Source organism: Streptomyces sp. NPDC001927, from assembly GCF_053594455.1.
The window spans coordinates 397,693-443,556 of sequence record NZ_JBSFEN010000008.1; the positions used below are offsets into that span (position 1 = coordinate 397,693).

Here is a 45,864-nt window from a genome sequence, read left to right on the forward strand (position 1 = left end):
ACCAGCCGGACACGTCCGCGGCCGGCTTCTACCAGGACGCCGTCACCAACCACTACTCACGGGAGATCCACGCACGGATGGCGGACGGCAAGGCGTACGGCTTCGCCTTCGACGACGTCGGCGCCCACGAGTCCCTGGTGCACGACGGCAACCCGCAGCAGGCGTACGTCACCCTCGACCCGTTCGACTAGGAGCTGTCGGGGCCGAGCACCGCTGCGGGCGGGGCGTGAAGCACCCTGGGTTCACGCTTCTCCGCCGCGGCTGCTCGGGTGCCACTCGCTGAGGAGGATCGTGGCGTCGTCGCGCAGCTTGTGGTGCTGATGCTCCCGGAGTCCCTGGACCAGGCGCCGGAGGGCTTCGGGAGCGGGATGCCCCGCCGCCGTGGCACGGATGACGGTGTCGACCAGCCGTTCCTCGCCGTAGAGGTCCCCCTTGGGCGAGCGCGCCTCGGTGACGCCGTCGCTGTACAGGAGGATCCGGTCACCGGGCTGGAGCCGCTGGGAATGCTCGGTGGGCGGTGATTCGGCGAGGAACCCCCACCCGAGCGGCAGATCGGGCTCCCGGGCCAGCGCCTGCGGGAGGACTCTCCCGTGGCGGATCAGCAGAGGTGGCGGGTGCCCGCAGTTGATCCAGGTCAGCCGCCCCTCGGAGGTGTCCAGATGGGCGACGACCGCGGTCATGAGCCGGTCGGTGAACCACTGGTCCAGGATCCCGTCGATCGAGGTGACGATGTCGGTCAGCGAACCGCCGGAGCGGCGGGTCGCGCGGCAGGCGGCGAGCCCCGCGGCGCTGGCTCCGCCCGAGGCGAGATCGTGGCCCATGGAGTCGATGACGGCCAGGTGCAGACCGCGCTCGTCCAGGGTGTGGTCGAAGGTGTCGCCTCCGATGTCGTACGCGGGTTCGAGCAGCGCCGAGGACGTCACCTCCGCCGTGCCGATGGTCCGCGGCGGCAGGAAGGCCCACAGCAGTTCGGCCTGCACCGTCATCGCCCGCGAACGCTCCGCCTCGACCAGCAGGTCGCTGTGGGACGACATCGACACCACGAGCAGGGCGGCCACGCCGGCGAGCGTCTCGCTGCGCCTGAGCAGAGCGCCGTCCAGCGTGTGCGCCTGCACCATGAGGACACCGAGGCGCTCGACTCCGTCGATCATCGGCAGCCAGGCGGTGATGCCGTCCCGCGAGCGCTGCACCTGCTGCGTACGGTAGGCCAGGCCCGCAAGGGACGAGTCGACTTCCAGTGTCCGGTGCTGCGGGGCAGTGGGCTGGGGCAGTGCGATCAGCCGGATCTGCTGCAGATCCGCCACGTACATGGCCGTCCCCTGGAGGCCGATGCGCCGGCCCGCGTCGTTCACGAGGGCCGCGAGTTCCCGCCCGGACACGAGGTGGGAGCGGGCCAGCAGATCGGCCAGTACGTCCTCGTACATCGCCACACGACCTCCGCGGCTCGGGGCCGCTCGCGGCCGGGCGGGGAAAGCCGCCCGGCGTCCCTCCCAGATGCCCCTGGAGTGGCTCTCAGGCTACGCAGCCCCTCCCGTGATCGCCTCCTCACGGGCGGGAGCTCCGTCAGTCACCGGTCACGCCCACGGTGTCCTCGCACTCCCAGCGCAGCAGGTCGCCCGGCTGGCATTCGAGCACCTCGCAGAGCGCGGCGAGCGTCGCGAAGCGCACCGCCTTGGCGCGGCCGTTCTTGAGGACCGCCAGGTTGGCGGGCGTGATCCCCACGCGGTCCGCGAGCTCGCCCACGGACATCTTCCGCCTGGCCAGCATCACGTCGATGTCGACGGCGATCGGCATCAGATCACCTCGTCCAACTCGGCCTGCATCTGCGCCGCTTCGACGTCGCGCGCGACGGCCTGGGCGAGCAGCATCCGCAGGAGGAGCACGATGAGCGCGACACCCAGGATGGCCAGGCCGATCCCGGCCATGATGACGGTGACGCCCGGGTCGTCCCGCTGGTCGGGCGCATTGATGGCCGTGACCGTGAACCACAGGAGGGCGGCCGCGACGATCGCGCCGATGATGACGTCCACGTACCGGAAGGCGGCGTGGGAGAACACGGTGCCGCGTCGCACCATCGTCACCAGTCGCCATACGCAGACCAGGGCGACCTGGGCCGTCCCGATGCCCAGGACCGTGATCACGCGCAGCGGGGTGAGCGGGAGCGACCCGTCCTCCGGGTCATTCCCGCTGACCAACACCCACACCATCAACGCCTGTACGAGCACGCTGCCCGTGAGCACCACCACGAGCACGGCGCGCAGCGCGCCCACTGTCAGCTTTCCCATGACCCATCCTTCGATCGAGCTACGATGGGAATCTATCGAATATCGATAGATGAAGCAAGGGAGCGGAACGACGGAGCGGAAGGGGTGGACCGCCGCGCTCCGGGCACACTCGGGGCATGGACGTGTTCACGCTGCCGGGTGTCTACGCCCCCCAGGCCGATACGGAACTTCTGCTGGCGCGACTGGGCCGGGAGGATCTGCTCCCCGACACGCGTCCGCTGGATCTGTGCACCGGTACGGGAATCCTGGCGATCGTCGCCGCCCTCAACGGCGCACGGGCGACCGCTGTCGACATCTCGCGGTCCGCGATCGCTGCCGCTCGCCTCAACGCGCGCCGGTACGGCTGCCGTGTCCGCCTGCTGCGAGGTGACCTGGACACGCCCGTGGCGCGGGAGCGCTTCGACCTCGTGACGGCCAACCCGCCGTACGTACCGAGCGTCCGGCCGGAACAGCCCGCCCGCGGCTCCGAGCGGGCGTGGGACGCCGGGCACGACGGCCGTCTACTCCTCGACCGCATCTGCGCACGGGCCCCGAGGCTGCTGACACCGACCGGCGTGCTCCTGCTCGTGCACTCCTCGCTGTCCGACGTCTCGACGAGCGTGGAGGCGCTGCGACGGGGCGGCCTGCACACGGCCGTCGTCGAGCGCCGTGTCCAGCCCTTCGGCCCGGTGATGTCCGCTCGCGCACGGTGGTTCGAGGCGCGGGGACTGATCCCCACGGGCGCGGACACCGAGGAGCTCGTCGTCATCCGGGCGTCCGCCGGCGCGCATGGGCCGTCGTGACCCGGGTACCCGCCCGCTCGACAGTTGCGGCACACGCCCGGGAACCGGAACCGATCGGCTGGTCCGACATGACCTTTTCCAAGGAACGTACGACAGGGCCCACCGGCACGGTTGCGCGGGTGAGGCTTCTTGCTGAAGGGCCTCTCCTCGTCGAGGGCCCGGTCGAGATCGTCATGCCGGACGGGACGGTCACGCTCTGCGAACGGCCGATGGTCGCACTCTGCATGTGCCGCCGCAGCTCGCGATCACCCTTCTGCGACACCAGCCATCGCACCCACCTCCGGCGAGCCCGACCCGCCTCGGGGGAGGCAGGGTGACCGCGTCGGGGCACGCGATGAGGGGCCTCGCGGCGCAGCCGCGACTGCCGGACTCCCGTGGCCCCCTGTCCCACGCTGTGCGCCGCCAGCTGCTCGACGGCGCGACCCCTCTGCCGGACCAGGCGGCCGTGACGCGATCCGATCCGTACGGAGAGGACGTCCAACTGGCGCTCCATCTCTGCTACGAACTGCACTACCGGGGCTTCACCCACGTCCCCGACGACAGGGAATGGGATGCCGGTCTCCTCGGGTTCCGCTCGCTCCTCGAAGACCATTTCGAAGGCAGGCTGCGCCGCGACTGCCGCCGCTTCCACGACGTGGACGAGGCTTTCGCGGACATCCTCGTGGAGCCGGTCGGGGGAAGCGGCGTCTCCCACCACCTCGTCGAACAGGGGCAGTTGTGGCAGATGCGTGAGTACGCCGCACTGCGGTCGATCTACCAGCTGAGGGAGGCCGATCCGCACCTGTGGGTGGTCCCCCGACTCCAGGGACGCGCCAAGGCGGCGATGGTGGCGGTGGAGTACGACGAGTTCGGGTGCGGCCGCGCGGAGCGCATGCACTCCCAGTTGTGGGCGGACCTGATGAGCGACCTGGGCCTCGATCACGCGTACGGACGGTACTTGGAGTCGGCCGGCTCCGAGACCCTGGCGACCGTGAACCTGATGTCGCTGTTCGGGCTGCACCGCCGTCTGCGCGGGGCACTGGTGGGACACTTCGCGGCCGTCGAGGTGACTTCGTCACCGGGCGCGGCGAGGCTGGCGACCGCACTGCGCCGCCTCGGCGCGGGATCCGCGGCTCAGCGCTTCTACGACGAGCACGTGGAGGCGGACGCCGTCCATGAGCAGCTCGTGCGCCGCGAGGTCGTCGGAGGACTGCTGGACGAGGAGCCGGGTCTCGCCGCGGACGTCACCTTCGGCATCGAGGCCACGGGCTTCCTGGAAGACCGGCTCCACGCGCGCGTGGTGGGTGCCTGGCTCGCCGGCCGATCCGCGCTCCGTACGCCTCTCGGCACTCCGTAGGACGGCGCGGGACGGGCGCCGCCGGCATCAGGCTCAGGCCGGCGGGTCTCAGGCCGGCAGGTCTCAGGCGGGATGACCGGGAGAGAAGCCTGCGGCGTCGCTGAGGCTGAGCAGACCGGACGGGCCGGCTGCCGCATCCTCCCGACCGCTTTCGGCGATCGGGGCGAGCAGGAATCCGACGTGGTCTCCACCGTCCCACCGAGTCTCCACCTGGCCTACGAACCATGCGGAGGCATCGGAGAGTACGGGTACGCCGCCGGGACCGGACGTCCAGTCCACGCGGGCGAACTTGTCGATCTCGTCGCCGGTCTCCTCGCCGAACAGCCGCGCCGTGTCCATCCGGTCCCGGCCCAGGACGTGCACCGCCAGGTGGGAGGAGCGGCAGGCCACACCGAAGGTGTGGTTCCGCCGGGACAGCCACACCGTGAAGCGCGCCGGGCTGATCGAACACTGCGACGCGAACCCCACGAGACACCCCGCCCGCTCGCCGTCCTCGGCCACAGCCGTCACGACGTACATGGGGTGATCGAGCAACTCCGTGAAGGCGTCAAGGCCCGACATGGGCGACTCCCCTAGAAGATGCCGCCGCGTTCCCCTGCCCTGCGCCCACGCTCGTCGGGGGACGCCGCGGCGTCGCCGTACGTGTACGCGGTGCGGACGTGACCGTCGCGGGCGTGGACGACGACCTGCGCGGGTGTGTGTTCCTTGGCCCGGTCGCGTGCCGCGTCGATCGCGTCCTTCTGCGTGCGGTGCGGCTCGTGCAGCATCCGACGGCCTTCCCTGCCCTCGACCTGCCACTTCACGCCCGCGGCCGCCGCCCGCTCTCCGGACGCTGTGACGTGGTAGACGGTCCGCTTCGTTGCCATGATCCTTCTCCTCGCCGTTCGGGCGGACTCGCTGCGCCGCCGAGAACCCACCCTTCCTACCCATAGTGCCGTCGGCCGCCCACCGCGTGTCCGAGCGCTCCGAGGATCCAGAGGACGGCGCCGAGGACCATATGTCGACTACCCGCATCCCGCTGCCGTATGGGTGGCCGAGGGCCTATTGCGCTCGGAGGTGCCTCTCTCGGCAACCGAAAGGGTGCGGCGCGTCACTCGCTGTGTCAGCGTGACGAGGAACGTTCGGGTACGTCCGCGGCGGGAGAGACGTACCCGGTACGTCGAGCTGTACCGCCGACCAAGGAGTGACCATGCCTCGCGGTTCCAGCGCCAAGCGTGAGCGCCAGTACGAACACATCAAGGAGAGTGCCGAGCAGCGCGGCGAAAGCACCAAGCGCGCCAAGGAGATCGCCGCGCGCACCGTCAACAAGGAACGCGCCCGCGCGGGAGAGTCGAAGACCGCGAGCCGCTCGTCCATCCAGGACATGTCGTCCTCCAAGCGCGGCGGTCAGCGCTCGCACAGCGGCTCGCAGGGCCCCACGAAGGAGCAGCTGTACAACGAGGCGAAGCAGCGCAATATCGAAGGTCGTTCGAAGATGGACAAGGCCGAACTCAAGCGCGCCCTCGGCCACTGAAGCCCGCTTCTCCATGATGCGCGCGGCACTCTTCGACGCGAGCGGCGTGGACAGACCAGCGGGGGCGGTTCGGTGACCGGTCGCCCGGGTCCGATACCGCCCCGCACTGAAGTCGCGCTAGTCCTTCATCGTGTCCTTGATCTTCTCCTTGGCCTGACGAGCGTCTCCCTTGGCCTGCTCCATTCGGCCTTTCGCTGTGAGGCTTTCGTTCCCTACGGCCCGGCCGGCCGCTTCCTTGGCCTTGCCCGTGGCCTGCTCCTTCTTGGCACGCATCTTCTGCTCACCCGACACGGCTGGGCTCCTCTCGTGCGTCATCGTTCACTGTGGAGCGGCTAGCCCGTTCCGGTGGCCCGTAAACGTGCCCGGGCGGCAGGCCGGAGATCGCCGGAAATCGAGCTACCGGGCCGGTCACCTCCTGCGTACCGACGCACTCCCCGGTCACACGGCCGTAGTCGCCAACCTGACTCCCGCGACGGCCGGTTCGGGCCGGGGCGTGGACGGGGGCGTCGACCGGGTCGGCGGCGGTGGCGCGTACGTCGACGGGCGGCGGAACATCCGCGTCGCCGGCCTGCCCGCCATGTGAGGGATCATGGACGGAGAAGCGGGAGAAGGGACGGAACGGACGATGCGCAACCGCAGTGTCGCCGACCTGATGACGCCGACCGCGGTGGCCGTGCAGCCGGGGACGCCGTTCAAGGAGATCGCGCGGCTGCTGGACGAGTACGGCATCACCGCCGTACCGGTCGTCGACGAGGCGAACCGGCCGATCGGCGTGGTCTCCGAGGCGGATCTGCTGCGCCGCCACACCGCGAAGGACGGCCCGAGCACGGCCGGAGCGATGATGTCCAGCCCCGTCGTCGTGGCCCGTCCGTCCTGGACGGCGGTGGAGGCCGCGCGGCTGATGGAGCGGCACCGGGTGAAGCGGCTGCCGGTGGTGGACGCGGACGGGCAGCTCATCGGGGTGCTCAGCCGGAGCGATCTGCTGCAGTTGTTCCTGCGCCGGGACCGGGCGATCCAGGAGGAGATCCTGGAGGACGTCGTCATCCGGATCCTCCGCCACTCCCCCGCCGCGCTCCATGTCGACGTGGACGAGGGCCGGGTCACGCTCAGCGGCACGCTGGAGCGCCGGAGCCTCGCACCGGTCTTCGTACGCCTCTGCGAGAGCGTCGACGGCGTCGTGGAGGTCGTGGACCGGCTCTCGTACGAGGACGAGGACGAAGACGAGGACGACAACGGAGGCGGGGACGACAACCGGGGCGGGGACGGCGACCAGAACGGGAATGAGGACGAGAGCGAGCGCGAGGACGACCTCACCCCACGCCCCTGACACACGACCGGGCCCGTCGGCGGGAAGCCGACGGGCCCGGTGCGCGAGGCGGTTCCGTCAGGAAACCGCCTCCGGCCAGCCGTATCCGGGGCCGGTGTGCTGGGGTACGGTCCCCGCGCCCACCGCTTCCATCTCCCGGTTGGCCTCGCGCATCAGCTGACCGGCCAGGTCCTTCATGGCCCGACTCGCGGCGAGCTCGTCACCGATCGCCGGAACATCCACGTCCGACGGGTTGCAGCGTGCGCTGCCGTGGCCGGTGAGGGTCGACGTACCGGTGTTGAGGTGCGCCTCGGCCTTGGTCCTGCCGTCCTCTTCGACCAGTTCCAGGCCGACCGTCCACTCCAGTGTCCGTGTCATGGTCTGCCTCCTCGTGCCGTCGGGACGCGTAGGACCGCCGCGCGCCCCTTCCTACCTACCAGGATCCGCCCACGCGCGCGTGGGCGCGCGCCGACGGCGGTCCCGCGGGGGCCTGCCTGCCCTTGACCCGGACCCGGTTCAGGGGCGCCGGGGCTATCTGCTTGTGCGCCCTCAGGTAGTCCACGAAGCTCTCGTGGTCGGCGCCGTTGCGGACAGGGGCGGTGTAGCCGGCGAACGCGGTGTAGCCGTCGGCTCCGACGACCGTGTACGCCAGTGCCGCCACCCGGTAGGTGCCCGCCGGGTGGATCGGCAGACCGTTGATCCGTACGTCCCCGAACGCGATGCGCTCGCCGACCGGGCGGGCCGGGTCGTAGCTGTACGAGACGTTCTTCGACACCGCGAGCGGGGCGAACTTCACCGTCCCGTCCGCCTGCTTCTGCCACTGCTGTTCGAGGATCGCGTCCAGCTGACGCCCCTTCACGGTCACGGTGAGGACCGGGTTTCCGTAGCCGTAGGCGTTCCAGGACTCGCCGAACAGGATTCGGCCGTCCGCGTCGGCGGGGTGGCTCCCCTTGGCGTACGGGAGGTCGGTGCGCACCGCGTTGCTGCCCTTGGCGGGCTGCGCGGCGATCAGCGCGAGATCGGCCTTCCCCTCGGGGGTGCGGTTGGCGTTCCAGTACTGGACGTCGGCGAACAGGTCGGCCGCGGTGCTCTCGCCGACGGCGTTCGCCGCGCGGGTGAAGGGGCCGGTCTGGGTCGCCAGCGGCTCGGCGAAGCGCTCGGCTCCGCGCGCGGCCCAGTGGTCGACGATCTTCTTGACCTCGGGGTCCGGTGCCACGTCACGGGTGACCGCGTGGTTGACGGAACGGGTACGGTCCCGGAGGACTTCGCCGCTCGCCGGATCGATGGACAGGTTGATCTCGTTGATCAGGGCGCCGTGGTTGCCCGTCTCCACGACCGGGCGGGGAACGCCGGCCGGGTCGGGCACCATGCAGTTGAAGCGCGTGTGCCAGTCCCCGGTGACGACCGCGTCGATCTCGGCGGAGACCTTCTTCGCCAGGTCGATCACCGGCCCGTAGGCGTCGCCGCACTCGTTGTAGCCCAGGTCCGCGCCGTTCCGCGGCGAACCGCCCTCGTGCACGTTGAGGACGATGGCCTCGACACCGCGGCTCTTGAGCTCCTTGACGTACTGCTCGATCGTGCTCACCTGGTCCAGGGCGCGGAGTCCCGGCTGGTAGGACGTCGAGCCGGTGACGGTGGCCTCCGTGGTGGTGGAGAGGAAGCCGACCGGGACCCGCTTGCCGTCGGCGGACGTGAACCACTCGATGCGGTACGGGTCCACGATCGGCTTCCCGGTCCGCGCGTCGACGATGTTGCCGGTCAGGAAGTCGAAGTCCGCGCCGTGGAAGCGCTGTCCGGTGGAGTCCGTGAAGCAGCTCTCCACTCCGACCGTGCCGAAGCACGTGCCCTTGCCCATGTGATCGACGAGGAAACTCGGGGACACGTCCAGCTCGTGGTTGCCCACGGCCGTGAAGTCCAGCCCCAGCTTGTTGAGGACCTCGATCGTCGGCTCGTCCTGGAAGGCGTCCACTTCGAAGGGCCAGCCGGCGAAGCTGTCGCCGGTGGCGAAGAAGCGGGAGTTGGCGTGCCCGGAGCGCAACCGGTCGAGATGGGTGGCGAGATAGGCGGCTCCACCGACGGTCACCTGAGTGCCGCCGCCCGCGGGAATCTGTCCGCCCTGTCCGGGGAGGGGCGGCTGGAGGTAGCCGTGGAAGTCGGTGATGCTGAGGAGTTGGACGTCGAGGGTGTCGTCTGCGGAGGCCGGTGCGACGGACAGTGCGCCGCCGATGAGGGCGGTGCCCGCGGCGATGACGCCGATCCGGCGAAGGACGTTTCTCAAGGCGATGACTCCTTCGGAGTGGAACGAGCACCTCCATCTGAACCGGTGTCGGTGTCATGGCCATGAACTTCGAACAGCGCTCTACGGCATGGGACATGACCGGGCTTCATCGCAGCGGGTCCGAGTCGGTCATGTGCGGAATCGCGCCCCTTCCGCCACAGATCCGTCGATCTGCGGGGCGTGCGTTCGCGGGGGCGGGGCGGGGCGGCGGCGCCGACTCCACGTCATCCAGGGCGCGCCGTGCCGCGCCGAACCGCTCGCGTGCCGCCGCACCCCACCCATACGAACAGATCCGGCATTTCAGGCGCCCCCCGAGTCGTTGCACCATGTGCCGGCGTCCGACGGCGACGACCCCCGCAGCTTCCGGCCCCGTCGACGGCTCTTGACGCGCGCGTCAAGAGCGCGCGAAACATTTTCGCCGGACGGCCCACAGCGCCCGCACTGGTCGAGGATCAGCCCTCAAGGAGTTGATGTTCGGTGACGACACAGACCACGCGGTGGGCCACAGGAAGCGGCGGAGCGATGGAGGGCACCCGCTGGTACACGGCGAACGGCGCCCCGCCGCCCGCGCACATCGTGCCCGCCGAGGAGACCATCAGCGTCGCCGCCGCCCATCAGCTCATGGCCCAGGGCTCCGCCATCCTCTGGCGCGGCGACTACCCGTCGGCGCGCCGGCTCCTCGCCGCGCTCGGCCGCCGGGCCGAGCGCGGGCGCACCGCGCCCGCCCAGTCCCCCGCCGACACCTTCCGGCGCCAGCGCCTCGCCCAGTCCCACCGGGCCGTGCTACTCAGCCGGCTGCTCGTGCCGTACGAGCACGACTGGTGGATCCCGCTGCGCGGCGCGCCCCGCGTGCGCGAGGCCTGCGTCCAGGCGTACGGCCCCAGCTCGGGTCCCGGCGTCGGCTCGCTGCGCGAGCTGCTCGGCGTCATCGGGTCGTACGAATGGCGCCGGAAGGGCGTGGAGATCCCGGCGCTCGGAGGCGAGCGCGTCCACCCGCACTACGGCGTGTTCTCGCCGGTCCGCGGGGAGTACATCGACCTGGTCGCGGACGCCGAACTGCCCGCCGGAGGAACGGCCTTCGACATCGGTACGGGTACGGGCGTGCTCTCCGTCGTGCTCGCCCGGCGCGGGATGCGGCGCGTCGTCGCCACGGACACGGACGCCCGCGCGGTGCAGTGCGCCCGCGACAACGCGGACCGTCTTGGGCTCGGCGCGCGGATCGACGTGCGCCACGCGCACATGTTCCCCGCGGGCCGCGCGCATCTGATCGTCTGCAACCCGCCGTGGCTGCCCGGCGTGCCGCGCACGCCCCTCGACCGGGCGGTGTACGACCCGGAGAGCCGGATGCTGCACAGTTTCCTGACCGGTCTCGCGGACCACCTGGAGCCGGGCGGCGAGAGCTGGCTGATCCTCTCCGACCTGGCCGAACGCCTCGGGCTGCGCGGTCGTACCGAACTCGTCGACGCGATCGCGGCGGCGGGCCTGCGCGTGGTGTCCCGTACGACCACCAAGCCCCGGCACGCCCGGGCGGCCGACCGCTCGGACCCGCTGCACCGGGCCCGCGCCTCCGAGGTCACGTCGCTGTGGCGGCTGGCGGTGGCCTGAGCCTGGGGGCCCGAGCCCGTGGGCCTGAGGCCGTGGCCCGAGCCCGTGGCCTGAGGTCGTTGCCTGAGTGAGAACCGACGACACCGTCTCCCGCGTGTTGGTGGCCAACGGCCTGTTCTGGTCGGGTCACCTGGGAGCGGAGTGCGTGCTGTGACGGAAGTGGAGAAGGACTTGGCGGGCGCCGACGCGGAGGCCGAGGCGTCGCCGAGCCTCTGGCGTCAGCGCGACTTCCTGCTGCTGTGGAGCGGCCAGACGGTCAGCGAGATGGGCTCGGCCGTCACCCACGTCGCTCTGCCGCTGCTCGCGGTCGTCGCGCTCCAGGCAAGCACGTTCGAGGTCGGGCTGCTGACCGCCGCCACCACGCTGGCGTTCGCGCTGATCGCGCTGCCGGCCGGTGCGATGGTGGACGGCGCTCCGAAACGTTCCGTCATGATCGTCTGCAATCTGCTCCGTCTGGTGATCGTCGGATCGGTGCCGGTGGCCGCCGCGTTCGACGTCCTGACGATGGCCCAGCTGTACGTGGTCGCGGTGGCGGCCGGTGTGTGCACGGTCTTCTTCGACATCGCGTACCAGAGTTACGTACCGTCCCTGATCCGCCCCGACCTCCTGATGGACGCGAACGGGAAGCTGGGCACCACCCAGGCGTTCGCGCAGCTCGCGGGGCCAAGTCTGGGCGGGGGTCTGGTCGGTGTGGTCGGCGCAGCGGGCGCGCTGATGGCCGACGCGCTCTCCTACGCGGTCTCGGTCCTGTCGGTCCTCGGGATCAGGAAGCCGGAGGATCCGCCGGCGGCGCGGCAGGCGGACGAGACCCTGCGGCAGCGGATCACCGAGGGGCTGAGGTTCGTCCTCGGGCACGGCATCCTGCGTCGGGTCGTGGCGTGCACGGCCACCGCGAACCTGTTCTCCGGGATGAGCACGGCGCTGACGATGGTCTTCCTCGTCCGGGTGCTGCATGTAAGTCCCGCGCTCACCGGGCTTGTCATGGCGGGCGCGGCCGTCGGCGGGATCGCCGGGGGCGCTTTCGCCGGACGGCTCGCCAAGAGGATCGGCTCGGCCCGGATCATCTGGGTGTCGATACTGGTCTTCAGCGCGCCGCAGGTCGTCGCGGCGGCCGCGTGGCCGGGCTGGGGGGTGCTGCTGTTCCCGCTGGGCTGGGGCGTCGCGTACTTCGCCGGGATGGTCTACAACATCGCTCAGCTCAGCTACCGCCAGTCGGTGACGCCGCCGGAGCTGATGGGCCGGATGAACGCGGCCGTCCGCTGGGTGGTGTGGGGCACGTTGCCGCTCGGCGGCGTCCTCGGCGGGGCGCTCGGCACCCTGATCGGGGTGCGGCCCGCGCTCTGGGTGGCGTTCGTCGGTTCGTGGGCGGCCGGGTGGTTCGTGTTCTTCTCCCCGCTGCGCCGCATGCGCGATGTTCCCCGACCGGAGTCGGCGTCCGCCCCTTCGTGACGGGGTGCGTACCCCCAAAGTCCAAGCCCTCCCACGCGCGCGTCCATGTGCACGGGTCCCCGGGCCGAGGAAGCTGCGGTACGCCCGGTTCCGCGAGGGGCGGCCGCCGCGGCCCGCGCGACGCCCCGGGGAGGAGTGCTCCATGCCCGCTCGAAGATCCCTACTGGTCACCGCGCTCGCCGCCGTGACCCTCACCCTGACCGGCGGTGGAGGCGCCTCGGCGATCCCACCCGTCGAGCCCGCCCCGGCGGCCGCGCCCGCCGCCACCTACACCGTGACGGTCGGCGCCAAGGGTTCCTGGACCCACCCCGACGACACGCCCGCCGCCCCCTACATCGACAAGGACGGCACCTTCTACTTCCAGCAGGCCCACGCGCTCTACGGAGCGACGCAGCCCAGGAAGTGGACCTTCTTCACCGGGTCCGACTTCGACACGGCCACCCGGTCGAGCGCGATCAGCGACGCTGTCGACCCGGCGAACGGCAACGACCGCAACAACGACACGACCTGGCGGTGCAACAACAGCCCGACGGGCCTGGAGTCCACCGTACCGCCGGCCGGCTCGGGCTACTCCCAGAAGAACTTCTGCGACCTGGCGGGGGTGTGGGTCGACCCGGACACCGGCGACTGGTACGGCCTGGTGCACAACGAGTTCACCCCGCAGCCCTTCGGTGACGGCGTCCACTACGACGGGATCGACTACGCGGTCTCCACCGACCGGGGCCGGACGTGGCGCATCAAGTCCCATGTCATCACGTCTCCGTACAGCACGAAGCGGGGTGACACGGCCGCCTTCCCGCAGCAGACGTACCACTACGGCGACGGCGATCCGCGGCTGTTCGTCGACACCGCCTCGGGTTACTTCTACGTCTTCTACGGCTCCCGGATCGTGGAGAAGGGCGGTGGCTGGAAGGCCTTCCACGCGCATGTGGCCCGGGCTCCGATCTCCGGCAAGATGGCGCCCGGTTCCTGGCGGAAGTGGTACGACGGTGCCTGGACCGAGCCGGGTGTGGGCGGCCGGGAGAGCAACATGGTGCCGGTCGGCGCCTCCAGCACCACCGGCTACACCCCGGTCGCCGACGAGTACGACCCGGCCACCGCGGGCACGGTGAGCCAGCAGGTCGCGGCAGGCCTGATGCCGCCGACCTCACCGCTGTTCGTCATGGACATCACGTACAACGCGCATCTGGGGCTCTACGTCGGCCAGCCCCAGGCCGTCGACCAGAGCGGCAACGCTCCCCAGCAGTTCTACGCCACCGACGACCTGTCGAAGCAGCAGTGGCGGCTGATCGGGGACACCGGCAGCCACACCAACGCCTCCTGGTACCGCTGGTTCCTGGACAGCACGAGCCGGACGGGTTCGGCGATCGTGGGCAAGAGCTTCCGCTCGTACTGTTCCTTCGGCTGCTCGGGCGGTTCGTCCAGCGAGTACGTCAACGTCTCCATCGGTACGTCGGCCCCGGCCGCCCCCGTCGACGCGACCCGGACCCACCGGATCTCGTCCGGCGGCGGGCGCGTCCTCGCCCAGGTCTCCGGCGGCTCCGCGACGACCTCGCTGGCGGCTCCCACCGGAGCGGCCCTGGAGTCGTGGACCTTCACGCCACTGGGCGACGGGGCCTACCGGATCGCCAACGGCTCCACCGGCGGGCTCCTGGGCGTCGACTCCTCCGTCACGGGCAGCCGCGCGTGGGGCACCCGGCCGACCGTGACCACCGTCGGAGCGGGCGGTCCGAGCGTCGGGCAGCAGTGGTTCGTGATCCCGGGCACCACCGCCTCCGGGACGCCGACCGGTGCGTACCGGCTGGTGAACCGTTACAGCGGCCTGGTGATCGGCATGTCCGCCGACTCCGCGCGGCCCGCCGAGACCACGCCAGGACGCTCGTGGACCGACACGTCCGGCAGCGGGGTCGGCGGGGCGCGTACGGCGGCGGAGCAGACGCTCACCCTGACCCCCGTGGGCGAGGCGCCCGGATCGCTCGACGGCGTACGGACCCTGGTGACCGGCGGCAAGGCGCTGGACAACCCGGGGCACAGCACCACCCCGGGCACCCAGCTCATCACGTACACGGCCAACGGCGGCGCCAACCAGAGCTGGCGCTTCACCCGGCAGCCGGACGGGTCGTACGAGCTGGTCAATGTCGAGTCGGGGCTCTGCGCGGACGTCGACGGGGGTTCCACCGCGGCCGGCGCGAAGGTGATCCAGTGGACGTGCACGGGCGGCGCCAACCAGCGCTGGACCGCCACGCGCCGCGCGGACGGCACGTACACCGTGGCCTCGCTCAAGAGCGGCCTGCTGCTCACGACCGCATCGACGGCGAACGGCGCCCTGGCGACCCAACAACCCGACACCGCCTCGCCGTTGCAGCGGTGGACGATCACCTGACCTCACGTACACCGCGCACCGAGACCCCGAGTGCCCCCGCCCGATTGCGGGGGCACTCGGGGTAACTGACCAGTAGGCCAAGGCAGTTCCTCGACTCCCTGCAAGATCTCCACTCCCCTCCGGAGACCTCCACGGAACAGACACGTTCGCTCGGGCAACCATGTTGATCATCACGCGGAATCTCATGTTCCGCTCATAGAACGGGCGCGGACCGCGGCTAGCGTCCCCTGTTGATCTTGCTGAGCGGCAGGATCGGAAGGGACGACACACCCGTGTCCAGACACACAGCCGGACATTCCGGCGCGCGGCGGCGAAAGGGGCGCATAGCCCTGGCCTCCGCACTGGTCCTGGCGGCCGAGGCCGCCCTCATATCCGGTCAGACCGCCGCGGCGGCACCGGACGAGCCGACCGCACCGGCCGCCACCACCTCCGCCAACTCCCCCTCCCCGCAGGAGATCTGGGAGTCGGACCTGGCCTGGGCGGCCCAGCACGCGAAGGGCTCCATCGCCTGGGCCCTGGCCGAGGCGAAGAAGACCGGGAAGAAGACCGTCGTCACCGACGAGACGACCCCCACCACCTACACCGTCGCCAATCCGGACGGCACCCTCACCACCGAGCTGACCGCCGGCCCCGAACGGGTCTGGAGGAACGGCACGTGGCAGAAGGCCGACGCCACCCTCACCGAGGCCGCAGACGGCACCGTCACCCCCAAGGCGCACCCCAACGGCCTCCGCCTGGGCGGCAAGAGCGGCGTCCGGCCGAAGTCGCTGCGCGCCGCGCAGGACGACACCGCCCGCGACCTGGTCACCCTGGGCAGCGGCGAGAGCCAGGTGACCCTCCGCTGGAAGGGCGGGCTGCCGAAGCCCGAACTGGACGGCACCCGCGCCCGCTACAGGAACGCCGTGCCCGGCGCCGACGTCGTCGTCGAGGCCACCCGTACCGGCTTCGAGCAGTTCGTCGAGGTGCACGAGCGGCCCACCGGCGCGTACACGTACACCCTCCCCGTCAAGGCCAAGGGCCTGAAGGCGGAGGCGAACAACGACGGCTCGGTCACCTTCACCGACGCCGAGACGGGCGCCGAGCGGGCCACCATGCCCGCCCCCGTCATGTGGGACGCCTCCGTCGACGAGCGCTCCGGCGAGCACACCCGCCGCGCCCGCGTCGACATGAAGGTCGTGGACAAGGGCGACGGCGAGCTCGACCTCGTCGTCACCCCCTCGGCGGCCTTCCTCGCCGACCCGGCCACGCGGTACCCCGTCACCGTCGACCCGTCCACCTCCGCGCTGTCGAACACCTTCGACACGTACGTGCAGCAGGGCGAGACCGTCGACTGGTCCAACGACACCGAACTCGACTTCGGCAACCCCGGCACGAAGAACACCGACGGCACCCCGCGGACCGCGCGCTCGTTCATCAGCTGGAACACCACGCCGATCCAGGACGCGCTGATCGTCGACACCAACCTGGCGCTGTGGAACTTCCACTCCGGCAACACCGACTGCGCCGCGCAGTCCTGGACGGTCTGGGACACCAGCGCGCCGTCCACGTCCTCGCGCTGGACCGCGCAGCCCACCTGGAACCAGCAGTACCACTCGTCGACCGAGACCAAGGGCAGCCCGGACTGCGCCGCCCAACCTGACGGCTGGATCAACGCCGACGTCGACACGCTCGTCCAGTCCTGGGCGTCCGCGAAGGCGACCCGCGGCCACATGGGTCTGCGCGCGGCCACCGACGACATCAGGGCGTGGAAGCGGGTCAACTCCGCCAACAACGCGGCCAACCAGCCCAAGCTGACGGTCACCTACAACTACCGGCCGTCGGACGGCACGAACCGTCAGGCCGGCGCGCCGTTCCGGTCGTACGCGGGCGTGTGGGCGGTCGACTCCACCACCCCCACGCTGCGTGACACCTTCACCGACCCGGACGGCGACCAGGTCAACGGCACCTTCCAGGTCTATGACGCGGCGACCGACACGCCCATCACCACCCCGGCCGGGGAGGGGCTGATCGTCTCCGGCTTCGTGGGCTCGGGCAAGCCGGCCTCCGTGACCGTCCCGGCGGGGCAGCTGCAGAACGGCCGGACGTACAAGTTCCGTACGAACGCCTACGACGGCACCCACTACAACGTGAGCTGGTCCCCCTGGACCCAGTTCGTCGTCGACACCACCGCCCCCGGTGTGCCGCAGAGCGTCTCCTCGGCCACCTACCCGGAGAACTGGGGCGGCGGCGGTGCGGGCGTGACGGGCGACTTCGCCGTCACCACGGGTGCGCCGGACGCCTACGAGGTGCGGTACCGCCTCGACCCGTACTCCGACGACGCGGACGACGCCGGCTGGGCCTCCGTGAACACCACCAGCGGGACGGCGGCTGCGAGGGCCGCAGCGGCTCCGGCCGCTCCCGCCGCTCCGGATGCCTCCTACGCGGTCACCCCGGCGGCGGACGGCAACCACGTGGCGCAGACCCGCACCGTCGACCGCGCGGGGAACGTGGGCCCGATCCGGGACTACGGGTTCACCGCCGGGAGCCGGGACTACAACCGCCCGCAGAAGATCGACATCAAGCTCCCGGCCAACGACAGCAGCTCTCAGCAGCCGGACCCCACCGATCCTCCGAAGCCCGCCTGGGAAGGCTGGAAGCAGGGCAGCTCGGCCGCCCGTACCTTCAAGACCGGTGACGACACCCAGGTCACGGTGACTCCGAAGGACCAGGCGTCCAAGGCGTTCACGCAGAAGGCCGCGCGGGATCTCCGGCTGCGCGCCCCCTCGCGCCCGGATCCGGTCGTCAAGGACGCCTGGTGCCAGCCCGACCTGTTCGGCGAGGCGCAGAAGTCGCTGATGACCCGGACGCAGGCCTGCGTCTTCCTCGACCTGACCTTCGTCGCGGAGAGCAAGCTGGAGGACGGCGTCGTTCCGGTCAAGTACCGGGCCGACTTCGAGGTGCACTTCCAGGTCAAGACCGACGCCCACGGCGACGCCATCAAGACGTGGGTGCAGATCAACCCGGTCTACAACGACTTCCCCGGCAACGAGCGCGCGGTGGTCATGGGCGCCGGCAACCCCGGCGCCTGGTTCGACTCGATGTGCGTGAGCGACGGCTGCAACACCGGCGGCGACAGCGGGCGGCAGAACATCGACTTCTACGGCGACCTCACCTGGAAGGGAGGCATGAGCGGCAACGACCCGGTCGACTCCCACATGGCGACCGGTACGGCCGACCACAAGTGGAACGGCGCCGTGGACAACGCCGCCGGCACCACCGACGACGCCCAGTCGAAGACCATGCCGGTCTTCTTCAACGGCCGCCCCGTCACCGAGGTGGAGCCCCCGCCGGGCCTGAACGGCAAGAAGGGCGAGTGGCGGGACGACTACGCGTACTGGCAGTCCCCGCCGCTGTTCGTGACCTGCGACAAGGTCGCCTCCTACGGCGCCCCGGGCTGTGTGCTGCCGCAGTACGCGCCGACGTACGTGTTCAACACCGCCGCGTACCCGGAGGCGGCCGCCCATGCCTGGCTGATCCAGAACAAGTCGAAGGTCAAGGGCCTGGGCCAGAGCTGGGACGCCCCGCTCCAGTACCTGCCGCCGCAGGCCCGGAACAAGCACGACTACGACTCCCAGAAGAGCCGGGACGCGATGTGCACCCGCTACAAGGGGCCGAAGGCGGGCGGTACGGGTTGGGTTCCGCGCAAGACGTTCCTGCCCCACCCGAAGACGGCCCTGCACCACTCGGGACCGCACTTCGACGAGGTCAACTGCGACGAGTTCCCGTTCGCGTCGACGTACCAGTCGGCCGGCATGAAGGCGATCGACGGCGGCAAGAACGAGGCGCCGGGCGGTGGCGCGGACTGCATGCAGACCGTGTCGGCGACGACGGACGACGGAAGCGTCCACTTCCTGGACGACACCCGGTACGACGCTCCGACGTTCAACGAGGTCTGTGGCCGGTCGTCGATGTCCGGTGACGTCAACCAGGGCTCGATGCGGCCGTTCGGCGACTTCGCACGGCAGATGCGGCTCCTGGACGAGCAGGCGTACTTCCTGGATCCGGGCAACGCCTGGTTCAAGGGCTGCGACACCTCGAAGGCCGACCTCATCTGCACGATGACGAAGCCGTAGAACCACTACGGCGAACACGGCGGGGCCCACCCCGGAAAACCCGGGGTGGGCCCTGCCCGTATGGAGCGCGCGCCCGCTTGTGTGCAGGCTCTGATCTGCGGCAACGGATTAATCGGCGTGCTTCCCGGCAGCACTGTCGGGCATCATCGCGGGATGATCGGCAATCGGATCACCCATCGCATGGCGGACGGCGTCCGTGTCCCCGGAACCTGGCGTCACGCGTTCATATGCAACGGCGGCACCTACTTTCTCACCGACCTCTTCATCTACGCCGACGGTCTCGTCGACTGCTGGGAACTGGTCACGCTCGACGAGTTCGAGAAGAAGCTCCGCAGCGGGTGGGTCGCCACCGGCCTTCCCGACGGCGGCCAGGCATCCGCACACCACCTGGCCTCGTGGACCTTCGGCGAGCCGGACACCTGGCTGACCCCGGAGCTGCTGCTTGCCGAAGTCCGCGACACCATCGACGAGCTGAACGGTCGCCCCGATTCGACCGGCCGCTGTCTGGCGGCGGTGGAGGAGTTCCTCACCGAGCGGACGGAGGAGAACCGGTCCGCTGCCAGGGCCGCCTATCTGGCCATCCCCGAGACCGTGCGTCACTACGCTCTCGGCGACATGGACCGCAAGGACCGTCCCCTGCAGGTCCTGGTGGCGGGGCCGGGCGGTCGCTTCACCCGCTGGCCAGACGAAACGGTTTCACAGGAGGAGTACGACGAGGCCGTCACGTACTTCGAGGAGCGGCGCCGATGGGTGGCCGAGGCATCTTCGCGGGTGCCGGCGGACGGGGCGGTGGACTCGTTCGCCCCCGCGGTGAAGCTGTACCACTCATATCCGCAGCGCGCGCTCGAGCACCCGGACAAGCGGTGCCTGCGCAATGACTACCCCGCACCCATCACCCTGGACGACGTCACCTATCCGTCGGTGGCGCACGCCTACTAGGCCCAGTCCGTCGCCGAACCTGAGGCGCGCGTCTCGATCGTCACCGCGGAGACGGGGGCGAAGGCCCACACACTCGCGGCCAAGGCGACGCGACGTGAAGGCTGGGAGCGGACCCGCACGGCAGTCATGGCCCGATTGCTGCGCACCAAGTACGAGCAGCACTCCGACCTCGCCGCGATCCTTCTGGCCACGGGTGACGCGACGTTGCTCTACGACGACGTGAACTCGGCTTTCTGGGGCGACAACGGAGGCCGGGGCCGCAACTGGACGGGCCGCCTCTTGGAACTCGTCCGGTCCGAACTGCTGGTGAGCCAGGCGGGCAACAGCTCCTAGCCGACAGGGTGGACGGGCCGCCAGTCGGGGAGGGTCTCGTCGAGGGTCGGATACCGCGGTTCCTGCCAGACGAGGCATCCGTACACGATGCCGGGCACGGCGGGGCCCATCAGGTCGGCCGGGCCTTCGCGGAGCGTCCGGACGACGGTTTCCAGGTACGCGGCGATCGACGGAAAGAGCGGGGCCTCCATGAACAGGCCCTCGTAGCTCCTCCACGTGCCGAGGCCGTCGGCCGACAGGTAGAGGCCGATGTCGGTCGCCTCGCTGTAGTTCCCGACGGGTGCGGCCCACTCCGCGCCCTCCCAGTAGTCCTTGCCGTGGGCGTCGAAGCCCTCCATCCGGGGCCGGATCGACTGGGCGGGGGTGAGCAGCACCCCGTGGGGCAGGAACGCCCCGGTCGCCACCTCGCCCTCTTCGTCGTACTCCTCGATGTCCAGCTGCTCCACGCCTCCGGCCAGTCCCCAGAGGGCGACCAGTTCGGGCGGGAGGCCGAATCCGCAGTACCGCCTGAGGAGACCTTCCGCCTCCGCGATCTCGGCCTCGGTGGCCGGCGGCAGGATCGAGGCGTACGAGGTGGGGGCGTGCTCGCGCAGCCACGCGGTCAACTGCTGCCAGGCGGTGGCCGTCCGCTCGATCAGTTCGGTGTTCATGGCCCCGACCCTACGCAAGGCGTGCGAGGAGGTGGATCTCCTGGAACTGCCTGCGGTCGGTGGGCTGAGGCTCGCGCACCATCCGGGCCACTTCGGCGAACCCGGACTCGCGCAGCAGCGCGGCAAGGTGGTCCGGCCACCAGCGATAGGCCGGCGCGACCGTGTGGTCGAAGACCTGCGTCGGGTGAGCCGCGTCCTCGCTGGCCGAGAAGCCGATCAGGAGGTGGCCACCGGGCGCGAGAACCCGCTCGAACTCCCGCAGAATCAGCGGGAGTTCTTGCGGTGGAGTGTGGATGATGGACCACCGTGACAGTACGCCGCCCAGCGTGCCGTCGGCGATGTCCAGCGCGGCCATCGAGCCCACGTCGAACCGCAGGCTCGGGTAGGCCTGTCGGGCCAGCTCGATCATTGCGGGTGAGGCATCCACACCGAACGCCTCCAGCCCCAACTCGTCGAGGTGAGCAGTGACATGGCCGGGCCCACAGCCCAGGTCCGCGACTTGACCGTGCCCACTCGCCCGTACGGACTCGGCGAAGGCCCCCAGGATCGCGCGGTCCAGAGGGCTGTCCCGCAGCGAGTCGCGGAACAGCCGCGCGTAGGTAGAGGCGGCGTCGTCGTACGCATCGCGGGTGGCGGTGAGGGCATCGTGGTCGACCATGGGCGCAACAGTAGTTACCGCGCGACGTCCACGCGGCGGAGCATCGCCAGCCGGCCGGCCGTGCGGTCCAGGTCGCGCATGAGGTCGGAGCCCTCGGGCAGGCCGGCCAGTGGGTCGGCGCCGAGCAGGAACAGGCGTACGTCTCGGTCGCAGCACACGTCCGGGACGCGATCGCCCGGTCGGCCCACAGCGAGGCCCAGCAGTCCCGTACCGCCGTGAGCGGCGCGGCCTCACCCGGGATGTTCAGGTGCCTGCCCTGCTGTCCGGCGAACGACAGATCGGGCAGCTCCTCGGCCGTGGCCGACGACCGCACGGCGACACGGCGACACGGCGACACGGCGACACGGCGACCGTACCGCCCCGTCGCCGCGTCCGGCGTAGGCCGCGAGGATCTCCTCCCCCAGCGCGTCGGGCAGCTGGGCACGCGCGCGAGAACACCTGTGGAACGCCGCCACCGGCACGGAACCATCGGCGCTCTCCGCGGCGCACGAGAGGCCGGGAGGGTGGATCTTGACGGTTTCTTGACGCCACTGCCGGGGCGGAGGGGTGGCTCGTTCCTTACGCTGGCCCGGCCCGTTCCCACGACGGCCGGAAATCGCCCCCCACAGCACACCAGGAGCACCTCTCGATGGCCCCCACCGACGAACCGCGTACCAGTCGATTGCGCGCGTGGATGCTGGAGGGGTTGTCCGACATGGGCAAGGGCCGGCCGTCCGTCCCGAAAGCCCAGGCGGAGCCGGTGCACAAGGGGCAGCGGTGGTGGCGGGTGATGTGCCTGACCGGTGTCGACTACTTCTCCACCCTCGGTTACCAGCCAGGCATCGCCGCCCTGGCGGCGGGGCTGCTGTCCCCCGTGGCGACGATCGTGCTCGTCATCGTGACCCTGGCCGGCGCGCTGCCGGTCTACCGGCGGGTGGCCGAGGAGAGCCCGCGCGGTGAGGGCTCGATCGCGATGCTGTCCCGGCTGCTGTCCTTCTGGAAGGGCAAGCTGTTCGTCCTCACCCTGCTGGGCTTCGCGGCGACCGACTTCCTGATCACGATCACCCTGTCCGCGGCGGACGCCTCGACCCACCTGGTGGAGAACCCGCATCTGTCGGAGGCCCTGCACAACAAGCAGGTCCTCATCACCATGGTCCTGATCGCGCTGCTCGGCGCGGTGTTCCTCAAGGGCTTCCTGGAGGCGATCGGCGTCGCCACCGCCCTGGTCGCCGTCTACCTCGCGCTCAACACGGTCGTCGTCGTGACCGGCGTGTGGCACGTCCTGACCGAGGGTCATGTCGTCACGGACTGGACCACGGCACTGACCGCCGAGCACGGCAACGTCTTCGCCATGATCGGTGTGGCTCTGCTCGTCTTCCCCAAGCTCGCGCTCGGCCTGTCCGGCTTCGAGACCGGCGTGGCCGTCATGCCGCACGTCGAAGGGGAACCGGGCGACACGGAGGAGAAGCCCACCGGCCGCATCCGCGGCACGAAGAAGCTGCTGACGACCGCCGCGCTGATCATGAGCGTCTTCCTGATCAGCACCAGCTTCATCACCACGGTCCTCATCCCGCACGAGGAGTTCGAGCCCGGCGGCGAGGCCAACGGCCGCGCCCTGGCCTACCTTGCGCACGAATACCTCGGCAACGCCTTCGGCACCGTCTACGACGTCTCGACCATCCTCATCCTCTGGTTCGCGGGCGCCTCCGCGATGGCGGGTCTGCTCAACCTCATGCCCCGCTACCTGCCCAAGTACGGCATGGCCCCGCACTGGGCCCGCGCGGTACGCCCCATGGTCATCGTCTTCACCCTGGTCGCGTTCCTGGTGACGTGGATCTTCGACGCCGACGTGGACGCGCAGGGCGGCGCGTACGCGACCGGTGTCCTCGTCCTGATCTGCTCCGCGGCCATCGCGGTGACGATCGCGGCGCGCAAGGCAGGCCAGCGCGGCTGGACCATCGGCTTCGGCGTCATCTCCGCCGTGTTCCTCTACACGACCGTCGTGAACATCATCGAGCGGCCCGACGGCGTCAAGATCGGCGCCTGCTTCATCGCCGGCATCATCCTGATCTCGCTGCTCTCGCGGCTCGGCCGGGCCTTCGAACTCCGCGTCACGCACGTCGAGCTGGACTCCATGGCGGAGCGGTTCATCCGCGACATCTCCCACCGCACCCCGCGGTTCATCGCCAACGAGCCCGACCACCGGGATCTCGCCGAGTACCGCGAGAAGATCGAGCAGATCCGCACCGACAACGACCTGCCGACCACCGAGGACTTCGTCTTCGTCGAGGTCACCGTGACCGACCCGTCCGAGTTCGAGTCCGGCCTGACCGTCCGCGGCGAGGTCATGCACGGCCGCTACCGCGTGCTCACGGTGGAGAGCTCCTCCGTCCCCAACGCCCTGGCCGCGCTCCTCCTGCAGGCCCGCGACCTCACGGGCACCCGGCCGCACATCTACTTCGAATGGACCGAGGGCAACCCGTTCGCCAACTTCCTCCGCTTCTTCCTCCTCGGCCAGGGCGAGGTCGCCCCGGTCACCCGAGAGGTCCTACGAGAGGCAGAACCGGACCGAACCCGCCGCCCCCGCGTCCACGTGGGCTGAGGCGGCGGCTCGCGGGTTGCCCGACCCCGGCTTCACTTCCGGCCGACACCCGCGTACATCGCGACGTCGGGCGTCGGCGTCTCAGGCCGCCAGGCGGAGCAGGACACCACGCCGGGCTCCAGCAGCTCCAGGCCGTCGAAGTAGCGGGCGACGGCGGCGGGGGTCCGTTGTGTGAGCTTCGGCGTGCCGTGCTCGTTCCAGAACGCCACGGCCGCGTCGACGTCCGGCATGTCGGGGTGCGTGACCGTGTGGGACAGGACGAGGTGGCTGCCGGGGGCGAGCGCCTCCATGAGCCGGCGGACGATCGCGTACGACTCCTCGTCGTCCTCGACGAAGATGACGACCCCGAGCAGCATCAACGCGACGGGCTGCGAGAGGTCGAGCGTCTTCGCCGCGGCGGCCAGGATCGTGTCGACGTCCCGCAGATCGGCGTCCAGGTAGTCCGTCCGCCCCTCGGGCGTCCCGACGAGCAGCGCCCGGGCGTGCGCGAGGACGAGCGGATCGTTGTCCACGTACACGACCCGCGCGTCGGGGGCGACGCGCTGGGCGACCTCGTGCGTGTTGTCGGCGCTCGGCAGCCCGGTCCCGATGTCCAGGAACTGCCGGATGCCCTTCTCGTGGGCCAGGTACCGCACGGCCCTCCCCAGGAACAGCCGGTCCGCCTTCGCGTACTCCCCGATCCCGGGATGCAACTCGCGAATCCGGTCACCGGCCTCCCGGTCGACCGGGTAGTTGTCCTTGCCGCCGGTCCAGTAGTTCCAGATCCGGGCAGTGTGCGGCCGGGACGTGTCGATGCGCGATTCGATGTCGGTCACGCCCTCAACGTATCGCAGGACCTCGGCGACAACTCCCGTACCCTGACGCCTCTTTGACCTCAGAGCTGCTGTGCCTCACATGTACTCGAAGTACCGGTCGTGCCAGTCGGCCTTGCCCACCTCGTCCTCAGCGTCCCCATCCTCGGCGACTTCACCCGCGGCCACGAGCGCCGCCAGCAGCTCCGCGTCCCGGTGCGCCTCCAGGACCGTCGGTCCGTCGTACGACTCACGGAGCAGCTCGACGGGGACGAAGGTGCACCCCGCCGCTGTACAGACGCCGTCGAGCCATGCCACGAACTCCTCGGTCAGAGCCGCCTCGCCGCTGGGAGTCTCCTCACCGACCAGCAGTCGAGCGGTGACGAAGTAGCCGCCGAAGTTGCTCATCACGACACGCATGGGCCGGCCAAGGCCCGTCACGTCCGCCGGGACATCGACGACACCGTAGAAACTGGCGTCCTGACCCAGGTCGTCCAAGCAGGACGGCCCGAAGCGCTCCTTCATGGCACTCACCAGCCGGGCGAAACTGCCCCGCGAAGAGTCCAGGTCGAAATCCGCGGGGCGCTCCAGGTGGCGAGGGTCGTCGTGCTCCAACAGGAGCGCGCGGATCCGGTCCATCGGGAGCATGTCGTGCCCTTCCGTCAGTTCTGGTGCGGAGACAGGTGTGGCCACCGTTGATCATCATGAGTTGTCTGAACCGACGATGGGACGGTGGGTCCACCCCGGTGGGCGGTCCACCAGTCCGTGAGGACCTTGACCTTGTCGTCGAAGCCGCTGTCCAGGAAGGACGTCGGCGCGCGCAGCAGTGTCCGGCGTCCGCCGGACATGTGCACGATGACCGTCCGGATCCCGAGAGTCTTCTGGATCTCCAGGCCGGTGATGTCCCGCCACGCGATCTCACGGCGCCCGTCCCCGTGGAGGACGAGACCGTTGTCGTCGAGTTCGACGCGGTAGTGAGGGGGCAGGAGCGGAAAGACCGCGCTCGCGATCACAGCCGCCGAAAGGCACGACCGCAGCTCAGCCCCCGTCATGTGCCCGCCCGTGGCCTCCACGAGGAGGTAGGCCAGAGCGGTGCCGCAGAGCAAGCTGCCCAGAAGGAGGGCAGTCGTCCGGATCGTTCCCACCTTGAAGGTCGGGGCCGGCCCATCAAGGGCGTTCATGTGGATCACCTACCTCAAGGAATTGGGCGCGGTGGAAGGCCGCCGAAGGGGAAGGTACCTCCGCGCCGACGGGGCCTGCCGGGCGGGTGCGGAGGGCTGGCCGGGGCGCGGGGGATGATGGGGGTGGAATGACGGAAGCGCGAGGTCAGGAGCCTTCATGGCGAAGCGGGTGCACCAACCCCGTGAGGACGCGGAGTTCGATTTCATCCTGCGGATGAGCGGAGTCCCGGTGTTCGCGTACTTCACCGGGACATGGCCCAAGGCGATCGAGGCCTGCCGTGCCATGGATGTCGTCGTCGGTGACATCGCCGACGAGTACACGGGCCGCCTCACGGCCGTCCGCACCGACATCACGCGCTGTCCGGCCGCGACCGAGCGCTACGGGATCACCGGAGCCCCGTCCTACGTCCTCCTGAAGGAGGGCGAGGCGGTGGCGCACGGCACAGGGCCCATGACCATCACCGAGGTACGGGAGTTCCTCGACGGCCATCTCTGAGCGGTGGCCACGGTGCCACCGCCGCATCCCTGTGCCGCATCCCTATGCCGCATTCAGACCCCGACGCCTCACGCTCTGCGGGCGTGGAGGGCGTGGGCGCCCAGGGCGAGGGGGGTGGTGGTGACGAGTTCGAGGCCGTGGGCTTCGAGTAGGCGCGCGTAGTGGTCGGCCGTACGTTCGCGGCCTCCCGTGTTGCACATCATGTGGAGGTCCCACGCGGTGGCGAGCGACGGGGTGGCGTCGGCCGGCAGGAGGCGTTCGACGATGAGGAGGTCCGCGTGGCGGGGCATGGCGTCGGCGCAGTGGCGCAGGATGCTCCGGCAGCGGTCGTCGTCCCAGTCGTGCAGGACCCGGGAGAGGATGTAGACGTCGCCGCCCGGGGGTACGTCCGCGAAGTCGCCCGCCCGGTATGCGCACCGCCCGCCGGCGTCGGTGCCGGCCAGGTGGGTGCGCGCCGCCTCCAGGACCTGGGGGCGTTCGAGGAGGATGCCGCGCAGGGTGGGGTGGGCGGTCAGGATGCGGGCGAGGAGTTCTCCGGTGCCGCCCGCGATGTCGACCACGGTACGAGGGTGGCCGGGGGCGGTGGCGGCTGCGGTCAGGACCGGGTGCGCGGGAAGGGCGTCGAACATGGCGGCGCTCGACACCATGGACTGGTCGAAGAGGGCCGCGAGTTCGGGGTCGCGGGCGAAGTGGTCGAAGTGGTTCTCGCCGTAGAGGTGCTCGAAACCCGGCTGCCCGCTGCGGACGGTGTGGGTGAGGTGGGCGAAGGACTGGTAGAAGGGGCCGCCGTACATCAGCGCCAGGGGCCGCATCGAGCCCGGGGCCTCCGCGTCCAGGAGAGCGCCGACGCCGGTGAGGCGGAACCCGTCGGGGCCTTCGGAGACCACGCCGAGCATGGCGAGGTACCGCAGCAGGGTCGCCAGGTTCTGCGGGTCGGCGCCGACGGCCCGCGCCAGCTCCGCACTGTCGACCCCGGTGTGGCGGTTCATGGCCTCCGGTAGCCGGAGCCGCGCGCAGGCCGCCAGGGCCTGGGTGGTCCAGGCGCCGGTCAGCAGCCACAGGAGGGTCTCGGCCGACCGCGGTCGGTCCGGCTGTCGTACGGGCTCCGCAGGGGCGAGGGACCGGCCGAGGTGCTCGGTCAGTACGTCACGGTGGTCACCGCTCGCGTACAACTCCACTCGCCGGTACGCCGTCTTCGTGTCGGAGGGGGCCGTGAAGTAGAACACCGTGCCGTCCTCGTGCGGGTTGTACCCGCCTCCGTCGGCGGCCGCGCCGTGCCGCGCGAAGCTCGCCAACAGCCCGCGCAGCACCAGGGGGTCGGGCTGCGCGACGTCGAAGGCGAGGTGCGCCTCGTGGTCCTGACGGCGTTCCTCTGCGGCGATCCCGGCGAGTTCGGAACCCGGCGGCACCGTCAGGGCGAACACCTCGACCGCCCGGACTTCTTCGGCGGGGCCGCGGACCAGCGGACGGAGAATCCTTACGTCAAGATCCGCGGGATCGCGGTGGTGGCGAGAGGCGAGGCGTCCGCGCACGACGACGCTGGGCTGCGCCTCCGTGTCGGTGGACAGCCCGCCCGCCGCCAAGTCCCTTCGCAGCGCGGGCTCGTCGGGCGGGAACACGAGCACGGCGGCGTGCGCGAAGCGGCACTGGTCGGTCAGCGCCCGCAGTTCGGGACCGTCGAGACCGGGCAGCACGCGGGAGAGCAGGACGGACGTGTCCTGCTCCCGTACGAATGCGGCCGTCGCGCTCAGCCGCTCCGCGTCGGAGCCGGCGTTCGCCGTCGTGGTGGTCGTGGCTGCGGGCATGGTGAAGGGAGGTTCGGAGTGCATTCCCTGTCCGTGGGTGAAGGAGGAATCCCGGCGCCCGGCCCTCGGGGATGCCGTGCGCAGGCACGGGCAGCCCAGGGCCTGGCCCGGAACGGGACGAGATGAAGAGGTGAGGGGGGTCGGTCAGATGCCGACGTAGTTCTCGGCGAACCAGTCCTGGTGCGTACGCGACGTGCGCAGCGAGGCGATCCGCGAGCGGCGCAGGCGCTCCTGGAAGAGGGAGGCGCCCTCGGAGTCCGGGACGTCGTGCAGGAGGCGGATCATCCAGTGCGAGAACTCCTGCGCACGCCAGATGTGCGCCAGGCACCGCTCCGAGTAGGAGGCGAGTGGCTCGGGGTCGCCGTGGGCGAGGGTGTCGGTCAGGGCCTCGGCCAGGATCTCCGCCTCGAGGACCGCGAGGTTCGCGCCCTTCGCGGCGGACGGGCTGATGAGGGCGGCGGCGTCGCCCACGAGGAACAGCGAGCCGTGGCGCAGTGGTTCGAGGACGTCGGACTCGAGGTCGATGACGGCGCGCTGGACGACGCGGCCTCGCAGCAGGGGGCCGTACTCGGTCGCGCGCATGCGCAGGTCGAGTTCGTCCCAGACGCGGTCCTCGTTCCAGGCGTCGGCCTGGGTACCGCGTTCGCACTGGAGGTAGTAGCGGGTGATCTCGGCGGAGCGGGCCATGTGCCCGGCGAAGCCGTGCGGGTGGGTCGCGTAGCCCACGGCGTCGAGGCTGGGCGGCGCCTCGGCGAGCAGGCCCAACCAGGACACGCCGTGATCGCGGTGGTGGCGCCGGACCGCGCCGGGCGGCAGCGAGCGCCGCCCCGCCCCGTGGCGGCCGTCGCAGGCGGCGACGTACCGGGCCCGCCACTGCCCGGGGCGCCCGTCCGCCTCCCGTACGGTCACCGTGGGCGTGGGGCCGTCCGCGTCGGCGACGGCGACCGCTTCGGCGCCGAATCGGATCCGGCCCCCCGCGTCGACGTACTGCGCCAGCAGATCGGCGACCAGTTCGTGCTGGGGATAGACGGTGTGCGGCTCCCCCCGGCCGAGCTTCCGGTAGTCCAGGCGGAAGCGGCCGTCCTCGGTACGGAACTCACAGACGCTGTGCTCGTGCCCGCGCCGGCGCAGTCCCCCGTCCAGACCGTTGCGTTCCAGGATCCGCACGGTGTTCGCGGCGAGGAAGCCCGCTCGTGCGCGGTTTTGGACGTGGTCACGATCGGCACGTTCCAGCACGACGCAGTCGATGCCGTTGCGAAGTAAAAGGTTCCCCAGGACCAGGCCGGCCGGGCCGGCCCCGAGGATGACCACATCAGCCGAGTCCTGGGCGGACCGGGCGTACTGACTCTCTGTCACAACAGTGGATCTTAGGCACGGAAAAATATGTGGACAGTCAAATATCACCCGAATGCGCGGCTTGACGCGAAAAGGATTCTGCCCTGTTCGCGGAAGGCCCCCGCCGCTGTACGGGCGAGGGCCACGAGCGACGGCCTCTACCCGAGGTCCAACAGCTGCTCGAAAAACCCGCCGAAGCCCTTCTCCCCGTTGACGAAATGGAGTTCGAGGATCCAGTGGCAGCGGCGGCCGGAACGGTCGGTGCGGCGTAGCGGGTTGGTGTTCTCGGGGGTGATGTACGACTCCGCCTTCGCGCCCTCGTTGGTCTCGTGCGGAAAGTCGCCGACCAGGTGCCCCGCGTGCCAGATGCCGATCTCCCAGCCCGCGTCGGTGGCCGGCCGCTCGACCTCGGCGTACAACTGCGCGCCGGTGATGGCCTCGTCCGCCTGGAAGGCGTCCCGCCCGGCGTCGAAGATGCGCGGGGACACCGGCCAGGAGCGTCTCGAGGTCGGCGAGGTCGTCGAGCCCCGCCACCCCAGCCGACGAAGTGGCAGTCGTACGAGCCCCGGCGAGTGCGTACGGGCCTGGGTGAGAGCGTCGGCGAGCTCGGCGGGGTTGTCGACGGGGTCGCTGACGCCGGCGTGCAGGGCGATGTCGGGGCGGCAGGCCTGGAGCAGCGGCCACACCTCGTCGAGCCGCGCCCGTACGTCGGATGCGAGCTTCGGCTCGTGCGCAAGGACCGCGACGGCCTCGCCCTCCGAACGTTCGGCGACCGCGAACGCGGCCGACCGCTGATGGCTCAGCGCCTCCGTGAGCGCCGCGGCGGTGTCGCCCCGCTCCTCCGTACTCGCCAGGGCGGCGACCACCACCGTCTACGCGGCGGCGCCGGCGAGCCCGCACGAACGAAGCGCGTCCTCTAAGCCGTTCACCTCGCCGTACCCCGCACACACCCGTGCGACGAGCTCCTCGTAGGCCAGTCGGCGCGCCGCCTTCTGCTGGTCCTGTCGCCGGCGGTGACGGCCGAGCAGCTCGGCAATCTCCTGCAGGACCCGGGGCGGCACCTGGCCGTCCTCCGCGAGGTACAGGTGCCAGGCGTCGAAGACGGTGTCGTCGGCCTCGATGCGCACGGTCGCGCCGGCCCGTCCCGCAAGGCCTCCGCCGCGCGCCGGACCGGGAGTTCGGGCGCGGTGGCGGTCCGGGCGACCGTACGGCCGCTGCCGGTGAGGAGGTGGCACGCGGGGAGGCCGAGGTGATCGAAGGCCCGGTCGAACAACTCGCCCACTGGCGCCCCGCGTTCCAGCGTCCGGTCGAGTTCGACGCGTACGTTCTCCGGCAGCGCGTAGTGATCCGTGGGGCGGCGGCTGAGCTCTCCCCACTGGCGGAGGTAGACGGCCTCGGTGATCGCCCGGAAGCTCGTGCGCGCCGGGACGGCGAGCACGGCGATCCGGTGCCTGCGGCAGGCGTCCGCCAGCTCCGACGGCACCTCTCCGTGCGTCTCCTCCCCCGCGAGCAGGGCCACCGCGCCCGCCTCGCGCAGGGCGGAGACGAACCGGTCGGTCTTGGCGGGTTCGTCCTCACGCGCCCACCACACGAGCCCACTGAGCACGACCTCGCCCGGCTGGAGGAAGCGGGCCGGATCCTCGAGGTCGGTCGCCGTGACGCCGCCGATCTCCTGAGCCAACAGCACCTCGTCTCCCCAGACCAGCGAGAGGTCGAGACGGTCAAGGCGGAGAAGATGGTCGACCTGCATGGCGGACTCCTTGCATACCCACGGACTGGATCCGTGTCTCACATTCACTAAGCGAGTGCCCGTTCTAGCATCGTAGATGCGAAGGCGATGTACAGAAATACCTCTCAGATCATCATCCAGGAGTCGGGCGTCGGCGCTGGAGGATTCGGGCACATCGCAGGTGGTGGCGACAGCGCGATTCGCTCCCCACTTCTCCACTCACAGGTGCGTGGACATCCGGCGGAGTCGGGTGGCAAGAATGGTTCCCGACGGTGTCGGTCTGGGTGTCCACCGGGAACGTCGGGAAGATCACTAGCCGCCAGAGGACCAGAGGCCAGAGCCATAAGGGGACCGACGATGAGCCGACTGAACGCCGCGCCCCGCCCTCCCCTCGCGGGCGTCGCGTCCTTCGCTCTCTGGGGCGATGTCGCCAACCCCGTCACCCTGAGCGTCGGCGACCTGCGGCACGGATGGGAGCAGCACCGCGCGGAGGTCGTCTTCAACTGCGCGAGCGCCGGCCCCCAGCACCACACGTTCCACGGGCCACTGCTGCGCGAGGTCCTGGCCCTGGCCCGACCCGGCTTCGACCCCGCACGACGCAAGGAGCGCTCGCGTTTCCTGCTGGCCGTGAACGGCGGGGACGGGCACCACACCGTCCTGTCCTGGGCCGAGATCGACGCCGACTTCGGTGATGCGCCCGTGCTGCTCGCGACGCGCATGGACGACGAGGAACTCGACGCGACCGGCCCTCAGCTCGTCGTACCCTCCGACCGGTGCGGGGCCCGATACATCGGCGCGGTCACCGACATCTGGATCGGCAGCTGCCGCATACCCGGCACGTCCGACGAGTGAGACCCCGCCGAGATCACCCCGATTGTGAGAACGACATGACGGAGAACGACACCTCCACCGTGCGCGACTGGCTGCGCGGTATCGAGGTCTTCGCCCGGCAGTTGCCTGAATTCGTCACGGACCAGGCCCCGGCCGAGCCCGTAGAGCTGTTCCTCAGGTGGCTGGCCGACGCCGTCGATGCCGGGGTCCCCGACCCCCACGCCATGACACTGTCGACCGTGGACGAGGCCGGAGACCCCGACGCGCGCGTGCTGATCCTGAAGGACGTCGACCCCTCGGGGTTCCGATTCGCGGGCCACGCCTCCAGCCCCAAGAGCGTTCAGCTCACGGGCGCTCCGCGCGCCGCGCTCACCTTTTACTGGGCGGAGTTCGGCCGTCAGGTCCGCGTCCGGGGCCCGGTCCGGCCGGAACCCGCCGACCGTTCGGCCGCCGACTTCCTCGCCCGCTCGGCCACCGCCAGGGCCGAGGCGCTGCTCGGCCGGCAGAGCCGCTACCTGACCGACCCGGACGCCCGCGACCGGGCCCTGCGGGACAGCCTGGCCCGGATCGAGGCGGAGCCAGGGCTCGTCGACCCCGGTTGGACCCTGTACACGGTCCAGCCGGACATCGTCGAGTTCTGGCAGGCCGCGGCGACCCGCGTGCACGTCCGGCTGCGGTACGAGAAGGAAGGCACCGGCTGGCAGCGGCGACAGCTCTGGTCCTGACGTCCGGTTCACGCGCCCGCCGTGACCGGGAGCAGCAGGGGCGCCGGGCCACCGTCGGTCCAGTCGGGACCGAGGAGCGTGCAGGCAGCGACCGGGGCCGTCGTGGTGGGACCAGCTCCGGCGGAACATGACGGCATCGCGGTCGTCGGCCCGCGGAGCGAGGGCGTCGGGCCTGGCCGTCGTCAGTCCTGGCCGGGCGAAGAAGCCGGGGCCCGAGGCCGTAGGTGAGGGTGAGGCGGGCCGGATCGGTTCCGGCGAGCACCCCGGTCTCGGCGGCCCGCGATCCAGGGGGTTCGGTACGAGGGTCGGCCGCCTCGCCCCGGGTCAGCCGCTCGGCCGCCGCCGTCCAGCGCAGCGGCAGGGCCGCGGCCCTACCACGGTCCGTGGAGGCGCCGAGGTCGAACGCGGCCATGCGGACGTGTTCCTGGCGGGGTGTCAGGATCCCTGCCTGGTACGGGCCGTGGAAGGGCACGACCCGGGAGGCAGCGGCGGTGTCGCCGCCGTCCCGTAGGGACGCGGTGGCGGCGAGGGCCGCGACTCCGCCGGCGGCCGTGCCGAACAGGGCTCGGCGGGAGACCTGCCCGCGCGTGGCGTTGGTCTCGGGCGGTTCCGCCTCAGCCCCCGACACGGGAAGATCCGGCACCGCCGTCGACGAGGGTGTCCACGCTGCCGACCCAGAGCTGGTTCAGCTCGGACACGTACCGTCCACCGCGCGTGTCCTGCGGGACGACCAGTCCCGGGCCCGCCGCGTCGTCGATGGGCTTGCCGTCCTCCGAAACGGCCAGCAGGATCCGGGACTTGGCGAAGCCGGGGTCGAGTTCGGCCCAGCCGAAGACCGCCCGGTAGTCACCGCCGCGGGTCGCCGCGACCACACCGCGGAGCTGCCCGTTCTTCTTCGACTCGTCGAAGCGCGGCTGCGCGTCCTTGAGCACGTCATGCAGCAGGACGCCCTGATACGTGTGCTTCTGGGGCCCTTGGCGGTGGCGTACTCCACCCGCACGGATATCTGCGGCCGGGAGCGCAGGTTGGCGAGCGTCACCGTGTACGGCTTGTCCACCTCCCCGGCCACGCGCACCTCACCGTGCCATTTCGGCTGGCGCATACCCGCTCAAAGACGCTGATCGGGCGGGCATCTGCCAGCTTCCCGTAGCTGAGAACCGCATCAGCGAGACCCCATCACATCATTGCCTCGCAAATGTACCCCAGATAAGGGCTTTAACCTCTTGGATGATCCGCTGTACCCACGCCCCCAGGGCGTGCTGTTTTCTGTGGCCGAATCCAATCGCCCCCTCGGGGCGAGCCCTGCTTGACTGGCGCATGCCGGTCCGGCGCGGAGAAGTGGCTCGCCGCAACGGGGCAGCCGGCCAGGAGGGCCCTGCGCGTCGTTCCGCGATGTCGGCGTGCAGGGGCCCGCCGCACACTGGCACATGCGTACCGCGGCAGCTGTGGCGCGCATGCGGCTGGACCCGGGAAGTCGAGCCCTCGACGCAACCGGCACCCCCTGCCCGGCCGCGCCGAACGCGCCGCCCGCCACGGCCGCCCCCTCGACCCCGACGACCTCCTCGCCGAGAACAACCTCCGCCGCGCCCTGGAGACGACCGGCCGGCACGTGGACGAGTATGGGGACGCCGCCCACCACTTCCTGGCGCGCGCCGTACGGCGGGGCTGACGGCTCCTACGGACGCGCGGCCCTGTCGACTCACCCAAATCAACGAACCACACCTGCACGCTGAACTAGGTGATCAACCAAGCATTCATGAGCTGATTGCAGGATGGAGACTGCATATGCAGGATGGAGAGCGCGGCGCCGTCGCAGCGGAAGCGACCGATCGGGTCATCAACGCGGGCCGGCCTTCGGTCCGCTCCCGCTGTTCCTGCTCACAAGGCGAGGTAAGGCAGATGACGACTCGTTCCCACGACGGTAGCGCCGGCGACGTCGACTACGGCGTGATCGGTTCCGGATACTCCGGCTACCGCCGACCGGACGGACGCATCGCCCGCCTCATCGCCAGGGCCTTGGGAGAAGCGCGGACCGTCCTCAACGTCGGTGCGGGGGCGGGGTCGTACGAGAACGTCGCCGGCATCGTGACCGCCGTCGAGCCGTCCGCCTCGATGCGCGCTCAGCGGCCGACCCGGCTTCCGCGTGCGGTCGACGCCGTCGCCGAGGATCTCCCGTTCGAGGACGGTGAGTTCGACTCCGCGATGACGCTGTTCAGCGTGCACCAGTGGAGCGACGTGACCACCGGGCTGCGGGAGATGCGGCGCGTGACCGTCGGTCCCGTCGTGGCGCTGACCTGCGACCCCGCACTCGTACGGGACTTCTGGCTGTACGAGTACGCGCCCCAGGTCCTCGACACGGAAGCGCGCCGCTACCCTCGCGTCGCCGAGATCGCCGCCGCCCTCGGCGGGACGGTCACCGTCGAGTCCGTGCCGATCCCGTTCGATTGCACCGACGGCTTCAATGAGGCGTACTACGGCCGCCCCGAGATGCTCCTCGACCCCGCCGCCCGCCAGGCGTGCTCCGCCTGGAGCTTCGTCGACGACGACGCCCGCGAACACTTCGACATCAACCTGCGCCGCGACCTGGAGTCCGGGTCCTGGGACGAGCGCTTCGGCCATCTGCGCACGCAGCCGACGTACGAGGGCTCGCTCGTCATCGTCCGCGCGACTCCCTGACCGCGCCGCGGATCCCGACAGCTCCGCGGTCACGCGGCCGTCGGCGATCTCGCCGTGCCGGCCGTCGGGCGGCGACCGGACACCGCCGCCGCTGCCGTTCGTCGATCGTCGATCGGCCCGGTCGCGCGGGCAAGAACGGCAGCGGCGGTGGCTCGCGGTCTGGCGTCGGTCAGTCGGTCCTGCGGCGGTACTGGGCGGGGGACGTCGCGGTGCGCTTGTCCTCGTACGCGCCGACGCGGCCGCGGTCGACGTGGAACTTCGTCAGCGTCGAGATGCGGGCGTTCGGGTCGCGGCGGTCGGAGACCACCCGCATCTCCGTCGTCCAGCGGCGCGTGGTGACCTCGTGGACGTCGTATCCGTAGCGGTCACCCTCGAAGTACTGCAGATGCGGGTTGAGACTTCCGAGCTCCGGGCCGCGTGCCGCGTTCCACTCGGGGCCGTAGGAGTCCGAGCACACCGAGTGGGCGGTGAACTCGGTGCCGATCACAGGTGAGTCGGGGTTCTCGAAGTCCGGGCGGATGTCGTCGACGAAGGCCGAGTGCCAGTCGCCGGTCACGACCACGAAGTCCTCCGTGCCGAGCCGGTGCAGCTGCGAGAGCACCTCGGTGCGCTCGGCCCGGTAGCCGTCCCACTGCATGTCGTAGTAGTGGTCGCCGCCGGGCTTGTCGAGCTTGGAGAGCATGATCGAGTTGGCCCAGCAGTGCCAGCCGCGGGCTCCGCGCGCCTGGTCGAGGAGCCAGTCGCGCTGGGTGGCTCCGAGGATGGTGCTGTCCGGGCGGTCGGCACGGTTCCGGTACTGCCGCAGGTCGAGGATCGTCAGGTCCAGGACCCCGCCCCAGTTCCGGCGGCGGTAGATCTGCTGGTGCGGTACGGGGTCGCTGCCCACCATGCGGTGGGGCATGTGTTCGTACCACGCCTGGTACGCGGCGTCCCGGCGGGCCAGGAACGCGGCGTCGTCGCGGCCGTCGTAGTAGCCCTGCACCTCGTGGTTGTCCCAGGTGAGGTACCAGGGGTGGGCGGCGTGGGCCGCGCGGAGGTCCGGGTCGCCCTTGTAGAGGGCGTGGCGGCGCCGGTAGGAGACGAGGTCGAACACCGCGGGACCCTCGTGGTCGCGCACGGTGCCGGTGTAGTTGCCGTTCTCGTAGATGTAGTCGCCGAGGTGCACGACGAAGTCGACGTCCTCGCGGGCGATGCCCCGCAGCGCCGAGAAGTAACCGTGCGCGAAGTGCTGGCAGTTGGCGGTGGCGAACCGGACCCTGTCGACGTGCCGGGCCGGCGCGGTCCTGGTGCGGCCGACCCGGCTGGTCCTGCCGAGCGCGCTGAACGCGTAGTAGTACCGGCGGCCCGGCTCGAGACCGTACACGTCGACGTGGACGCTGTGGCCCTGCGCCGCGGCGGCGGCGACGGTTCCCCCGGCGACCTTCCGCCGCAGCTCCCGGTCGGTCGCGACGACCCACCGCACCGGCACGGCGTCCGGCAGCCGCTGCTCGTCCGCCAGCGGTTCAGGGGCGAGCCGGGTCCACAGCGAGACCGAGTGCTGCAGCGGATCGCCGGACGCGACCCCCAGCGTGAAGGGCGCCGGGTCGTACGACGCTCCCAGCGCCTGAGCGGCCTCCAGGGCTTGAGCGGGGGAGAGCTTCGCGCTCAGCGGCCAGACCGTGCCCAGGGCGCCGGCCACGGCGGCGGATCTGAGCAGGTCACGACGGTTCAGGGGCATGAAGGTGGCCTCCGGCTCTCGGTTGACGAAAAGTTGTCCAGCCAACTTGAGCAGCCGCGGGTGAACACGGCGGAAAGCGCCTTCTACGAGAGTCGGGCGCGCTGCGGTCCGCGACCTCTTGGGGTGTCACCACCGCACGGAAAGTTCTACCGTCGGTGTGGAAGGCAAACGACGGCGTGGAGGGCTCGGCGCATGCGGATCACGGTACTGACGGTGGCGGACTGCCCCAACGCGCGGCCCGCGCTGGAGCGGGTCAACGCGGTACTCGATGGACGGCGGGCTCAGGTGGAGTTGGTCGAGGTAGTCGATGAGGCCGATGCGGCCCGTTGGGGCATGTACGGGTCGCCGACGATCCTGATCGACGGCACCGACCCGTTCGCGCCGCCCGGGGCCGTCCCGAGCCTGTCGTGCCGCCTGTACAGGAACGCCGACGGCGCCGTGTCGGGCGTACCGGACGAGTCCGCCCTCCGTCGGGCCCTCGCCGGGGCGACCCCACAGGTCCGCGACGCGGGAGCTTCGGAGTGCTGCACCCCGCAGCCGCCGGACGCGCTGGACGTGGTCGGCCGCGGCGGCCGCGGGCGACGCGCGCCGGCCGAGAACGGCCTGCGTGCGGTGCACCAGGAGATCCTGCGCCACTTCACCGTCACCGGGGTCGCCCCCGAAGCGCAGGTGCTTCAGCCGGTGGCGGCCGCTGCCGGGCGGAACGCCACCGAGGTCCTTGCCGAGCTGGCCGACGAGGACTTCCTCACCCTGGACCGGTCCGGCGACATCCGCGCCGCCTACCCGTTCTCCGCAGTCCCCACCCGCCACCGCGTCCGCCTCGAAAGCGGCGTGGAGGTCTGGTCGATGTGCGCCATCGACGCCCTGGGGATCCCGGCCATGCTCGGCCAGGACGCCGTGATCTCCTCCACCGACCCGGTCAGCGGCGCCCCCGTCACCGTCACCTCCACCACAGGCACCGTCCGGTGGGAACCGGCGACCGCGGTGGTGTTCGTCGGGCAGCGTCCGGGCGGAGGGCCCGCCGCCTCCGCCTGCTGTGACGCCCTGAACTTCTTCACCGACGCCACCACCGCCCGCGCCTGGACGAGCCGGCACCCGGACGTCCCGGGCCAGGTGGTGGACCTGCCGACCGCCGAGGGCATCGGCCGCCGGACGTTCGGCCCGCTGCTCGCCCCTTGAAGGCGGTGACCTGGTCAACGACCTCTATCAGGCCGGCAGTTGAGCTGCCACGATGACGTTTCCGTACAGGTCCTCGAAGTGGAGGGAGCGGCTGTCGACCTCCTTCCGTTCGTCCCACACCCGCACGCCGTGGGCGCGCAGGTGGTCGGCGGTCTGTTGGGCATCGGCCGTGTACAGGACGAGCAGGGGCTGGCCGCCGCACTGGCGGCCGATCAGGTCGCGCTCCTGGTCCGTGGTCGCGGGCATGAGCCAGAGGCCCGTCGGTGTCTGGCCGGGCAGGCCGATGTGCAGGTAGCGGTAGCCGTCGGTCGTCTCGTCGTGCAGGACCGCGAAGCCCAGGACGTCCCGGTAGAAGACCAGAGCGGCTTCGGGGTCCTCGACGAGCACCACCAGGCGGCCGACCGCGGAGAAGAGCCGGTTCCCATCAGGAGAGGGAGAGGGAGTGGGCAAGGGTGCCATGGGTGAACCTCCACATGAGTTCTGTCAGTCGACGCCCAGCAGGCGCCTCCGGTCGTCGGGGCGGGCGGCGAACTCCGCGCAGGGCGCCCGGTGGACGATGCGCCCCTTCTGCATGACGGCCACGTTCTCGGCGACCGAGAGGGCGAGGCCCAGGTTCTGCTCGACGAGGACGACCGTCATGCCTTGCGCGCTCACCTCGCGGACCACCTCACCCACTTGGGTGACGATCGCGGGCGCGAGGCCGTCGGACGGCTCGTCGAGGAGCAGCAGCCGCGGATTGCCCAGCAGGGCCCGGGCGATCGCGAGCATCTGCTGTTCTCCCCCGGAGAGTTGGTCACCGCGATGCCCGAGCCGCTCCCCCAGCCTCGGCAGCAGGTCGAGGATCCTGGCCCGGGTCCACGGCCCCCGCGCGTGGCGCCGCGCGGCGATCGCGAGGTGCTCCGCCACGGTCAGCGGCGCGAACACCCGGCGCCCCTGGGGCACGACGCCCACGCCGGCCCGGGCGATCACATCGACGCGGGCCCCGGCGAGTTCCCGGCCGTCGACGGTGACGCTGCCTCCGTACGGCCGGACGAAACCCATCACGGTCGACATGAGCGTGGTCTTCCCGACGCCGTTGCGCCCGAGTACGGCGAGGATCCCGCCCGGTTCGAGGTCGAGGTCGACGCCGTCGAGGACGACTCCCCCGGCGTAGCCGGAGCGCAGGTCGCGCACGCTGAAGAACGGTTTCACGAGGGGACCTCCACGGTGCCCAGATAGGCGCTCTGTACCTCGGCGGAGGCCCGTACCTCGTCCGGCGAGCCGGTCGTGAGGTGGCTGCCGAGGTGCATGACGGTCACGGTGTCGGCGAGTTCGAAGACCATGTCGAGGTCGTGCTCGATGAGGAGTACCGTCACCTCCCGGGGCAGGGCGGCGATCAGCTCCGTCAGCCGTTCCGTCTCCGCCGGGGACATGCCGGCGGCCGGTTCGTCCAGGAGCAGCAGCCGGGGTTCGGTGGCCAGCGCGACGGCGACTTCCAGCTGCCGCCGTTCACCGTGCGAGAGCTCGGCCGCCGCGAGGTCGTGCCGGGCGGGCAGGCCCACGCGTTCGAGCAGGGTGCGGGCCTGCGTGATCGCCGACGCGCGGGCACTCACCTTGCGCCATCCGCCGAGTCCCGTACCGGTCCGGCGCAACACGGCGAGCAGGACGTTCTCCAGCACCGTCTCCCGCATGAAGAGGCTGGAGTGCTGGAAGGTCGCGGCGGCGCCGAGCCCGACCCTGCGGTCGACGGGCAGCCGGGTCACGTCCTGCCCGTCGAGGAGGATGGATCCGGAGCTGGCGGGCAGGGTGCCGGAGATGAGGCCGAACAGGGTCGACTTGCCCGCGCCGTTGGGGCCGATGACGGCGTGTCGCGCGCCGGCCCGCACGGTGAGCGACACCTCGTCGACGGCCTTGAAGGACCCATAGTGCTTGGACAGTTGGCGTAGTTCCAGGAGATCGCGATCGGTCACGCCGTCCTCTTCCGGTTCCGGGTCGGCCTGTGCGGAAGCCGTACGCCGGCCAGTCCGCGGGGCAGGGTGTAGACGGCGATGACGAAGAGCAGCCCGAGCAGCAGCGGCCCGCGTCCGGCGACGGCTTCGAGGTTTCCGAGGTAGTCGCGGGTGAGCCAGATGAGGGCGGCCGCGGCGCAGGCGCCCCGTATGGAGCCCGAGCCGCCGATGACGACGGCCAGCAGGGCAAGGGCCGCGATCTCGAAGCCGGCGTCGCCCGGCGAGACGAAGCGCTGCACCGAGACCCACAGCGACCCGGCGGCCCCGGCGAGCGCCGCGGCGCCGCAGTAGACGGTCAGGGCGTACTGCCGCGTGGGGTAGCCGATCGCCTTCATGCGGGCCTCATTGTCGCGGATTCCGCGCAGGGCGAGGGCGAAGGGTGTCTTGCCCAGGTGGGTGACGGCCGCGAAGAGCAGCAGGAACACGGCCAGCACATAGAAGTAGACCAGCCCGTCGAGTTCCAGCGCGGGCATGCCGGGCAGCGGTACGACCGGTGGGATGCCCGACACCCCGTCGGTGCCGTTGGTGAGCGACTTCCAGTTGACGGCGGCGCTGTAGGCGATCTCGCCGATGGCGAGGGTCAGCATCAGGAAGACCACGCCGCGGGCCCGGACGGCGAGCCACCCGGTCGGCACGGCCACCAGCGCGGAGACCCCTGCGGCGATGAGGAGTTGGAGTGTCCCGATGTCGGTGAGTCTGGTGGCGACGATCGCCCCGGTGTAGGCGCCGACGCCGAAGTAGGCCGACTGGCCGAGGGTCGGCAATCCGGTCAGGCCGGTGAGGAGGTGCACGCTCATGGCGAGCAGGGCGAAGACCAGGATCCGCGACAGGGTGCCGATGGCGTACGAGCCGAGGAGGAAGGGGGCCAGCGCGAGCCCGAGCAGGACGGCGGGCACCGTCAGCCGCCGTACGACGGAACCGACCTTACCGACCGTACCGACATCCACAGCGCCGGCGGTGCGGGGAGTGCTCATGCGCGCACCGCCGACTGGACCAGGCCGTGCGGGCGGACCACGAGCACGAGCAGCATGGTGCCGAAGAGGAGGAACGGAGCGTACTCGGGGAGCAGGGCCACGCCGAGTGTCTGCACCTGGCCGATGAGCAGCGCCCCGGCGAGCGCCCCGCGTACGGATCCGAGGCCGCCGACGACCACGACGACGAGCGAGAGGACGAGGACGCTCTCGTCGACACCTGGCCCCGGACCCAGGATCGGTGCGCCGAGGACACCGCCGACCGCCGCCAGGGCGGCGCCGAACGCGAAGACTCCGTAGAGCACCTTGCGGATGTCGACGCCCTGGGCGCGGACCATGTCCCGGTCCGCGACGGTGGCCCGGACGAGTGCGCCGAGGGAGCTGCGTTCGAAGACGAGGTACACGACGAGCGCGAGGCAGGCGGCGACGGCGATGAACACCAGCCGGTACACGGGATAGGTGTGGCCGAGGAGGTCCACCGTCCCGCGCAGCGGCGCCGGCGGGTCTGTGGGCAGCACCTCGCCGCCGAAGGTCGCGGCGAGGAGGTCGGCGACGATGAAGGTGATGCCGAGTGTGAGCACCGCCTGGTCCAAGTGGCCACGCCGGGCCAGCGGTTGGGTGAGCAGCGTCAGGGCCGCTCCCCCCAGGGCGCCCGTCAGGGCGCCGACCGTCAGGGCGAGGAGCAGGCCCGTCACGCTGCCGTCGGACAGGGTGTAGGCGATGTAGGCCCCGGCGAGGTACAGGGTGCCGTGCGCCAGGTTGAGGACGTCCATCATGCCGAAGACCAGGGAGAGGCCGACCGCGATCGTGAAGAGCAGCAGTCCGAAGGCGACTCCGTCGACGACGCTGACGGCGTTGCCGTTCAGCCATCCGAGCATGTCAGCCGCCCAGCCGGCCGAGGTCGCCGACGACGGTGTTGGCCCCCTGCTTGACCTCGCGCAGGTACCAGGGCTGGATCGGCGTGCCGCCGCCGTTGAACCGCCAGGTGCCCCGTGGGCTGTCGATGTCCCCCACCGTGGCGATCGCGGCGTTGACCGATTCCGGGGTCACGGTGCCACCGGCGGCCTTGATCGCCTTGTCGAGCACCTGCGCCGCGTCCCATGACGCCATCGCGTACGTGGTCGGGGCCATGCCGTACGCCGACCGGTAGGCCGGCGCGAACTTCTTGTTGGCGGCGTTGTCCAGGTCCGCGCCGTAGTTGAGCGCGGTGAGGATGCCGGTGGCCGCGTCTCCCTGGCCCTTCAGGACGCCGCCCTCGGTGAGGAAGCCGGGCGCGTAGAGCGGGATCTTGCCGGCAAGGCCGAAGTCCCGGTACTGCTTCACGAAGTCGACGGCCGCACCGCCCGCGTAGAAGCAGAACACCGCCTTCGCTCCGGAGTTCTGGATCTGCGCGAGGTAGGGCTGGAAGTTCTTGGTGCCGGGGAACGGGGTGTAGACCTCCTTGCCCGCGATCTTGCCGCCGGCGGGGAGGAAGGTGGACTTGAAGCCCTCGATCTCGTCCTTGCCCGCCTGGTAGCCCGCGGCGACGAGGAAGACGGGACCGTCGACCTTCTCGGCGACGTGCTTGCCCAGCGCCTTGCCGGGCTCGTCGTTGACGTACGAGGTGCGCCAGATGTACTCGGTCCCGGAAAGGTTGGTTGGCGAGGCGTTCGAGCCGACGAGCGGGACCTTGCTGGTCTCGAAGAGGTCCTTGACCCCGTTGATGGTGGCCGAGCTCACCACTCCGCTGACCGCCAGCACCCGGTCCTGCTTGACCAGCTTCTCCGCCGCCGCCTTGCCCGAGTCGGCGGTCTCCCCCTCGTCCGCGACGACGATCTGCACCTCGCGGCCTCCGAGCCTGCCGCCGTGCTGTCGGACGTAGAGTTCGAAGCCCTGCTTCATGTCGTCGCCGAGCGCCTTGTAGATGCCGGACTGCGGCACGAGGAGCCCGATCTTCACCGGCCCGCTCTGTTGTTCGCCGTCGCCGCTCCCGAGGCTGGAACCACCACACGCCGTGGCCAGCAAGAGGCCCGTGGTGACGGTGATGAGTCCTACGGGGCGAAATCGACCTGCCATGGTGACTCCGTACGTTGTCAACCGGTCCTGGCGGACCGGATGTTGCTGATGCGGATGGTGTGGGGGACGCGGGCCGACGTGGTCCGTTACGGGGCGGCCGGGCCCGGTCGCGGATGCCCAACGCGTCGCCGACTCGCCGCTGACCGGCCGGGATCGAAGCCACCGCCGATGTCCTTGGCGCACCTGCGCGCCGACCGCCGACTCGTCGTCGGGCTCTCGTCCGCCTGGGGCAGTACCTGAGGTGGTACCTGAGGTGACACGTATCTATCGCGGGAATGCGACGTCCGTCAAGAGTTCTCGACATTACTGTCCGAAGTTGCGATTCTCCCTTGACCCCGGATTCGCATGTGCCCTAACAATGGCCACCGTCAAAATTGCTCGATATCGCTGAGGCGGCGAGCCCTCGATCCGTCAGGGAGTGAAGCACCATGACCGACGATCCATCACGGCGAAACATCCTCAAGAACAGCGGGGTGTTGGCCGGCGCCGCACTCATCTCCGGTGCGCCGGGCGGGCAGACGGCACAGGCGGCCGCCGCGCGAGCGAGCGCGGACTCGCCCGTCGTGGAGCTGCCCGCGGGCCGGCTTCGCGGAGTCACCGAAGGGGGCCTCGCCGTGTTCAAGGGGGTGCCCTACGCGGCGCCGCCGGTCGGCGCCCTCCGGTGGCGGCCGGCTCAGCCCCATCCCGGATGGCAGGGGACGCGCGACGCGACCGCCTTCGGCCCGAGCGCACCCCAGCCCTACCGGGAAGGGGGCGACCAGGTGCTCGGCACGCACGGATCTCCCCCGTTCGACGAGGACTGCCTCACGCTCAACGTCTGGACCCCCAAGGCCGATGGTGCCAAGCGGCCGGTGATGGTGTGGATCCACGGCGGCGGCTTCATCTCCGGATCCGGCTCGATGCCGAACTACTCCGGCGAGACCTTCGCCCGCAACGGCGATCTCGTCGTCGTGACCGTCAACTACCGCCTCGGCCCGCTGGGTTACCTCTACTTCGGGGAGGACGGCGCCGGCGGGAACTTCTGGCTCACCGACCAACTCGCCGCGCTGAACTGGGTACGGGCGAACATCGCCGCGTTCGGCGGCGACCCGGAGAACATCACCCTCGCCGGACAGTCCGGCGGCGCGCTCTCGGTCGCGGCGCTTGCCGGCGCCCAGACCAAGGGCCGCCCGCTGTTCCGGCGCGCGATCCTGCAGAGCCCGCCGCTCGGGCTGAAGATCCCCACCCGCGCCGAGTCCCTCCAGCGCACCGCCGCCTACCTGGAGATCCTCGGAGCCAAGAACGTGGCGGAGCTACGGGCCATGCCCTGGCCCCGCCTGATCGCCGCGACCTTCGAGATGTTCGGGCGCACCGCGCGGTGGGGGTACTGGTCGACCCCGTACCTGCCGGTGATCGACGGGGTCACCCTGGACCGCGACCCGGCCGAGCTGCTGCTCAGCGGTGCCGGGGCGGGCATCGAGGTCCTGATCGGCTGGACCAGGGAGGAGGCCAACTTCGCCTTCGCGCTGAGCGAGCCGTACGCCGCGTCGACCAAGGAGCAGGTGCTGGCAAGAGCCCGCGACACCTTCGGGAGCCGGGCGGAGCAGGCGTACACCGCGTACGAAGAGGCCCGGCCGGGTGCCCGCCCGGTGGACGTGCTCATGGACCTGATCAGCGACGACCTGTTCCGTATGCCGGCCGTGGCGCTGGCCGAACAGCGGGCGGCCCGCGGGCGTCCGGTGTGGGCGTACCAGTTCAACCTCCCCACGCCCGCGCACGGCGGTCAACTCGCGGCGGCGCACTGCCTGGAGCTGCCGTTCGTCTTCAACAACTTCGACAAGTGGTCGCAGGCGCCGTTCCTGGCGGGTCTTGCCCCCAGGGTCCGTGACGGTCTCGCCGAGACCATGCACGCGTCCTGGATCTCCTTCATCCGCACCGGCGACCCCAACCACGACCCCATGCCCCAGTGGGACCGTTACGACCGGGAGTCCCGCACCACGATGGCCCTCGACTCGGTCACCACCGCCGTCGACGACCTCGCGGGCTACTGGCGGCGCCTGCACCTCCGTAAGTGAGGAGCTGTCGGCTGCTTCAGGGTCGATCGCCCCGTCCGGGAGCGGCTGCCGCTCCCGGACGGGGTAGCGGCTCGCCTCCCCGTGAGACCCACCTAGCCCCCATCCCACCATCGGCCTAAGG

45 protein-coding genes and 3 pseudogenes (1 of these 48 only partly in view) are annotated in these 45,864 nt (G+C 70.7%); 20 read left to right on the forward strand and 28 right to left on the reverse strand.

Annotated features, from left to right (window positions below; genetic code table 11):
- Positions 1-191, forward strand: the 3' portion of a protein-coding gene (locus ACWCO8_RS23790; RefSeq protein ID WP_451033924.1) for a glycoside hydrolase family 64 protein. Its footprint begins 1,039 nt before the window's first position; 191 of the gene's 1,230 nt are visible here — the last part of the coding sequence; its start codon lies off the left edge, out of view; its stop codon occupies positions 189-191.
- Positions 192-242: 51 nt separating this feature from the next.
- Here ACWCO8_RS23790 and ACWCO8_RS23795 read toward each other — a convergent pair whose 3' ends face one another.
- The 3 genes from ACWCO8_RS23795 to ACWCO8_RS23805 form a co-directional block, all read right to left on the reverse strand.
- The gene (locus ACWCO8_RS23795) at positions 243-1,424 is read right to left on the reverse strand and encodes a PP2C family protein-serine/threonine phosphatase (RefSeq protein ID WP_451033981.1); all 1,182 of its coding nucleotides are present in this window, start codon (positions 1,422-1,424) and stop codon (positions 243-245) included.
- Positions 1,425-1,563: 139 nt separating this feature from the next.
- Positions 1,564-1,794, reverse strand: coding sequence for a helix-turn-helix domain-containing protein (locus ACWCO8_RS23800; RefSeq protein ID WP_451033925.1), 231 nt, complete (start codon positions 1,792-1,794; stop codon positions 1,564-1,566).
- Entirely contained in the window at positions 1,794-2,285 is a 492-nt protein-coding gene (locus ACWCO8_RS23805; RefSeq protein ID WP_362016727.1) for a DUF2975 domain-containing protein, read from the reverse strand. Before ACWCO8_RS23805 ends, ACWCO8_RS23800 begins: the two co-directional genes overlap by 1 nt.
- Before the next feature lie 116 nt (positions 2,286-2,401).
- On the opposite strand from ACWCO8_RS23805, the gene ACWCO8_RS23810 reads away from it, so the two are divergent.
- The 3 genes from ACWCO8_RS23810 to ACWCO8_RS23820 all read left to right on the forward strand — a co-directional run bounded on the left by ACWCO8_RS23810 (position 2,402) and on the right by ACWCO8_RS23820 (position 4,403).
- A complete protein-coding gene (locus ACWCO8_RS23810) occupies positions 2,402-3,067 on the forward strand; it encodes a HemK2/MTQ2 family protein methyltransferase (protein ID WP_451033926.1) in 666 nt (221 codons plus the stop codon).
- 68 nt (positions 3,068-3,135) lie between these two features.
- On the forward strand, positions 3,136-3,384 hold the full coding sequence (locus ACWCO8_RS23815; RefSeq protein ID WP_451033927.1) for a CDGSH iron-sulfur domain-containing protein: 249 nt from the start codon (positions 3,136-3,138) through the stop codon (positions 3,382-3,384).
- Positions 3,385-3,401: 17 nt separating this feature from the next.
- Positions 3,402-4,403, forward strand: coding sequence for an iron-containing redox enzyme family protein (locus ACWCO8_RS23820; RefSeq protein ID WP_451033982.1), 1,002 nt, complete (start codon positions 3,402-3,404; stop codon positions 4,401-4,403).
- Positions 4,404-4,466: 63 nt separating this feature from the next.
- On the opposite strand, the gene ACWCO8_RS23825 is transcribed toward ACWCO8_RS23820, so the two are convergent.
- Together ACWCO8_RS23825 and ACWCO8_RS23830 are read right to left on the reverse strand one after the other, a co-directional pair.
- Positions 4,467-4,964: a flavin reductase family protein gene (locus tag ACWCO8_RS23825; protein ID WP_451033928.1), complete on the reverse strand. Its 498-nt coding sequence runs from the start codon at positions 4,962-4,964 to the stop codon at positions 4,467-4,469.
- 11 nt (positions 4,965-4,975) lie between these two features.
- The gene (locus tag ACWCO8_RS23830; protein ID WP_451033929.1) at positions 4,976-5,269 is read right to left on the reverse strand and encodes a DUF2188 domain-containing protein; all 294 of its coding nucleotides are present in this window, start codon (positions 5,267-5,269) and stop codon (positions 4,976-4,978) included.
- Between the two features lie 323 nt (positions 5,270-5,592).
- On the opposite strand from ACWCO8_RS23830, the gene ACWCO8_RS23835 reads away from it, so the two are divergent.
- Positions 5,593-5,916, forward strand: a complete 324-nt coding sequence (locus ACWCO8_RS23835; protein WP_451033930.1) for a plasmid stabilization protein — start codon at positions 5,593-5,595, stop codon at positions 5,914-5,916.
- A gap of 117 nt (positions 5,917-6,033) precedes the next feature.
- On the opposite strand, the gene ACWCO8_RS23840 is transcribed toward ACWCO8_RS23835, so the two are convergent.
- A complete protein-coding gene (locus tag ACWCO8_RS23840) occupies positions 6,034-6,231 on the reverse strand; it encodes a CsbD family protein (protein WP_451033931.1) in 198 nt (65 codons plus the stop codon).
- Between the two features lie 43 nt (positions 6,232-6,274).
- Between ACWCO8_RS23840 and ACWCO8_RS23845 the strand changes: the two genes are divergently transcribed.
- Together ACWCO8_RS23845 and ACWCO8_RS23850 are read left to right on the forward strand one after the other, a co-directional pair.
- Positions 6,275-6,499 (forward strand): hypothetical protein, encoded by a 225-nt coding sequence (locus tag ACWCO8_RS23845; RefSeq protein ID WP_451033932.1) that lies wholly within the window; start codon positions 6,275-6,277, stop codon positions 6,497-6,499.
- A gap of 42 nt (positions 6,500-6,541) precedes the next feature.
- Positions 6,542-7,243, forward strand: a complete 702-nt coding sequence (locus tag ACWCO8_RS23850; RefSeq protein WP_451033933.1) for a CBS domain-containing protein — start codon at positions 6,542-6,544, stop codon at positions 7,241-7,243.
- Positions 7,244-7,300: 57 nt separating this feature from the next.
- Here the strand turns inward: ACWCO8_RS23850 and ACWCO8_RS23855 are convergent, their stop codons facing one another.
- Together ACWCO8_RS23855 and ACWCO8_RS23860 are read right to left on the reverse strand one after the other, a co-directional pair.
- Positions 7,301-7,600, reverse strand: a complete 300-nt coding sequence (locus tag ACWCO8_RS23855) for a DUF1876 domain-containing protein (protein WP_362016706.1) — start codon at positions 7,598-7,600, stop codon at positions 7,301-7,303.
- Positions 7,601-7,655: 55 nt separating this feature from the next.
- Complete coding sequence (locus ACWCO8_RS23860) at positions 7,656-9,500, reverse strand: bifunctional metallophosphatase/5'-nucleotidase (RefSeq protein WP_451033934.1); 1,845 nt, start codon at positions 9,498-9,500, stop codon at positions 7,656-7,658.
- Positions 9,501-10,022: 522 nt separating this feature from the next.
- Here ACWCO8_RS23860 and ACWCO8_RS23865 point away from each other — a divergent pair.
- From ACWCO8_RS23865 to ACWCO8_RS23885, 5 genes and pseudogenes are all read left to right on the forward strand, one after another.
- Positions 10,023-11,105: a methyltransferase gene (locus tag ACWCO8_RS23865; RefSeq protein ID WP_451033983.1), complete on the forward strand. Its 1,083-nt coding sequence runs from the start codon at positions 10,023-10,025 to the stop codon at positions 11,103-11,105.
- A 150-nt stretch (positions 11,106-11,255) separates the two neighbouring features.
- Complete coding sequence (locus ACWCO8_RS23870) at positions 11,256-12,554, forward strand: MFS transporter (protein ID WP_451033935.1); 1,299 nt, start codon at positions 11,256-11,258, stop codon at positions 12,552-12,554.
- Positions 12,555-12,696: 142 nt separating this feature from the next.
- Positions 12,697-14,937 (forward strand): RICIN domain-containing protein, encoded by a 2,241-nt coding sequence (locus ACWCO8_RS23875; protein ID WP_451033936.1) that lies wholly within the window; start codon positions 12,697-12,699, stop codon positions 14,935-14,937.
- Between the two features lie 470 nt (positions 14,938-15,407).
- Positions 15,408-19,049, forward strand: a complete 3,642-nt coding sequence (locus tag ACWCO8_RS23880; protein ID WP_451033984.1) for a DNRLRE domain-containing protein — start codon at positions 15,408-15,410, stop codon at positions 19,047-19,049.
- Positions 19,050-19,202: 153 nt separating this feature from the next.
- Positions 19,203-20,321 (forward strand): annotated as a pseudogene (locus ACWCO8_RS23885) (NADAR family protein).
- Here the strand turns inward: ACWCO8_RS23885 and ACWCO8_RS23890 are convergent.
- The 4 genes and pseudogenes from ACWCO8_RS23890 to ACWCO8_RS23905 all read right to left on the reverse strand — a co-directional run.
- The gene (locus tag ACWCO8_RS23890) at positions 20,318-20,971 is read right to left on the reverse strand and encodes a hypothetical protein (RefSeq protein WP_451033937.1); all 654 of its coding nucleotides are present in this window, start codon (positions 20,969-20,971) and stop codon (positions 20,318-20,320) included. The pseudogene ACWCO8_RS23885 and the gene ACWCO8_RS23890 sit on opposite strands and share 4 nt — an antisense overlap.
- A gap of 10 nt (positions 20,972-20,981) precedes the next feature.
- Entirely contained in the window at positions 20,982-21,629 is a 648-nt protein-coding gene (locus ACWCO8_RS23895; RefSeq protein WP_451033938.1) for a class I SAM-dependent methyltransferase, read from the reverse strand.
- Between the two features lie 14 nt (positions 21,630-21,643).
- Entirely contained in the window at positions 21,644-21,787 is a 144-nt protein-coding gene (locus tag ACWCO8_RS23900) for a hypothetical protein (protein WP_451033939.1), read from the reverse strand.
- Between the two features lie 53 nt (positions 21,788-21,840).
- Positions 21,841-22,098 (reverse strand): annotated as a pseudogene (locus ACWCO8_RS23905) (PEP/pyruvate-binding domain-containing protein); the annotation flags it as partial.
- Positions 22,099-22,257: 159 nt separating this feature from the next.
- Here ACWCO8_RS23905 and ACWCO8_RS23910 point away from each other — a divergent pair.
- Positions 22,258-24,210: an APC family permease gene (locus tag ACWCO8_RS23910; protein WP_362016687.1), complete on the forward strand. Its 1,953-nt coding sequence runs from the start codon at positions 22,258-22,260 to the stop codon at positions 24,208-24,210.
- A gap of 32 nt (positions 24,211-24,242) precedes the next feature.
- Here the strand turns inward: ACWCO8_RS23910 and ACWCO8_RS23915 are convergent, their stop codons facing one another.
- From ACWCO8_RS23915 to ACWCO8_RS23925, 3 genes are all read right to left on the reverse strand, one after another.
- Positions 24,243-25,025, reverse strand: a complete 783-nt coding sequence (locus ACWCO8_RS23915; protein ID WP_451033940.1) for an SAM-dependent methyltransferase — start codon at positions 25,023-25,025, stop codon at positions 24,243-24,245.
- Positions 25,026-25,100: 75 nt separating this feature from the next.
- A complete protein-coding gene (locus ACWCO8_RS23920) occupies positions 25,101-25,694 on the reverse strand; it encodes a hypothetical protein (protein WP_451033941.1) in 594 nt (197 codons plus the stop codon).
- Positions 25,664-26,182, reverse strand: coding sequence for a hypothetical protein (locus ACWCO8_RS23925; RefSeq protein ID WP_451033942.1), 519 nt, complete (start codon positions 26,180-26,182; stop codon positions 25,664-25,666). The genes ACWCO8_RS23920 and ACWCO8_RS23925 overlap by 31 nt, the downstream gene beginning before the upstream one ends.
- 157 nt (positions 26,183-26,339) lie before the next feature.
- Between ACWCO8_RS23925 and ACWCO8_RS23930 the strand changes: the two genes are divergently transcribed.
- The gene (locus tag ACWCO8_RS23930; RefSeq protein WP_362016680.1) at positions 26,340-26,678 is read left to right on the forward strand and encodes a thioredoxin family protein; all 339 of its coding nucleotides are present in this window, start codon (positions 26,340-26,342) and stop codon (positions 26,676-26,678) included.
- Between the two features lie 68 nt (positions 26,679-26,746).
- Here the strand turns inward: ACWCO8_RS23930 and ACWCO8_RS23935 are convergent, their stop codons facing one another.
- From ACWCO8_RS23935 to ACWCO8_RS23950, 4 genes are all read right to left on the reverse strand, one after another.
- Entirely contained in the window at positions 26,747-28,483 is a 1,737-nt protein-coding gene (locus ACWCO8_RS23935; RefSeq protein ID WP_451033943.1) for a methyltransferase, read from the reverse strand.
- 144 nt (positions 28,484-28,627) lie between these two features.
- On the reverse strand, positions 28,628-29,839 hold the full coding sequence (locus tag ACWCO8_RS23940; protein WP_451033944.1) for a 4-hydroxybenzoate 3-monooxygenase: 1,212 nt from the start codon (positions 29,837-29,839) through the stop codon (positions 28,628-28,630).
- Positions 29,840-29,976: 137 nt separating this feature from the next.
- Positions 29,977-30,684 (reverse strand): hypothetical protein, encoded by a 708-nt coding sequence (locus ACWCO8_RS23945; RefSeq protein ID WP_451033945.1) that lies wholly within the window; start codon positions 30,682-30,684, stop codon positions 29,977-29,979.
- A 59-nt stretch (positions 30,685-30,743) separates the two neighbouring features.
- Positions 30,744-31,568 carry a PucR family transcriptional regulator ligand-binding domain-containing protein gene (locus ACWCO8_RS23950; protein WP_451033946.1) on the reverse strand — a complete coding sequence of 275 codons (825 nt, stop codon included), beginning with the start codon at positions 31,566-31,568 and terminating at the stop codon, positions 30,744-30,746.
- A gap of 336 nt (positions 31,569-31,904) precedes the next feature.
- Here ACWCO8_RS23950 and ACWCO8_RS23955 point away from each other — a divergent pair, with 336 nt between their 5' ends.
- Complete coding sequence (locus ACWCO8_RS23955) at positions 31,905-32,399, forward strand: molybdopterin-dependent oxidoreductase (RefSeq protein WP_451033947.1); 495 nt, start codon at positions 31,905-31,907, stop codon at positions 32,397-32,399.
- A gap of 35 nt (positions 32,400-32,434) precedes the next feature.
- Positions 32,435-33,103, forward strand: coding sequence for a pyridoxine/pyridoxamine 5'-phosphate oxidase (locus ACWCO8_RS23960; RefSeq protein ID WP_451033948.1), 669 nt, complete (start codon positions 32,435-32,437; stop codon positions 33,101-33,103).
- 208 nt (positions 33,104-33,311) lie between these two features.
- Here ACWCO8_RS23960 and ACWCO8_RS23965 read toward each other — a convergent pair.
- Positions 33,312-33,746 (reverse strand): annotated as a pseudogene (locus tag ACWCO8_RS23965) (Dyp-type peroxidase domain-containing protein); the annotation flags it as partial.
- On the reverse strand, positions 33,718-34,035 hold the full coding sequence (locus tag ACWCO8_RS23970; protein WP_451033949.1) for a hypothetical protein: 318 nt from the start codon (positions 34,033-34,035) through the stop codon (positions 33,718-33,720). The pseudogene ACWCO8_RS23965 and the gene ACWCO8_RS23970, both read right to left, overlap by 29 nt.
- 374 nt (positions 34,036-34,409) lie before the next feature.
- Here ACWCO8_RS23970 and ACWCO8_RS23975 point away from each other — a divergent pair, with 374 nt between their 5' ends.
- On the forward strand, positions 34,410-34,772 hold the full coding sequence (locus ACWCO8_RS23975) for a hypothetical protein (RefSeq protein WP_451033950.1): 363 nt from the start codon (positions 34,410-34,412) through the stop codon (positions 34,770-34,772).
- Positions 34,773-35,002: 230 nt separating this feature from the next.
- Positions 35,003-35,779 (forward strand): class I SAM-dependent methyltransferase, encoded by a 777-nt coding sequence (locus ACWCO8_RS23980; protein WP_451033951.1) that lies wholly within the window; start codon positions 35,003-35,005, stop codon positions 35,777-35,779.
- Between the two features lie 169 nt (positions 35,780-35,948).
- On the opposite strand, the gene ACWCO8_RS23985 is transcribed toward ACWCO8_RS23980, so the two are convergent.
- Positions 35,949-37,496 carry an alkaline phosphatase D family protein gene (locus tag ACWCO8_RS23985; RefSeq protein WP_451033952.1) on the reverse strand — a complete coding sequence of 516 codons (1,548 nt, stop codon included), beginning with the start codon at positions 37,494-37,496 and terminating at the stop codon, positions 35,949-35,951.
- A gap of 192 nt (positions 37,497-37,688) precedes the next feature.
- On the opposite strand from ACWCO8_RS23985, the gene ACWCO8_RS23990 reads away from it, so the two are divergent.
- Positions 37,689-38,675 (forward strand): alkylmercury lyase family protein, encoded by a 987-nt coding sequence (locus ACWCO8_RS23990; protein WP_451033953.1) that lies wholly within the window; start codon positions 37,689-37,691, stop codon positions 38,673-38,675.
- A 27-nt stretch (positions 38,676-38,702) separates the two neighbouring features.
- On the opposite strand, the gene ACWCO8_RS23995 is transcribed toward ACWCO8_RS23990, so the two are convergent.
- The 6 genes from ACWCO8_RS23995 to ACWCO8_RS24020 are packed head-to-tail and all read right to left on the reverse strand — an operon-like array spanning position 38,703 to position 43,689.
- Complete coding sequence (locus tag ACWCO8_RS23995) at positions 38,703-39,134, reverse strand: VOC family protein (RefSeq protein ID WP_451033954.1); 432 nt, start codon at positions 39,132-39,134, stop codon at positions 38,703-38,705.
- A gap of 24 nt (positions 39,135-39,158) precedes the next feature.
- The gene (locus tag ACWCO8_RS24000; protein WP_451033955.1) at positions 39,159-39,866 is read right to left on the reverse strand and encodes an ABC transporter ATP-binding protein; all 708 of its coding nucleotides are present in this window, start codon (positions 39,864-39,866) and stop codon (positions 39,159-39,161) included.
- Positions 39,863-40,624, reverse strand: coding sequence for an ABC transporter ATP-binding protein (locus tag ACWCO8_RS24005; protein ID WP_451033956.1), 762 nt, complete (start codon positions 40,622-40,624; stop codon positions 39,863-39,865). The genes ACWCO8_RS24000 and ACWCO8_RS24005 overlap by 4 nt, the downstream gene beginning before the upstream one ends.
- Positions 40,621-41,637, reverse strand: coding sequence for a branched-chain amino acid ABC transporter permease (locus ACWCO8_RS24010; RefSeq protein WP_451033957.1), 1,017 nt, complete (start codon positions 41,635-41,637; stop codon positions 40,621-40,623). The genes ACWCO8_RS24005 and ACWCO8_RS24010 overlap by 4 nt, the downstream gene beginning before the upstream one ends.
- Positions 41,634-42,512 (reverse strand): branched-chain amino acid ABC transporter permease, encoded by an 879-nt coding sequence (locus tag ACWCO8_RS24015; protein WP_451033958.1) that lies wholly within the window; start codon positions 42,510-42,512, stop codon positions 41,634-41,636. Before ACWCO8_RS24015 ends, ACWCO8_RS24010 begins: the two co-directional genes overlap by 4 nt.
- Before the next feature lies 1 nt (position 42,513).
- Entirely contained in the window at positions 42,514-43,689 is a 1,176-nt protein-coding gene (locus tag ACWCO8_RS24020; protein ID WP_451033959.1) for an ABC transporter substrate-binding protein, read from the reverse strand.
- Between the two features lie 428 nt (positions 43,690-44,117).
- Here ACWCO8_RS24020 and ACWCO8_RS24025 point away from each other — a divergent pair, with 428 nt between their 5' ends.
- Entirely contained in the window at positions 44,118-45,743 is a 1,626-nt protein-coding gene (locus tag ACWCO8_RS24025) for a carboxylesterase/lipase family protein (protein ID WP_451033960.1), read from the forward strand.
- Positions 45,744-45,864: the final 121 nt, after the last annotated feature.

Coding starts and splice junctions, on each gene's coding strand:
- ACWCO8_RS23815 (WP_451033927.1), top strand. CDS start 3,136: ATGACCTTTTCCAAGGAACGTACGACAGGGCCCACCGGCACGGTTGCG.
- ACWCO8_RS23830 (WP_451033929.1), bottom strand. CDS start 5,269: ATGGCAACGAAGCGGACCGTCTACCACGTCACAGCGTCCGGAGAGCGG.
- ACWCO8_RS24020 (WP_451033959.1), bottom strand. CDS start 43,689: ATGGCAGGTCGATTTCGCCCCGTAGGACTCATCACCGTCACCACGGGC.
- ACWCO8_RS23805 (WP_362016727.1), bottom strand. CDS start 2,285: ATGGGAAAGCTGACAGTGGGCGCGCTGCGCGCCGTGCTCGTGGTGGTG.
- ACWCO8_RS23910 (WP_362016687.1), top strand. CDS start 22,258: ATGGCCCCCACCGACGAACCGCGTACCAGTCGATTGCGCGCGTGGATG.
- ACWCO8_RS23835 (WP_451033930.1), top strand. CDS start 5,593: ATGCCTCGCGGTTCCAGCGCCAAGCGTGAGCGCCAGTACGAACACATC.
- ACWCO8_RS23930 (WP_362016680.1), top strand. CDS start 26,340: ATGGCGAAGCGGGTGCACCAACCCCGTGAGGACGCGGAGTTCGATTTC.
- ACWCO8_RS23990 (WP_451033953.1), top strand. CDS start 37,689: ATGCGGATCACGGTACTGACGGTGGCGGACTGCCCCAACGCGCGGCCC.
- ACWCO8_RS23950 (WP_451033946.1), bottom strand. CDS start 31,568: ATGCAGGTCGACCATCTTCTCCGCCTTGACCGTCTCGACCTCTCGCTG.
- ACWCO8_RS23955 (WP_451033947.1), top strand. CDS start 31,905: ATGAGCCGACTGAACGCCGCGCCCCGCCCTCCCCTCGCGGGCGTCGCG.
- ACWCO8_RS23895 (WP_451033938.1), bottom strand. CDS start 21,629: ATGGTCGACCACGATGCCCTCACCGCCACCCGCGATGCGTACGACGAC.
- ACWCO8_RS23795 (WP_451033981.1), bottom strand. CDS start 1,424: ATGTACGAGGACGTACTGGCCGATCTGCTGGCCCGCTCCCACCTCGTG.
- ACWCO8_RS24010 (WP_451033957.1), bottom strand. CDS start 41,637: ATGAGCACTCCCCGCACCGCCGGCGCTGTGGATGTCGGTACGGTCGGT.
- ACWCO8_RS24025 (WP_451033960.1), top strand. CDS start 44,118: ATGACCGACGATCCATCACGGCGAAACATCCTCAAGAACAGCGGGGTG.
- ACWCO8_RS23840 (WP_451033931.1), bottom strand. CDS start 6,231: ATGACGCACGAGAGGAGCCCAGCCGTGTCGGGTGAGCAGAAGATGCGT.
- ACWCO8_RS23985 (WP_451033952.1), bottom strand. CDS start 37,496: ATGCCCCTGAACCGTCGTGACCTGCTCAGATCCGCCGCCGTGGCCGGC.
- ACWCO8_RS23865 (WP_451033983.1), top strand. CDS start 10,023: ATGGAGGGCACCCGCTGGTACACGGCGAACGGCGCCCCGCCGCCCGCG.
- ACWCO8_RS23800 (WP_451033925.1), bottom strand. CDS start 1,794: ATGCCGATCGCCGTCGACATCGACGTGATGCTGGCCAGGCGGAAGATG.
- ACWCO8_RS23855 (WP_362016706.1), bottom strand. CDS start 7,600: ATGACACGGACACTGGAGTGGACGGTCGGCCTGGAACTGGTCGAAGAG.
- ACWCO8_RS23890 (WP_451033937.1), bottom strand. CDS start 20,971: ATGAACACCGAACTGATCGAGCGGACGGCCACCGCCTGGCAGCAGTTG.
- ACWCO8_RS23925 (WP_451033942.1), bottom strand. CDS start 26,182: ATGAACGCCCTTGATGGGCCGGCCCCGACCTTCAAGGTGGGAACGATC.
- ACWCO8_RS24015 (WP_451033958.1), bottom strand. CDS start 42,512: ATGCTCGGATGGCTGAACGGCAACGCCGTCAGCGTCGTCGACGGAGTC.
- ACWCO8_RS23960 (WP_451033948.1), top strand. CDS start 32,435: ATGACGGAGAACGACACCTCCACCGTGCGCGACTGGCTGCGCGGTATC.
- ACWCO8_RS23980 (WP_451033951.1), top strand. CDS start 35,003: ATGACGACTCGTTCCCACGACGGTAGCGCCGGCGACGTCGACTACGGC.
- ACWCO8_RS23820 (WP_451033982.1), top strand. CDS start 3,402: ATGAGGGGCCTCGCGGCGCAGCCGCGACTGCCGGACTCCCGTGGCCCC.
- ACWCO8_RS23810 (WP_451033926.1), top strand. CDS start 2,402: ATGGACGTGTTCACGCTGCCGGGTGTCTACGCCCCCCAGGCCGATACG.
- ACWCO8_RS23875 (WP_451033936.1), top strand. CDS start 12,697: ATGCCCGCTCGAAGATCCCTACTGGTCACCGCGCTCGCCGCCGTGACC.
- ACWCO8_RS23995 (WP_451033954.1), bottom strand. CDS start 39,134: ATGGCACCCTTGCCCACTCCCTCTCCCTCTCCTGATGGGAACCGGCTC.
- ACWCO8_RS23850 (WP_451033933.1), top strand. CDS start 6,542: ATGCGCAACCGCAGTGTCGCCGACCTGATGACGCCGACCGCGGTGGCC.
- ACWCO8_RS23825 (WP_451033928.1), bottom strand. CDS start 4,964: ATGTCGGGCCTTGACGCCTTCACGGAGTTGCTCGATCACCCCATGTAC.
- ACWCO8_RS23935 (WP_451033943.1), bottom strand. CDS start 28,483: ATGCCCGCAGCCACGACCACCACGACGGCGAACGCCGGCTCCGACGCG.